The organism is Pseudomonas sp. NPDC077451, from assembly GCF_044543345.1.
Taxonomy (GTDB): Bacteria; Pseudomonadota; Gammaproteobacteria; order Pseudomonadales; family Pseudomonadaceae; genus Stutzerimonas.
The window spans coordinates 387,985-444,705 of sequence record NZ_JBITVX010000002.1 but is presented as its reverse complement, the minus strand read 5'-3'; the positions used below and the strand labels follow the sequence as shown (position 1 = coordinate 444,705).

At 60.9% G+C, this 56,721-nt stretch carries 51 protein-coding genes and 1 pseudogene (2 of these 52 cut by a window edge); 28 read left to right on the top strand and 24 right to left on the bottom strand.

Annotated features, from left to right (window positions below; translation table 11 throughout):
* On the top strand, window positions 1–876 hold the 3' portion of the coding sequence (locus tag ACIGHL_RS05825; protein ID WP_128120542.1) for an acyltransferase family protein. The gene continues 195 nt to the left of window position 1, outside the view; the window shows 876 of its 1,071 coding nt (coding positions 196–1,071); the start codon falls outside the window, past its left edge; the stop codon is at window positions 874–876.
* Window positions 877–896: 20 nt separating this feature from the next.
* On the opposite strand, the gene ACIGHL_RS05820 is transcribed toward ACIGHL_RS05825, so the two are convergent.
* Both ACIGHL_RS05820 and ACIGHL_RS05815 read right to left on the bottom strand, forming a co-directional pair.
* A complete protein-coding gene (locus ACIGHL_RS05820; protein ID WP_128120541.1) occupies window positions 897–1,307 on the bottom strand; it encodes a response regulator in 411 nt (136 codons plus the stop codon).
* Entirely contained in the window at window positions 1,300–2,778 is a 1,479-nt protein-coding gene (locus ACIGHL_RS05815; RefSeq protein WP_128120540.1) for an ATPase domain-containing protein, read from the bottom strand. The genes ACIGHL_RS05820 and ACIGHL_RS05815 overlap by 8 nt, the downstream gene beginning before the upstream one ends.
* Window positions 2,779–3,070: 292 nt before the next feature.
* On the opposite strand from ACIGHL_RS05815, the gene ACIGHL_RS05810 reads away from it, so the two are divergent.
* The 16 genes and pseudogenes from ACIGHL_RS05810 to ACIGHL_RS05735 all read left to right on the top strand — a co-directional run bounded on the left by ACIGHL_RS05810 (window position 3,071) and on the right by ACIGHL_RS05735 (window position 19,664).
* Window positions 3,071–4,675, top strand: a complete 1,605-nt coding sequence (locus ACIGHL_RS05810) for a sensor domain-containing diguanylate cyclase (RefSeq protein ID WP_128120539.1) — start codon at window positions 3,071–3,073, stop codon at window positions 4,673–4,675.
* Between the two features lie 122 nt (window positions 4,676–4,797).
* Window positions 4,798–6,120 carry a 30S ribosomal protein S12 methylthiotransferase RimO gene (rimO, locus tag ACIGHL_RS05805; RefSeq protein ID WP_128120538.1) on the top strand — a complete coding sequence of 441 codons (1,323 nt, stop codon included), beginning with the start codon at window positions 4,798–4,800 and terminating at the stop codon, window positions 6,118–6,120.
* A 391-nt stretch (window positions 6,121–6,511) separates the two neighbouring features.
* Window positions 6,512–7,318, top strand: coding sequence for an outer membrane protein OmpK (locus ACIGHL_RS05800; protein ID WP_045428342.1), 807 nt, complete (start codon window positions 6,512–6,514; stop codon window positions 7,316–7,318).
* A 225-nt stretch (window positions 7,319–7,543) separates the two neighbouring features.
* Window positions 7,544–8,209: a TetR/AcrR family transcriptional regulator gene (locus ACIGHL_RS05795; RefSeq protein ID WP_128120537.1), complete on the top strand. Its 666-nt coding sequence runs from the start codon at window positions 7,544–7,546 to the stop codon at window positions 8,207–8,209.
* A gap of 42 nt (window positions 8,210–8,251) precedes the next feature.
* Complete coding sequence (locus tag ACIGHL_RS05790) at window positions 8,252–9,196, top strand: LysR family transcriptional regulator (protein WP_128120536.1); 945 nt, start codon at window positions 8,252–8,254, stop codon at window positions 9,194–9,196.
* A 383-nt stretch (window positions 9,197–9,579) separates the two neighbouring features.
* Window positions 9,580–10,560 (top strand): isopenicillin N synthase family dioxygenase, encoded by a 981-nt coding sequence (locus ACIGHL_RS05785; RefSeq protein ID WP_128120535.1) that lies wholly within the window; start codon window positions 9,580–9,582, stop codon window positions 10,558–10,560.
* Window positions 10,553–11,308: pseudogene (locus tag ACIGHL_RS05780) on the top strand (alpha/beta fold hydrolase); the annotation flags it as partial. The gene ACIGHL_RS05785 and the pseudogene ACIGHL_RS05780, both read left to right, overlap by 8 nt.
* Before the next feature lie 43 nt (window positions 11,309–11,351).
* On the top strand, window positions 11,352–12,332 hold the full coding sequence (locus ACIGHL_RS05775; protein ID WP_128120533.1) for an ABC transporter substrate-binding protein: 981 nt from the start codon (window positions 11,352–11,354) through the stop codon (window positions 12,330–12,332).
* A gap of 4 nt (window positions 12,333–12,336) precedes the next feature.
* Complete coding sequence (locus ACIGHL_RS05770; RefSeq protein WP_128120532.1) at window positions 12,337–13,137, top strand: ABC transporter ATP-binding protein; 801 nt, start codon at window positions 12,337–12,339, stop codon at window positions 13,135–13,137.
* Complete coding sequence (locus tag ACIGHL_RS05765; RefSeq protein ID WP_241509152.1) at window positions 13,127–13,900, top strand: ABC transporter permease; 774 nt, start codon at window positions 13,127–13,129, stop codon at window positions 13,898–13,900. The genes ACIGHL_RS05770 and ACIGHL_RS05765 overlap by 11 nt, the downstream gene beginning before the upstream one ends.
* A gap of 77 nt (window positions 13,901–13,977) precedes the next feature.
* Complete coding sequence (locus ACIGHL_RS05760; RefSeq protein WP_128120530.1) at window positions 13,978–14,448, top strand: nucleoside deaminase; 471 nt, start codon at window positions 13,978–13,980, stop codon at window positions 14,446–14,448.
* Window positions 14,449–14,573: 125 nt separating this feature from the next.
* Window positions 14,574–15,311 carry an SDR family oxidoreductase gene (locus ACIGHL_RS05755; protein ID WP_128120529.1) on the top strand — a complete coding sequence of 246 codons (738 nt, stop codon included), beginning with the start codon at window positions 14,574–14,576 and terminating at the stop codon, window positions 15,309–15,311.
* 10 nt (window positions 15,312–15,321) lie between these two features.
* Window positions 15,322–15,777 carry a carboxymuconolactone decarboxylase family protein gene (locus ACIGHL_RS05750; protein WP_128120528.1) on the top strand — a complete coding sequence of 152 codons (456 nt, stop codon included), beginning with the start codon at window positions 15,322–15,324 and terminating at the stop codon, window positions 15,775–15,777.
* A 243-nt stretch (window positions 15,778–16,020) separates the two neighbouring features.
* Window positions 16,021–17,565, top strand: coding sequence for an ABC transporter ATP-binding protein (locus ACIGHL_RS05745; protein WP_128120527.1), 1,545 nt, complete (start codon window positions 16,021–16,023; stop codon window positions 17,563–17,565).
* 10 nt (window positions 17,566–17,575) lie between these two features.
* Entirely contained in the window at window positions 17,576–18,682 is a 1,107-nt protein-coding gene (locus ACIGHL_RS05740; RefSeq protein ID WP_064482074.1) for an ABC transporter permease, read from the top strand.
* A 55-nt stretch (window positions 18,683–18,737) separates the two neighbouring features.
* Entirely contained in the window at window positions 18,738–19,664 is a 927-nt protein-coding gene (locus ACIGHL_RS05735) for an ABC transporter permease (RefSeq protein WP_128120526.1), read from the top strand.
* Between the two features lie 84 nt (window positions 19,665–19,748).
* Here ACIGHL_RS05735 and ACIGHL_RS05730 read toward each other — a convergent pair whose 3' ends face one another.
* The gene (locus ACIGHL_RS05730; RefSeq protein WP_128120525.1) at window positions 19,749–22,463 is read right to left on the bottom strand and encodes a cation-transporting P-type ATPase; all 2,715 of its coding nucleotides are present in this window, start codon (window positions 22,461–22,463) and stop codon (window positions 19,749–19,751) included.
* A 201-nt stretch (window positions 22,464–22,664) separates the two neighbouring features.
* Between ACIGHL_RS05730 and ACIGHL_RS05725 the strand changes: the two genes are divergently transcribed.
* The 3 genes from ACIGHL_RS05725 (at window position 22,665) to ACIGHL_RS05715 (ending at window position 25,831) form a co-directional block, all read left to right on the top strand.
* Window positions 22,665–23,345, top strand: a complete 681-nt coding sequence (locus tag ACIGHL_RS05725) for an SDR family oxidoreductase (RefSeq protein WP_128120524.1) — start codon at window positions 22,665–22,667, stop codon at window positions 23,343–23,345.
* A 266-nt stretch (window positions 23,346–23,611) separates the two neighbouring features.
* Complete coding sequence (locus ACIGHL_RS05720; protein WP_446697509.1) at window positions 23,612–24,703, top strand: BMP family ABC transporter substrate-binding protein; 1,092 nt, start codon at window positions 23,612–23,614, stop codon at window positions 24,701–24,703.
* Between the two features lie 153 nt (window positions 24,704–24,856).
* Window positions 24,857–25,831, top strand: coding sequence for a 2-oxoglutarate and iron-dependent oxygenase domain-containing protein (locus tag ACIGHL_RS05715; RefSeq protein WP_128120522.1), 975 nt, complete (start codon window positions 24,857–24,859; stop codon window positions 25,829–25,831).
* Between the two features lie 120 nt (window positions 25,832–25,951).
* Here the strand turns inward: ACIGHL_RS05715 and betA are convergent, their stop codons facing one another.
* The 3 genes from betA to betT all read right to left on the bottom strand — a co-directional run bounded on the left by betA (window position 25,952) and on the right by betT (window position 31,319).
* A complete protein-coding gene (betA, locus tag ACIGHL_RS05710) occupies window positions 25,952–27,628 on the bottom strand; it encodes a choline dehydrogenase (RefSeq protein ID WP_128120521.1) in 1,677 nt (558 codons plus the stop codon).
* A 55-nt stretch (window positions 27,629–27,683) separates the two neighbouring features.
* Window positions 27,684–29,156 carry a betaine-aldehyde dehydrogenase gene (gene betB, locus ACIGHL_RS05705; protein WP_128120520.1) on the bottom strand — a complete coding sequence of 491 codons (1,473 nt, stop codon included), beginning with the start codon at window positions 29,154–29,156 and terminating at the stop codon, window positions 27,684–27,686.
* A gap of 96 nt (window positions 29,157–29,252) precedes the next feature.
* Complete coding sequence (gene betT, locus ACIGHL_RS05700; protein ID WP_128120519.1) at window positions 29,253–31,319, bottom strand: choline BCCT transporter BetT; 2,067 nt, start codon at window positions 31,317–31,319, stop codon at window positions 29,253–29,255.
* 414 nt (window positions 31,320–31,733) lie between these two features.
* Between betT and tsaA the strand changes: the two genes are divergently transcribed.
* Complete coding sequence (gene tsaA / locus ACIGHL_RS05695) at window positions 31,734–32,432, top strand: tRNA (N6-threonylcarbamoyladenosine(37)-N6)-methyltransferase TrmO (protein ID WP_128120658.1); 699 nt, start codon at window positions 31,734–31,736, stop codon at window positions 32,430–32,432.
* Between the two features lie 95 nt (window positions 32,433–32,527).
* On the top strand, window positions 32,528–33,127 hold the full coding sequence (locus ACIGHL_RS05690) for a DJ-1/PfpI family protein (RefSeq protein ID WP_128120518.1): 600 nt from the start codon (window positions 32,528–32,530) through the stop codon (window positions 33,125–33,127).
* A gap of 41 nt (window positions 33,128–33,168) precedes the next feature.
* On the opposite strand, the gene ACIGHL_RS05685 is transcribed toward ACIGHL_RS05690, so the two are convergent.
* The 8 genes from ACIGHL_RS05685 to ACIGHL_RS05650 all read right to left on the bottom strand — a co-directional run bounded on the left by ACIGHL_RS05685 (window position 33,169) and on the right by ACIGHL_RS05650 (window position 40,168).
* Window positions 33,169–35,706: a penicillin acylase family protein gene (locus ACIGHL_RS05685; protein WP_216706860.1), complete on the bottom strand. Its 2,538-nt coding sequence runs from the start codon at window positions 35,704–35,706 to the stop codon at window positions 33,169–33,171.
* A gap of 60 nt (window positions 35,707–35,766) precedes the next feature.
* Window positions 35,767–36,231 (bottom strand): DUF2489 domain-containing protein, encoded by a 465-nt coding sequence (locus ACIGHL_RS05680; RefSeq protein WP_128120517.1) that lies wholly within the window; start codon window positions 36,229–36,231, stop codon window positions 35,767–35,769.
* A 7-nt stretch (window positions 36,232–36,238) separates the two neighbouring features.
* On the bottom strand, window positions 36,239–36,436 hold the full coding sequence (locus ACIGHL_RS05675) for an SEC-C metal-binding domain-containing protein (protein ID WP_045428401.1): 198 nt from the start codon (window positions 36,434–36,436) through the stop codon (window positions 36,239–36,241).
* 8 nt (window positions 36,437–36,444) lie between these two features.
* Window positions 36,445–36,942, bottom strand: coding sequence for an LEA/WHy family protein (locus tag ACIGHL_RS05670; RefSeq protein WP_073301615.1), 498 nt, complete (start codon window positions 36,940–36,942; stop codon window positions 36,445–36,447).
* 187 nt (window positions 36,943–37,129) lie between these two features.
* Entirely contained in the window at window positions 37,130–37,867 is a 738-nt protein-coding gene (locus ACIGHL_RS05665) for an S-methyl-5'-thioinosine phosphorylase (protein WP_128120516.1), read from the bottom strand.
* Between the two features lie 14 nt (window positions 37,868–37,881).
* Window positions 37,882–38,880, bottom strand: a complete 999-nt coding sequence (gene nagZ, locus ACIGHL_RS05660; RefSeq protein ID WP_128120515.1) for a beta-N-acetylhexosaminidase — start codon at window positions 38,878–38,880, stop codon at window positions 37,882–37,884.
* A gap of 16 nt (window positions 38,881–38,896) precedes the next feature.
* Entirely contained in the window at window positions 38,897–39,421 is a 525-nt protein-coding gene (locus tag ACIGHL_RS05655) for a L,D-transpeptidase (RefSeq protein ID WP_128120514.1), read from the bottom strand.
* A 39-nt stretch (window positions 39,422–39,460) separates the two neighbouring features.
* Window positions 39,461–40,168: a TetR/AcrR family transcriptional regulator gene (locus ACIGHL_RS05650; protein WP_128120513.1), complete on the bottom strand. Its 708-nt coding sequence runs from the start codon at window positions 40,166–40,168 to the stop codon at window positions 39,461–39,463.
* A gap of 197 nt (window positions 40,169–40,365) precedes the next feature.
* On the opposite strand from ACIGHL_RS05650, the gene lexA reads away from it, so the two are divergent.
* Together lexA and sulA are read left to right on the top strand one after the other, a co-directional pair.
* On the top strand, window positions 40,366–40,974 hold the full coding sequence (gene lexA, locus ACIGHL_RS05645; RefSeq protein ID WP_045428414.1) for a transcriptional repressor LexA: 609 nt from the start codon (window positions 40,366–40,368) through the stop codon (window positions 40,972–40,974).
* 10 nt (window positions 40,975–40,984) lie between these two features.
* On the top strand, window positions 40,985–41,464 hold the full coding sequence (sulA, locus tag ACIGHL_RS05640; protein WP_128120512.1) for an SOS-induced cell division inhibitor SulA: 480 nt from the start codon (window positions 40,985–40,987) through the stop codon (window positions 41,462–41,464).
* A 76-nt stretch (window positions 41,465–41,540) separates the two neighbouring features.
* Here sulA and ACIGHL_RS05635 read toward each other — a convergent pair whose 3' ends face one another.
* A complete protein-coding gene (locus tag ACIGHL_RS05635) occupies window positions 41,541–41,777 on the bottom strand; it encodes a hypothetical protein (protein ID WP_045428419.1) in 237 nt (78 codons plus the stop codon).
* Window positions 41,778–41,954: 177 nt separating this feature from the next.
* Between ACIGHL_RS05635 and ACIGHL_RS05630 the strand changes: the two genes are divergently transcribed.
* Window positions 41,955–42,794: a DMT family transporter gene (locus ACIGHL_RS05630; RefSeq protein WP_128120511.1), complete on the top strand. Its 840-nt coding sequence runs from the start codon at window positions 41,955–41,957 to the stop codon at window positions 42,792–42,794.
* A 37-nt stretch (window positions 42,795–42,831) separates the two neighbouring features.
* Here the strand turns inward: ACIGHL_RS05630 and ACIGHL_RS05625 are convergent, their stop codons facing one another.
* The 5 genes from ACIGHL_RS05625 to fadB all read right to left on the bottom strand — a co-directional run bounded on the left by ACIGHL_RS05625 (window position 42,832) and on the right by fadB (window position 49,991).
* On the bottom strand, window positions 42,832–43,350 hold the full coding sequence (locus tag ACIGHL_RS05625; protein ID WP_128120510.1) for a DUF6586 family protein: 519 nt from the start codon (window positions 43,348–43,350) through the stop codon (window positions 42,832–42,834).
* Between the two features lie 76 nt (window positions 43,351–43,426).
* Window positions 43,427–46,039: a type I DNA topoisomerase gene (topA, locus tag ACIGHL_RS05620; RefSeq protein ID WP_128120509.1), complete on the bottom strand. Its 2,613-nt coding sequence runs from the start codon at window positions 46,037–46,039 to the stop codon at window positions 43,427–43,429.
* Between the two features lie 303 nt (window positions 46,040–46,342).
* Complete coding sequence (locus ACIGHL_RS05615) at window positions 46,343–46,570, bottom strand: DUF1653 domain-containing protein (RefSeq protein ID WP_128120657.1); 228 nt, start codon at window positions 46,568–46,570, stop codon at window positions 46,343–46,345.
* Between the two features lie 80 nt (window positions 46,571–46,650).
* On the bottom strand, window positions 46,651–47,826 hold the full coding sequence (fadA, locus tag ACIGHL_RS05610) for an acetyl-CoA C-acyltransferase FadA (protein WP_073301589.1): 1,176 nt from the start codon (window positions 47,824–47,826) through the stop codon (window positions 46,651–46,653).
* A 17-nt stretch (window positions 47,827–47,843) separates the two neighbouring features.
* Window positions 47,844–49,991 (bottom strand): fatty acid oxidation complex subunit alpha FadB, encoded by a 2,148-nt coding sequence (gene fadB / locus ACIGHL_RS05605; protein ID WP_446697510.1) that lies wholly within the window; start codon window positions 49,989–49,991, stop codon window positions 47,844–47,846.
* Between the two features lie 17 nt (window positions 49,992–50,008).
* Between fadB and ACIGHL_RS05600 the strand changes: the two genes are divergently transcribed.
* From ACIGHL_RS05600 to ACIGHL_RS05590, 3 genes are all read left to right on the top strand, one after another.
* On the top strand, window positions 50,009–50,329 hold the full coding sequence (locus ACIGHL_RS05600) for a hypothetical protein (protein WP_181690003.1): 321 nt from the start codon (window positions 50,009–50,011) through the stop codon (window positions 50,327–50,329).
* Window positions 50,330–50,443: 114 nt separating this feature from the next.
* Window positions 50,444–52,477, top strand: a complete 2,034-nt coding sequence (locus tag ACIGHL_RS05595; RefSeq protein WP_128120506.1) for a S9 family peptidase — start codon at window positions 50,444–50,446, stop codon at window positions 52,475–52,477.
* A gap of 134 nt (window positions 52,478–52,611) precedes the next feature.
* Window positions 52,612–52,974: a YgaP-like transmembrane domain gene (locus ACIGHL_RS05590; RefSeq protein WP_128120505.1), complete on the top strand. Its 363-nt coding sequence runs from the start codon at window positions 52,612–52,614 to the stop codon at window positions 52,972–52,974.
* Window positions 52,975–53,501: 527 nt separating this feature from the next.
* Here ACIGHL_RS05590 and ACIGHL_RS05585 read toward each other — a convergent pair.
* The 4 genes from ACIGHL_RS05585 to ACIGHL_RS05570 form a co-directional block, all read right to left on the bottom strand.
* On the bottom strand, window positions 53,502–54,494 hold the full coding sequence (locus ACIGHL_RS05585; protein ID WP_128119560.1) for a succinylglutamate desuccinylase: 993 nt from the start codon (window positions 54,492–54,494) through the stop codon (window positions 53,502–53,504).
* Between the two features lie 10 nt (window positions 54,495–54,504).
* Window positions 54,505–54,792, bottom strand: coding sequence for a topoisomerase II (locus tag ACIGHL_RS05580; RefSeq protein WP_073301579.1), 288 nt, complete (start codon window positions 54,790–54,792; stop codon window positions 54,505–54,507).
* A 68-nt stretch (window positions 54,793–54,860) separates the two neighbouring features.
* Window positions 54,861–56,081: an aspartate aminotransferase family protein gene (locus ACIGHL_RS05575; RefSeq protein WP_128119303.1), complete on the bottom strand. Its 1,221-nt coding sequence runs from the start codon at window positions 56,079–56,081 to the stop codon at window positions 54,861–54,863.
* A 118-nt stretch (window positions 56,082–56,199) separates the two neighbouring features.
* Window positions 56,200–56,721, bottom strand: the 3' portion of a protein-coding gene (locus ACIGHL_RS05570) for a crotonase/enoyl-CoA hydratase family protein (RefSeq protein WP_128119304.1). 174 nt of this gene lie beyond the right edge of the window; only the last 522 of its 696 coding nucleotides appear in the window; its start codon lies off the right edge, out of view — the gene reads right to left on this strand; the stop codon is at window positions 56,200–56,202.

Below are 56,721 nucleotides of genomic sequence, written 5' to 3'. Positions count from 1 at the left end.
ATTGCCGCATCTTGGATTCACAGCCGCAGCAGCCTGGACTTCGCCGGCAAACGAGCGCTACGAATATTTCCGGCGCTGGCGGTATCGACGCTGTTCACGGCTTTCATTGTCGGCCCGCTGGCCACCGGACTGTCGCTGAGCGAGTACCTGCTCAATAGCCAGACCGTCCGCTATCTTACGAATGTGGCGCTGTTCACCCAGTTCCACCTGCCTGGCGTGTTCACCGAAAACCCGTTCCCCGAGACGGTCAATGGATCAGTCTGGACGCTGCCTTATGAAGTGCTGATGTACACGATGTTGTTGCTGCTGGGGCTGCTCAAACTGTTCGGACGAATCGCCGTACTGGCACTGCCAATCGCGCTTATGTTCATCCATTTCCACTTGGCGCCTAACCTTGGACTGGAGAGCGACATGCTGCGCAAGGTGACTCGCCTGGGCATGTTTTTCTTTCTCGGATCAGCGCTCTATCTGTATCGCAAGATCTTGCCCTGGAACTGGAAGATCGCGGTCGTGCTGCTTACGCTTTCGCTGATCGGCGCGAGGACTGAGTGGTGGTTCCTCGTTCATGTGCTGACATTGCCCTACCTGACCATTTACCTGGCCCACCTGAGAATTCCGCGACTGTCACGCTTCGGCCGATACGGTGACTTTTCGTACGGCATCTACATTTTCAGTTTCCCAGTGCAGCAGCTGTTGATGCATTGGCTGGACCCGCACCTCTCGTTACCGGCGTTCATGGCGATCAGCCTGGCAGCGAGCATCGCCATCGCTGCGTTGTCCTGGCATCTGATCGAGTCGCCAGCGTTGCGCCTCAAGCGCTTCCTGCCAAGCAATCGCCCAGGTATCAGCGGTGCGGGCCTAACCCCGGCGCCCTGAGCGCCGCAGCCGGCCGGCCATTAGGGAGTCGGCTCTGAACGCTTGCCGCCAGTCTCGATGAGATGGCGAATGGTAGTCACCAGCTTCTCAAGCCCGGTGCCCTTGGGCAGAAAATGATCGACCAGATCGTCGACCGGCAACTGCTGAGGTAATGCAGCACTCATCATCAGAATCGGCACGTCGTCGAACGCCGGGTTCTTGCGTATCGTGCAAATCATTTCGTAGCCATTGAGCTCGGGCATCATGTAATCGGTGATGATCAGCGCCGGCTTTTCCTGCTCAAGCTTGACCAAGCCCTGCGCGCCGTTTGCCGCTTCGACGACTCGGTAGCCCTCGTCCTCGAGAATCATCACCATCAGCTTGCTGAGGCCGAGCTCATCCTCGACCAGCAACACGAGCGGGTCGAGCTTTTGCGGCTGCTCGTCACGCATCCCGCCCTCCCGTTACGGTCTGACGGTGGGGCTGCCCCGTCACGACCCCCTCGGTACGCTCCATCCTCCCTCCGAGCTTGAACCCTCCCTCGCCCAGATAGAACTCATATACATAGGGATCGAAGCCGCTTTCACGCATCTTTAAGATGGCCAGCGTACGGTAGAGCCTCGACTCGAGTTCCGCGTACCGCAGCAGGATGATGTTCTCCGCTATCGCCGACACCGCCGCGAACTGTAGCCCGTGCTCGCCACCGACGATCTCGGCCAGCTCGGCGGTAAATACGGTAGTCACGCCCTCGCAACGCAGGATAGCGGTAAGAGTGCTGACAAAACGGCCCAGCCGCTGTTCGTTCACCGCCGCCTGCTTGAACGCGTCGATGCCGTCGATGAACAGCCGTTTGACGCCCCGGCGGCGGACTTCCTCGATAATTTCTTCGGCGAGCTGATCCTGTAAGAGCTCCGTCGGGGAGTGATGGACCACCTCCACCACGCCGCTGTCGATCATCGTGCCTAGCTCGAGCCCGAGGGCTTTCGCACGACGTCGGAGTCTGTGCGCGTCCTCGTAGAAGCCGAAAATGAGCCCGGGCTCGGCTTCACTGCTATCGCAGATGAAGCTCAATCCCAAGGTGGTCTTGCCCACCCCTGTCGGGCCTACCAGCAGGGTCGTCGAGGAAAAAGGAATGCCGCCCTGAATGATGTCGTCGAGCCCAGCGACGCCCGTGCTCAGACGTTCGTCGCGCATGTTGGCAGACTCCAACTCACCCGTGACTGCCTCGAGCCGTGGAAACACGCGAAAACCGTCGCTGGTGATCGAACTCATGTGCCGACCGGAGATGAAGTCACTGCCGCGGAACTTGCGCACCTGCAAATAGCGGTAGGTACGGAATTGGTCCTCGTCGCTCCCCAGGTGCAACCAACCATCGACCATGGTGAACTCAGGGCTACCGGAGTCGCGCTTACTATTGGTTAGCAACAGAATGGTGCACCCGACCACGTCAGCGTAGATCGACAAGTCGTTGATGAACTCACGGAACGCTCGCTCCGAGGCGGCGTTTTCTTCCAGCGCGAACAGGCCGTCAATCACGATCAGCGAAGCCTGCTGGCGCTTGCCGTTGCGCGTGAGGTAGCGAAGGATGCCCTCCAACCCGTCGGTACGCAGAATATCGAAAGCACTTTCATAGACCACCGAAGTGCCGGCGAATTGGTTGTCCATGAATCGCATATTCTGCAAATGACGAAGCAGACGGTGATGGGTTTCAGCCAACAAGGTCACGTACAGAGAGCGCTCGCCACGAGCCGCCCAGCTGTAACAGATCTGATTGGCAAGAATGGTCTTTCCTTCGCCCGGTCCACCCTGAACGATATAGACCGCCCGGGGTAGCAGCCCTCCTTTGAGAACAGCGTCCAACCCTGGTACGCCGGTCGGAACATGAGTCGGCGCGGTTGGCGAGTAGGTAGAGTTGTCGGTCACAGCAGCTTTCCGTTTCGATCAGTGAGCGCATGGTAGCAAAGGGGATCCGGACCTAATGACTCGCCGGTGCACATTGGTCACCTGCCGCGCCCGGTTGTTCATGTTTTGTCCACGGCAACGAGGGGACGCAGTCAATAATCTGCTTTGCCTGCTTGATGACCGTGTTAGGGTCTCGCGAGTTACCCCCTGAGCCAGGGGCAGTCAGCCCTATTGTCGACTGATTGCCGTCATTGCTGCAGGCAAACACAATCTCTACATCGCGCCGTTACCGAGACTGATTACAACTGGAATTATGCAGACCGCTCGCCTACCTCGCTTGGACTTGCGCCGACTGATCATCCTGTTGGCAATGCTGAGTGGCTTGATCACGCTCGGTATCGGCTTCTACGCCAGCTATAAGGTCCAGCGTGACTCGCTGATCGGCAGCACGCTGGCTGCCAACCGCGCATATGCGGCAAAACTGGCAGACGGGACAGAATTGTTCTTTCACTCTGCCCAGCAGCAATTGGCCGTCAGCGCTGAGAATATTGCTGCCCAGTTTTCTGACAACGATGTACTGAACGAGGAAGCCAGACGGCTGCGGCGACAGACAGACAGCTTCAATGCCATCGTCATTACCAGCGCACAGGGCGAAGTGCTGGCGACCGCTCCGAATACCGGCCTATTGGTTGGGCAAAAGCTGAACTCACCGGGTGCTCTCCGAGCCTTGGCTAAGCGCGAGCCGCTGATCAGCAGCCCGTACACTTCGGCACTAGGTACGTTGGTAATCCTTATTTCGCATCCTATCGTCGCCAGTGACGGTACCTACCTCGGCTATATAGGCGGGGTGATTTCTCTGCGCGAGCGCAACATCCTCCATAGCATGTTGGGCGAGCACTTCTATCAGGACGGCTCCTACCTTTATGCCGTCGACCAGTCACGAAGGCTCCTCTATCACCCGCAGCCGAAACGCCTAGGTACAGTAGTGGCCGAGAACGAAGTCATCGACAGGGTGCTGCAAGGGGAGTCCGGCAGCCTTCGAGTGATCAACAGTCAAGGCGTGGATATGCTGGCTGGCTATGCGGCCTCCCCGGCAGCAGGCTGGGGCATCGTGGCCCAGCGACCAACCGCCGACACACTGCAGCCGCTCGATGATCTGATGCTCAAAGTCATCCGTCAGACGGCACCGCTCGCTCTGCTGACGCTGCTTTGCATCTGGGGACTGGCGACGTTGATAACGCGACCGCTTTCTCAGCTGGCCCAGCGCGCAAGCGAAATGGATGCCCCCAACAGCGCTGAGCGCATTCAGCGTATCCGCTCCTGGTATTTCGAAGCGGCGCAACTCAAGCGCGCCATGCAATTGGGCATCAACCTGCTGCATCAGCGCATCGGCAAGCTCAACCTGGACGCTCAAACCGATCCGCTGACCGGGCTGCACAACCGTCGCGGCCTCACACTGGCCCTCGAGATGCTCGCCAGCGAGGGCCGGTCTTTTGCGGTCATAGCGCTGGATATCGACCATTTCAAGCGCATCAACGACACTCACGGCCATGACGTGGGCGATACCGTCATCCGCCAGATGGCTGGACTGATGACGACCTGCTCACGGGACGCTGACATTCTCTGTCGCAGCGGCGGCGAAGAGTTCTTGATGCTGCTGCCCAACACCACCCTCGATTCGGCGTTGCTGGTAGCCGAGCGTCTGCGCACCAGCGTCGAGCTGGAGCAAATCCCCGTGGTCGGCAACATCACCGTTTCGCTGGGAATCGCAGTCTGGCCCATGCACGCCAGCAACATCGAACGCGTCCTGAAGCTGGCCGATGCCGCGCTGTACCGCGCCAAGCAAAACGGCCGAAATCGCTCGGAAATCGCTGAGCCCGATCAGTATTCACCGGAAGATTCCAAACCGGACGCCTGATCCTCGGCTCGCTCCTGATGGCATTCAGGCCTCGGCCGGGCGACGGCAGACATGGCTAAAAAATACTCAGCTTTGTATACTCGCGCGCCTTTTTCAGCTGCGGTTTTCGAGGTTCAAAGTCGATGAGCAAAACGCCAACAGTCGGGTTCGTCAGCCTGGGTTGCCCCAAGGCAACGGTCGACTCTGAACGCATCCTCACCCAGCTGCGCATGGAGGGTTACCAGATTGTGGCGTCCTACGAGGACGCCGACGTGGTGGTGGTCAACACCTGCGGCTTCATTGACAGCGCCAAGGCCGAGTCCCTGGATGCCATCGGTGAAGCCATCGCCGAGAACGGCAAGGTGATCGTCACTGGCTGCATGGGCGTTGCTGAAGACAATATCCGTAGCGTGCACCCCAGCGTTCTGGCCGTAACCGGCCCACAGCAGTACGAGCAGGTGGTCAACGCCGTACACCAAGTGGTGCCGCCAAACATTGATCACGATCCCTTCGTCGATCTGGTGCCGCCGCAGGGCATCAAGCTGACCCCGCGTCACTATGCCTATCTGAAGATTTCTGAAGGCTGCAACCACACCTGCAGCTTCTGCATCATCCCCTCCATGCGCGGCAAGCTGGTCAGCCGTCCGGTGGGCGACGTGCTCAGCGAGGCCGAGCGCCTGGTCAAAGCCGGCGTGAAGGAGATCCTGGTGATCTCCCAGGACACCAGCGCCTATGGTGTCGACGTCAAGTACAAGACCGACTTCTGGAATGGCCAGCCGGTCAAGACGCGCATGCTCGAGCTGTGTCAGGCCCTGTCGAGCATGGGCGTATGGGTGCGACTGCACTACGTGTATCCCTACCCGAACGTCGATGACGTGATCCCGCTGATGGCTGCGGGCAAGATCCTGCCGTACCTGGACATCCCCTTCCAGCACGCCAGCCCGAAGGTGCTCAAGGCCATGAAGCGCCCGGCCTTCGAAGACAAGACCCTGGCCCGGATCAAGAAGTGGCGGGAAATCTGCCCGGAGCTGACCATCCGCTCCACCTTCATCGTCGGCTTTCCCGGCGAGACCGAAGAGGACTTCCAGTACCTGCTCGACTGGCTGACCGAAGCCCAGCTCGACCGTGTTGGCTGCTTCCAGTACTCGCCGGTCGAGGGTGCACCTGCTGAAGCCATGGACCTTGAAGCCGTACCGGACGACATCAAGCAGGACCGCTGGGACCGCTTCATGGCCCACCAACAGGCCATCAGCGCGGCGCGCCTGGAACGCAAGATTGGCCAGGAACTGGATGTGCTCATCGACGAAGTGGACGAAGACGGCGCCATCGGTCGCTCGTGGGCCGATGCTCCCGAGATTGACGGCATGGTCTACGTCGACAGCGCGCGCCCGCTCCAGCCTGGCGAAAAGGTCCGCGTCCGGGTGACCAACGCCGACGAATACGACCTATGGGCCGAAGTGATCTGATCATTACCGCCCGAAACGTGAAGCCCCGTACCCGCGGGGCTTTTTTGTGTTCAGCAACTCGCCACCGTCCCGGCACTTCTAGATGGCCCTAACGACACGTTCAACATGGCAGCTCGTTACGGAATGCCAGCTCGCCCGAGCCGGGCGGATGGCGAAAGGCTTGCATCGAGATGGAGCATTGTCCGTTCGGTCAGGTTCTTTCTGGGGCAGGACCATACGCGGAGAGCAGACGATGCCGGAATCGCCGCCGACCGATAATCGCAACTGATTGAAAAATAACAACTAAGCAGACATACGGTGATCCCATAGCATTTGGCTCAAGACTTGCTATGTCAGATTCATCTGACCGTTCGGCCAAGAAAAAGCACACATAACGCAACAGGAGCGCTACATGAAATCCATACTGACCACTGCCGCACTCGCAAGCAGCATGATGCTCGCTGGCCAGGCAATCGCCGCACCGATGCTCTGGCAAAATAACAGCCTGACCTATCTGTACGGGAACGATTTCAAGGTCGACCCCGATACTCAGCACACCCTGACCTTCGAACATGCCAGTGGCTGGACCTATGGCGACGTGTTCCTGTTCGTCGACTACAAGTGGAATGAAAGCCAGGACGACAGCGAGGCCGCACGCACCTACTACGGCGAGTTCAGCCCGCGTCTGTCGCTCGGCAAGACCACCGGAATGGATTTCTCGTACGGCCCGATCAAGGATGTGCTGGTGGCCTTCACCTACGAGCGCGGCGAGAACGAAGTGCAGAACTACCTGCTCGGCCCCGCCGTTGATCTGGCAGTCCCGGGCTTCGACCGTCTGGCCATCAACACCTATTACCGCAAGCCTGATGGCATTCGCAACAAGGCCTCCGGCCAGTGGCAGATCACCCCGACTTGGGCCATCACCATTCCTGTCGGCAGCTCGGACATTCTCATCGATGGCTATATCGACTGGGTGGTCAATGACGCAGGCAATGAAGGCTCGGACGACTTCCAATCGAAGAACCTGCACATCAACCCGCAGGTTAAATACGACCTCGGCAAGGCCGTGTACCAGAAGGCCGGTCAGCTCTATGTCGGTATCGAATATGACTACTGGTCGAACAAGTACGGCATCAAAGATGGCGGCTTCGTCAGCGAAAACTTTGTCGGCCCGACAGACCAGAGCGCCTGGAACGCCATCGTGAAGGTGCATTTCTAATATGCACAGCCGCTCGTTCCACGGGCGGCATGCCGTCTTGAACGGTCTTGTTCACCAGCGGCGGCGCCCAAACGGTGCCGCCGTTGTGCTGTTTCAACCCCCGCTTCAGTTCGGCGTGGATGCACGACCCGTCCGAAGGTCTGTAGCCACCTTCTCCTTAGCCCGCGTAGGCTAGCATTCGATAGCGCATCGGGCCTGATGCCGCCGACACAGGGAAAGGACCTTATGACTACTTTCGACGCTTTGCTGCCGCAGACGCCCACCGACGGTAAACCCACCGGACGGATTCGTCAGAAGAACGAGGAGTTGATCCTCTCGGCCGCCGCTGAAGAGTTCGCTCGCCACGGCTACAAGGGCACCAGCATGAACGCGATTGCGCTTCGCGCCGGACTGCCAAAGGCCAACCTGCATTATTACTTCACCAACAAGCTCGGCCTCTACGTCGAAGTGATGCGCCATATCCTCGAGCTCTGGGATAACGCGTTCGACCATCTGACCGTGGAAGACGACCCAGCTGTTGCGCTGGCGGACTACATCCGCACCAAGATGGACTTCTCTCGCAAGCAGCCACAGGCCTCGAAAATCTTTGCCATGGAAGTCATCAGCGGTTGCGAGTGCCTGTCCGCACACTTCAACGAGGATTATCGCGAGTGGTTTCGCGGTCGCGCCGCCGTGCTGCAGGGCTGGGGCGATGCCGGCAAGATGGACCCGATCGACCCCATGCATTTGATCTTCCTGATCTGGAGCAGCACGCAGCACTACGCCGATTTCTCCGACCAGATACGCCGTATCACTGGCCAGCGCCGCATCACCAAGGACGATTTCGAACGTGGCACCGAGACGCTGATCAGGGTAATTCTCAAAGGCTGTGGCCTGACGCCGCCGCGCTGATCCCAGCGCCATTCCGCCGCCCACCCCGAGCCGCCAATCTGTATGTCCCGTCGTCTGCGCATTCATTCCCCCGCGATCCATTACTTCGACATGGTGCGACGCTGTCAGTCGATCCGGGAAGCCGCGCGTCGGCTCAACGTGGCCTCCTCTGCCGTGAACCGACAGATCCTCAAGCTCGAGGCCGAAATAGGTTCACCGCTGTTCGAGCGCCTGCCGGCCGGGCTGCGTCTGACCGCTGCAGGTGAGGTATTCGCTCGCCACGTACTCGTGGTCTTGCAGGACGCTGCGCGGGCCAGCTCCGAGCTGGACGCATTGCAGGGGCTGCGCACCGGCCATGTGGAGATTGCAACGGTCTCGGGCGTCACGGTCGACTTGCTGCCTTCGGTGCTCGAAAACATGACTGCGCGCTATCCGCACATTACCGTGGGGGTGACCAGCTTGGGCTCGCAAGCCATTCCCGAGGCGGTTACCAGCGGACAGGCTGATATCGGGATCGCCTTTGCGCTGCGGCGAACCGCTGATTTGCAGCAGCTGGGCGTCGGCCACTTTCGCCTCGGCGCCATCGTGTCTGCCGATCATCCGTTGGCGGGACGCCGCGAAGTGAGCTTTTCAACCTGCGCCGAACACCGCCTGATCCTGGCAAAAAGCGACCTCTCGATTCATCACCTGCTCGCCCCGGTATTGGCGCGCACCCGCTCGCCGCAGAAAGCCGCACTGGAAACCAGCTCGGTGGAGCTTGCAGCGCAAATGGCCAAACGTGGCGCTGGCATCGCGTTCCAGACGCGCATCGGCATCGAAGCAGAGCTGTCCACCGGCACGCTTGTGCACTTGCCACTAAACGACAATGGTCAGGTGCTCAGTGATCTCGGTGTGTACGTGCGCAGCTCGCGCTACCTCCCGGTGGCGGTGGACGCGTTCGTTCGCGCGCTCTGCGAGGAAATTACCCGCCGCGAACAATACGAGCGCGCCGAGACCGAGTGCTCCTGACCCCTCTCCACCTTTTCCGCGAACCGTCCTATCCCCCTCCTCGCCTTATCTCTCCGCACGCTCAGACTTCGGCCGCCCGCGCGCGCTGTACTCGACGCGCCAGCCCTGGCATGTGAAATTTTTCAACCTCATTGGAAGGCACCCTGAGTGCGCCATTCCGGGGCGCAGCGCCTCGCCAAACATCACGCCGAGCAACCCAACCCAACGCCGGCGCAGGGTGTCGTAAGCCCCGTATTAGAGCGCTTCTTGCCCTCAAAAGAGGCAGGCACAACCGATGCCGAAACGGCATCGGGATGCTCGATATTCTCTTCTTTTGCGTACAGCTAACGCACCGGATACTGCGCCACAACGGGCCCCCGCCCCTCCGTTGCAGGTGCCATGTCATGGCCTACCCACTTAGTTCAGACCCAGCCCAAGCGTGCTACCTGCCGCTGATCGACCTGACCGGATTGCTCAGCAGCGATTCACAGCAACGCAATGCCGTCGCCGGGCAGATCGGACAGGCCTGCCGTGAGTGGGGATTCTTCTACATATACAACCATGGCATCGATGCGAGGTTACAAGCGGCCGTGTTCGAGCAGACGCGGCAGTTATTCGACCTGCCTGACGAGGCCAAACGAGCGCTCGACAAGGCCACGTCACCAGCCAACCGCGGCTATGAAGCCCTACGCGGCCAGTGCCTGGAGCCCGGCGCGCCGGCTGACCTGAAGGAAGGCTTCTACCTCGGCCGCGACCTGCCGGCAGACGATCCGCGTGTGCAAGCCGGGCGCTTCAATCACGGGCCGAACCAGTGGCCAGCGTCGCTGCCCGGTTTCCGCCCCGCCATGGAGCGTTATCACGCCGCCATGACCGATCTCACCGAGCGGCTGATGGCAGGCCTGGCGCTATCGCTCGAGCTGCCGGAGACCTACTTCGCCGGCTTCTGTCATCAAGCCATGGCTACCCTGCGCCTGCTGCACTATCCACCGCAGCCCGCAATGGCAGCGCCTGGCGAGAAGGGGTGCGGTGCGCACACCGACTTCGGCGGCTTGACGTTATTACTGCAGGACGAGAACCCCGGCCTGCAGGTCTGGAATCACCACGCTCAGGACTGGGTGGACGCACCGCCCTTGCCCGGCACCTACGTGGTCAATCTCGGCGACATGATTGCCCGCTGGACCAACGACCGTTACCGCTCGACCCTTCATCGCGTGGTGAATCTGTCCGGGCATGAGCGCTACAGCGTGCCCTTCTTCTTCGGCGGCAATCCTGACCACCTGGTGAGCTGCATTCCGACCTGCCTCGAACCTGGCGAAGCGCCGCGCTATCCCAGCGTCACCGTTGAAGCGCATTACCGCGAAATGTACCGGAGGACCTATGCCTGATCGCCACGTAGTGCTGATTCACGGCGCCTGGGCCGGCAGCTGGGTCTGGGACGACATACTCAAAGGCCTGCGAGCCGCTGGTTACACGCCACATGCCGTTGACCTGCCCGGTAATGGCAACGACGACACATCACCAGCAGCAGTGAGCCTCGACCTATATGCGGCGCACGTTGCCAGTCTCATCGATACGCTCGACGGCCCCGTGCAACTGGTCGCCCATTCAGGCGGCGGATTGACGGCTGCCGCTGTCGCCGAGCAGCGTGCCGAGCGTATCGCCGGCGTCGCCTATGTCGCCGGCATGATGCTGCCCAGCGGCCTGCCGTTCGCCGAAGCCTGTGCGGAACTGGTAAGCACGGCGCCGGAAGTCTCCGGTGTCGGCCCTTTCCTGCAGCGCAGCGCCGACGGCTTGGGCACACGCGTCCCGGCCGAGATCGCCTGCGCCCTGTTCTTTCATGACGTACCCCTGCCGCGGGCACTGGCCGCTGCTCAGCGCCTGGGCGCACAACCCGATGGCGGACGCTCTGTGGCCGCTCGCTGGACGCCCGAACGCTTCGGCCGTCTGCCGCGCCTGTATATCGAATGCAGCGCCGATCGCTCGGTGGTGCCTGCGGTGCAGAGCTGGATGCAGGAGCTGGTGCCGGGCGCCGAGCGCGTCACGCTCGATTGCGGCCATGCACCCCAACTTTCCAAGCCCGACGCATTGCTCGCTTGCCTGCTGCCCTTCTTTTCGCGCCATGCCGAAACCGTTTCTGATCCTGACCTTTTGCGATGCACCCAAGGAGCGACGCCCCATGTTCAAGAAAACCCTGATCGCCAGTTCGCTGCTGGCCCTGTTCTCCCAAGCCGCGCTGGCGGCCGATACCGTGCGCTGGTTGAATGACTGGCTACCCGCTGGCGACAAGGCGGTGATCTATCTCGGCGTCGACAAGGGCCTGTTCGCCGAGCAAGACATCGAAGTGGAAATCGCCAGCGCTCGCGGCGGCAGCGATGTGGTCACCAAGCTGGCAACCGCCAGCGCTGACTTTGGCAGCGCCGGGCTGGCCTCGGTGCTGCAGGCGAGAGCGCAAGGGCCTGTACCGGTGGTCGCCGTGGCGCCGATCTACAACAAACAACCGGACGCCTTCTTCACCGCAGAGGGCTCGGGCATCGATCAGTTCAAGGACATCGCCGGCAAAACCGTCGCGACTCCGACCTTCTCTGCCTCCAATGTGGTGTTTCCGCTGGTCCTGGAAGCCAACGGCATCGCTCGCGATGGGGTGAAGCTGCTCAAGCTGGACCCTGGCGCGCTGGCGCCCATGCTGGCCACCGGCAAGGTCGACGCGACCATCAACTGGGTCACCGTTGCGCCCGGTTTTGCCCGTTCGATGCAGGAAGCCGGCAAGCAACTCAAGGTCATTGCCTGGTCGGATTCAGGCTTCGATGGCTACGGCCTGTCGCTGATCGCCTCGGAGCGCTTCCTGAAGGATCAGCCAGAGGTTGCGAAGAAATTCATCAAGGCCTACCGCCAAGCGCAGGAGATGGCCATCGCCGACCCGGCTGCAGCGGCCGCCGCGCTGAAGAAAATGGTCCCGGAGATCGACGAGCAGCAGGCCGTGGAACAGTTCGAGGCATCGGTCCCGCTGATGCAGAACGAGATCAGTGAAGCCGAGGGCACTGCGAAGTTCGATGCCAAGCGCCTGGAGACCACCTGGCAATGGGTCGCCCGCGCACAGAACCTGCCGAGCGACAGCCTCGACCCGGCTCAGGTCATTGCCAACGGCTTCGTCGAGTAAGGCCATGAACCAGACCGAAACCCGCTCGGCCGTGCGGCCGAGCATCGTCTTCGAGCAGGTCCGACAGGTATTCACCTCCTCGGACGGCAGCGAAGTAGTCGCCCTCGATGACACCAGCTTCGCCATCGATCGCCACGAGTTCATCGCGGTGATCGGCCCTTCGGGCTGCGGCAAGTCGACGTTGCTGCGCATCCTCGCCGGCCTCATTCGCCCCACTAGCGGCCAGGTGAGCATCTACGGCAAGAAACTCGATGGCCCGCGTGACGAGATCGGCATCGTCTTCCAGAAGCCGACGCTGCTGCCCTGGCTGACGATTCGCGACAACCTCACCTTTCCAATGAAGCACAAATACGGCCGGGTCACGCAGCAAGAACGTGAGCGCGGCGAGGAACTGCTTGATCTGGTCGGCCTGAAGGAATTCGGCGGGAAGCGTCCGGACGAACTTTCCGGCGGTATGCAGCAACGCGCCGGAATCGCCCGCGCGCTGCTACACGACCCGGAAATCCTGCTGATGGACGAACCCTTCTCGGCGCTCGACGCACTGACCCGCGACGAGCTGAGCCTGGAGCTGCTGAACATCTGGACGCAGCGACCGAAGACGGTGTTGTTCATCACCCATTCGATTCCCGAAGCCTTGCTACTGGCTGACCGCATCTTGGTGATGTCCGCGCGCCCGGGCCGGATAACCGAAATCATCGACGTCGACCTGCCTCGGCCACGGTCGCTGGATACCCTTACCGAGCCCCGCTTCAATGAGCTCGCCAACCATATCCGTCGCAAGGTGTTCAGTCGCCATGGCCTTTGATCGCGCATTAGGCGAGCGCTTCGCCCCCGGGCTGGCATTGCTCGGCCTGTTACTCCTGTGGGAAGCGGCCTGCTGGGCGTTCCGCCTGCCAGCGTTCGTCCTGCCCTCCCCGAGCGCCATCCTCAGCGCCACCTGGAAACTCGACCCGACGATCTGGGCCGAGCACATTTTCGCGACCTTGCGCGTGACCTTGCTTGGCTATGGGCTCTCGATTCTGATCGGCATTCCGCTGGCCATCGCGCTGGCGTCCTCAAGGCTATTGTCGCGCACGCTCTATCCGCTTCTGGTGATCGTGCAGTCGACGCCAATCGTTGCCGTCGCGCCGATCATCGTGGTGGTGATGGGCGCCGGGGACATGCCGCGGGTGTTCATCACCTTTTTGATCGCGTTCTTCCCAATCGTCGTGTCCACCGTGACCGGCCTGCTGGCGACGCCGCCGGAGCTGATCGAGCTGTCCCGCTCCCTGGGCGCCTCGCGGACTCGGGAGTTTCGCAACATCCGCCTGCCCTTCGCCATTCCGCACCTATTCTCGGCGCTACGGATCTCCATCACCCTGGCCGTGATCGGAGCTGTGGTGGCTGAGTTCGTCGCGGCGGACAAAGGCCTCGGTTACTTCATCAACTTCTCGACCTCGATGTTCCAGGTCCCGCAAGCGTTCGCCGCCTTGATGATGCTGGTGATCATCAGCCTGGGCCTGTTCCAACTGGTCGGCCTGGTGCAGCGCCTGTGCTTCGCCTGGAGCCTGCCGAAGAACGAACACTGAACACATCCAAACAGGCAGGTGCGGCGCAATACCCTGCTGCGCCCGCCTTCACGAACCCATCTATCTGGGACATGGATATGCCTCTAGACGACGCCGCTTTACTACGCAAAAGCTTCGACGTGGCCCGCCGCGCCCTGGCCGAAGGAACACACCCTTTCGGCGCCATCCTGGTCGGCCCCGATGGTGAAACCCTACTGGAACAGGGCAATGCCTACATGCCGGATCACGACATGACCGGCCATGCCGAGCGGGTTCTGATGACCCGCGCCTCGACCCGCTACACACCGGAATTCCTCTCCCGCTGCACCATGTACACCTCTGCCGAACCCTGCGCCATGTGCGCCGGCGCCGCGTACTGGGTGGGACTTGGGCGGGTGGTATATGGCCTTTCCGAGCGCAGCCTGAAAGCCATCACCGGCAACCATCCGGAAAACCCGACGCTGGACCTGCCCTGCCGTGTGGTGTTCGAAGCCGGACAGCGCAAGGTCGAGGTGATTGGCCCCTTGCTCGAAGACGAAGCGGCCGCCTTGCACGAGGGCATATGGTGATTCGCACCCTGCCAGAATCAGGCAAGCCCGCGGCAGGATCGACATAACGCCAGGTAGCAACCCCCGCCTAGCATTCATGCCACGGCGCATGAGCGCCGAATGATGGCTAAGCGGAGAACCTGAACATGTCGAACGTCAACGGAAAAGTTGTACTCATCACCGGCGCCAGCAGCGGTATCGGCGAAGCGACGGCACGGCTGCTGGCCGCCAAAGGGGCCACGGTCGTACTGGGCGCACGGCGCCTGGATCGGCTGGAAAAGCTTGTCGCCAGCATCACCGATACAGGCGGCGTTGCGGCCTGCCGTGCATTGGACGTCACCAGCCGTGAGGATACCCAGGCCTTCGTCGATTTCGCCGAGCAGCGCTTTGGCCGCGTCGACGTGATCATCAACAATGCCGGGGTGATGCCGCTGTCGCGACTCGACGCCCTGAAGATCGAAGAGTGGGACCGGATGATCGACGTGAACATCCGTGGCGTACTGCACGGCATCGCAGCCGGGCTGCCACTGATGCAGCGCCAGCGCTCGGGTCAGTTCATCAACATCGCCTCCATTGGCGCTTATGCAGTCAGCCCTACCGCCGCCGTTTACTGCGCCACCAAATATGCGGTTCGCGCCATTTCCGAAGGGCTGCGCCAGGAGGTCGGCGGCGATATCCGAGTCACCCTGGTATCGCCCGGTGTCACCGAGTCGGAACTGGCCGAGAGCATTTCCGATGAGGGCGCGCGGGCTGCCATGAATGACTTCCGCCGTATCGCCATCCCAGCTGAAGCCATCGCCCGCGCCATCACCTATGCCGTCGAGCAGCCGGCCGATGTCGATGTCAGCGAGCTGGTGGTTCGCCCGACTGCCAGCCCTTACTGAGGACGCCGCGATGAATCTACTCACTGGTAACGCATTGAGCGCGGTCTGCCTGGGGTTGCTCGGTTCGCTGACATTTGCCTCCCTGGAAGCGGTCGGCAACGAGCGCCACGCCCGCGGCGTCGAGGTCATGGATCATCTGTCTGGCGGTGCTGGTCAGCCCGTCCTCGAAGCGCTGCGGGAGGACTATCCGTTTCTCGCCGACGGTATCACCCGTTATGCGCTGGGCGATGTCTGGGGGCGTAGCGGCCTGGATGATCGAACCCGCCAGCTGGCCGTAGTCGCCGCTTTCGCCGCGCAGGGCAACCTGCCCTACATGAAGGTGCACGCCGGTTACGCGCTGCGTCTTGGCGTTACCCGCGACGAGCTGAAGGAGGTGGTGTATCTGACCACTGTCACCGCGGGCTTTCCTCGAGCCATCGATGCGGCGCAGGCGTTACGCGAGGTGCCCGACCCAGTCGCGCCGTAGCACGCAAACGCCGCGCCTGCCGGCGCGGCATGCTTCACGATCCGTGCATCCGATTGCGACGCCCCGCAACGGTGCACATGCCAGCCCCATCCGACAAGCAAGCACCAAAGCGAAGCACCCACAGCGCTCGGTTGACCAGCGACCAGCAGCGCATCTGCGCTACCCCGTTCTTCTCGGCATTTCCTGACTGGCTGGCCAGCTTTTTGCTACTGGCATGCCATGAGAATTTCAGCGGACGCCGACATGCCCGAACCACAGACCGCACGCCTGCAACTGACCGGTATCACCAAAGCGTACCCAGGTTGCCTGGCCAACGACCGCATCGATCTTTCGATCCAGGCCGGCGAGATCCACGCCCTGCTCGGCGAGAACGGCGCAGGCAAAAGCACGCTGATGAAGATCATCTACGGCGTGACGCAACCCGACGCCGGCAGGATCTGCTGGGAAGGCCAGCCGGTGATCATGCGCGACCCGGCGCAGGCGCGCGACCGGGGGATCGGCATGGTGTTCCAGCACTTTTCGCTGTTCGAAACCCTGAGCGTGGCCGAGAACATTGCCTTGGCGCTGGGCACCGGCGCGGGGACACCAAGACAGCTGGAGCCGAAGATCCGCGAGGTGTCGCAGCGCTACGGCATGCCGCTGGAGCCGCAGCGGCTGGTGCACAGCCTGTCGATCGGCGAACGCCAACGGGTGGAGATCGTTCGTTGCCTGATGCAGGACATCAAACTGTTGATTCTCGATGAGCCGACGTCAGTCCTCACGCCGCAAGAGGCCGACGATCTGTTCGTCGTACTGCGCCGGCTTGCTGCCGAAGGCTGCAGCATCCTGTTCATCAGCCATAAGCTCAACGAGGTGCGCGCGCTCTGTGAGAGCGCGACGGTGCTGCGTGGCGGCCGTGTCTCCGGCGATTGCGTACCGGCGCAGTGCACCGATCTGGACTTGGCGCGGCTGATGGTAGGCGATGCCGAGGGGCTTGAAGCCGAATACCCGAAAGCCCGCGGTGGCACGCCGTTCCTGCGTGTCGATTCGCTGTCCTGGCACAACGCCGATCCGTTCGGGGTCTCGCTGCAGGACTTGATGTTGGAAGTCTGTGCCGGGGAGATCGTGGGCATCGCTGGTGTCGCTGGCAATGGTCAGGATGAGCTGCTGGCCCTGCTGAGCGGCGAGCAGCGGCTGAGCCGACAGCAGGGTCAGCACATCCGCTTTCTCGACGCTCCGGTGGCGCATCTGCGGCCCGATGCGCGACGCCGTCATGGCATGACCTTCGTTCCGGCCGAGCGGCTCGGCCATGGTGCGGTGCCTGAACTGAGCCTGGCCGACAACGCATTGCTCACCGGTTTCCAGCAGGACGGAATGGTGCGAGGTGGCCTGATCCGGCACAGCCGCGTCGAGGCGTTCGCGCGACGCATCATCGAGACATTCGCAGTGAAGACCCCAAGCAGCCACACCCCGGCTCGCAGCCTGTCCGGCGGCAATCTGCAGAAATTCATTCTCGGCCGCGAAATCCTCCAGCAACCGAAGCTGCTGATCGCCGCGCATCCGACCTGGGGCGTCGATGTCGGAGCCGCGGCCGCGATCCACCGCGCACTGATCGAGCTGCGCGACGCCGGTGCCGCCATCCTGGTGATATCCGAAGACCTCGAAGAGCTGTTCCAGATCAGTGATCGCATCGCCGCCCTGAGCCATGGCCGGTTGTCGGCCTTGCGTGCCACACGCGAGACCAGCCCCACGGACGTGGGTCGCTGGATGGCCGGTCAGTTCGATCAACCCACGCCCACCGCCGCCTGAGAGCCTTCGTATGTTGTTATCCCTAGAACCACGCGGCTATGAATCGCGACCAATGCTCTGGCTGTCGCCACTGCTTGCTGCGTTGCTGACGCTGATCAGCGGCGCGCTGTTGTTCGTCGCGCTGGGTCACCCGCCGCTGGAGACGTTGCGGGTGCTGCTGATTGATCCGGTCAGCGACCTTTACGGCGTCTCCGAACTCTTGGTCAAGGCGTTACCGATCCTGCTCTGCGCCTTGGGCCTGGCTGTCGTGTACAACGCGCGCATCTGGAATATCGGTGCCGAGGGTCAGTTGCTTATCGGCGCGTTGGCCGGCAGTGCGCTGGCAGTGAACATCATCGATTGGGACTCGCGCTGGGCGCTGCCCCTTACGCTCGCGGCGGGCACCCTCGGTGGCGCCGCCTGGGCTGGTCTCTGCGCCTGGCTGCGTACTCAGTTCAATGCAAACGAAATCCTCACCAGCATCATGCTCAACTACATCGCGCTGAACCTGTTGCTGTTCGCGGTGCATGGGCCGTTGAAAGATCCTGAAGGCTTCAACTTCCCCGAGTCGGCGATGTTCGGCGACGCCACCCGTCTGCCCCAGCTGTTCGAAGATCTACGCGTGCATGGCGGTTTCTACTTCGCCCTGCTGGCATTGGTGGTGATATGGGTACTGCTGCACAGGAGCTTTCTCGGGTTTCAGATCAAGGTACTCGGCCTCGACAAGCGTGCCGCTGGCTTCGTCGGCTTTCGTGAAAAGCGCCTGGTGTGGATTGCTCTGTTGATCAGCGGTGCTTTGGCTGGACTGGCCGGAGTTGCCGAAGTCACCGGCCCGATCGGCCAATTGGTTCCCCAGGTATCGCCTGGCTACGGGTATGCCGCCATCACAGTCGCCTTCCTCGGTCGGCTCAATCCCATCGGGATTCTGTTTGCGAGCCTACTGATGGCATTGCTCTATCTGGGTGGCGAAAACGCCCAGATGGCGGCCAACCTTCCGCAGTCGATCACTCAGCTGTTCCAGGGCATGGTGCTGTTCTTCCTGCTGGCCTGCGACGTGCTGATTCTCTATCGGCCGCGCCTGAAGGGCTGGAGCCGCAAGCCGCACACTTCGGCGCTCGAGCCGGAGCCCGCCGCATGACCTTAATGCCCCACTTCTCCTTTGCTTTGCCGCTTACAGCTCGAGGGCTGATTTGATGGATATCGACCTACTCACCAACATCTTCTACGCCATGATCCGGACCGGCACGCCGCTGCTGCTGGTCGCACTCGGCGAACTGGTCTGCGAAAAGTCCGGCGTCCTCAATCTCGGCCAGGAAGGCATGATGCTGTTCGGCGCTGTGGCCGGGTTCATCGCCGCCTTTGCCACTGGCAACCTCTGGCTGGGCGTGGTGTTCGCCTGCCTGGGCGGCATGCTGCTGTCGCAGCTGTTCGCGTTGGTGGCGCTGGGCTTCAATGCCAACCAGGTGGCTACCGGCCTGGCGCTGACCATCTTTGGAGTCGGCGTGTCCTCATTCATCGGTGCCGGCTGGGTCGGCAAGCCGCTGGCCGGTTTCGAACCGATCGCCATTCCTTTCCTGAGCGACATTCCGTTAATCGGTCGCATGCTGTTCGCCCAGGACCTGCTGGTCTACCTCTCCTTCGCGCTTTTCGCCTTGGTTGCCTGGGTGCTGCTGAAAAGCCGGGTCGGCCTGATCATTCAAGCAGTCGGTGAGAACCCCAACGCGGCTAGCGCCATGGGCCTGCCGGTCCTGCGGGTTCGGGCGTTGGCGGTACTGTTCGGAGGCGCCATGGCCGGGCTGGCGGGTGGTTATCTGTCGCTCGCCTATACCCCGATGTGGGCCGAGAACATGACTGCCGGTCGCGGCTGGATCGCCCTGGCGCTAGTGGTCTTCGCCAGCTGGCGTGTAGGGCGCGTGCTACTTGGCGCCTATCTGTTCGGCCTTGCCAGCATCCTGCATCTGGTGGCTCAAGGGATCGGCTTGTCGATCCCCGGCAACCTGCTGGCGATGCTGCCGTATGTGGCAACCATCGTCGTGCTGGTGCTGCTCTCACGCGACGCGATTCGCACCCGCCTGTATGCACCGGTGTCGCTGGGGCAACCTTGGAAAGCCGGCCATTGATCGGCCAGGAAAGCGGGCCTTCCAGGCCTCGCTTTCCAACTGCGGCCATTCGTTTCCATGCGCTCCGTGCGCAGTACGACGTCCCTACAGGCCGAGGCCCAAACGCCGTAGCAGTGCCTTTTCGATCTCCAGAATGACCAGTACCGCCACCCCTGCAAGCACCACGAACATGCCAGTGGTCAGCGACAACGCCTCGGAGGCGAAGAGTGACTGCATGAACGGCGCATAGGTAAACATCAGTTGCAGGAGGAAAACGCCGAATACTGCCATCAGCACCCGCGGCGTGCCCTTCACGCCTTCCGCAGTGAACGAGGGCGCCTTCAGGTAGCGCACGCTGAACAGGTAGAACACTTCCATGCAGACCAGCGTGTTGACCGCCACGGTACGCGCTGCCTCAACCGTTGCGCCTTGAGCGCGCATCCACTCGAACATGCCGAAAATGCCCACCAGGAACAGCGCGGAGACGAAGAAGATCCGCCAGATAACGAATCGCGACAGCATCGGCTCGTCCGGCCGGCGCGGCGGACGCTGCATGACATCTGCCTCGGTGGGTTCGAACGCCAAAACCATCGCCAGCGCCACCGAGCTGACCATGTTCACCCACAGCACCTGCACCGGCGTGATCGGCAAGGCGATGCCGAGCAGTACGGCCAGCAGCAACGACAACGACTCCCCGCCATTAATCGGCAGCAGGAAGGTCACCGTTTTGCGCAGGTTGTCGTAAACGGTGCGGCCTTCTTCCACGGCATGCGCGATCGAGGCGAAGTTATCGTCCGCCAGCACGATCGCACCGGCCTGCTTGGCCGCCTCGGTCCCCTTCATGCCCATGGCGACACCCACATCGGCCTGCTTCAACGCCGGCGCGTCGTTGACGCCATCGCCGGTCATGGCGACCACTTCGCCATTGGCCTGTAGCGCCCGCACCAGGCGCAGCTTGTGCTCCGGGCTGGCACGGGCGAACACGCGGGCTTCGGCAACAGCCTGACGCATCGCCGTTTCGTCCATCCGTTCCAGCTCAGGTCCGGTGATGGCCTTGATGTCATCCCCCATCCCGAGCTGTCTGGCAATGGCACTCGCGGTGACGCCGTGGTCACCGGTAATCATCACCACCCGAATTCCGGCAGCGCGACACTCCGCAACTGCGCGTATCGCCTCCTCGCGCGGCGGGTCGATGATGGCGACCAGCCCGAGCAGGGTGAGTCCGTTGGCGACGTCTGCGTGCTCAAGCAAGTCCTTGTCGGCGGGCAATTGGCGCCGTGCGAGCGCCAGAACGCGGCGACCGGCTTGCGCCTGCGCCTCGACCCGCTCATGCCACTGAGCCTGTTCAAGCGACAGCTCCTCGCCATCGGCCATAATCTGATGTGAGCACATGCCCAGAATTCGCTCCGGCGCACCCTTGACCAGCACCTCGCTGCCGCTATCGGTAGCGTGCAGCGTCGCCATGAAGCGGTGCTCGGACTCGAAGGGGATCACATCCAGCCGAGGGTGATCGACATGGAGATTGGTCGGTGACAACCCCGCTTTCATTGCAAGGGTCAGCAGTGCGCCCTCGGTGGGATCGCCGGCCAGCGTCCACACCTGATCCTTCTCGTGCAGGCTGGCGTCGTTGCACAACGCCGCCGCGTGCATCAGTGCATTGACCGCTGGCGATCGGGCCAGCAGTGCAGCCGGCTCGATGGGCACAGCATCGACCAGCAGCGCGCCATGCGGTGCATAGCCGGCACCTTCGACCTCCAGCGATTGGCCGGCGCAGATCACCTCCTGCACCGTCATTTCGTTGCGTGTGAGGGTGCCGGTCTTGTCAGAGCAGATCACCGTCACCGAACCCAGCGTTTCGACCGCAGGCAGTCGTCGAATCACCGCATTGCGCGTCGCCATCCGCTGTACGCCAATGGCCAGGGTGATGGTCATGATCGCCGGCAGTCCTTCTGGGATTGCCGCTACCGCAAGCCCCACCGCCGCAATGAACATCTCGCCGGCGCCCATGCCGCGTACCAACGTGCCGAACAGGAACAGCACGGCGCTGGTCGCGAGGATCACCATCGTCAGGATGCGGCCGAATTGCTCCATCTTGCGCAACAGCGGCGTCGTGCCCTGCTCGACCGACTCCAGCATGCGGCCAATGCGGCCGATCTCGGTAGCCGCCCCGGTGGCAACGACCACGGCGCGCGCTTGACCTTGGGTCACCAGCGTACCGGCGTAGCCCATGCAGAGCCGATCGCCGATGGGCGCGTCATCGGCCACGGTGTCGACTTGCTTGTCCACCGGGACGGATTCACCGGTGAGCGCCGACTCGTCGATACGCAGATTGCGCGCCTGCAGCAGCCGCACGTCTGCCGGCAGGCTGTCGCCGGACGCCAGCAGCACCACGTCACCGGGGACCAGTTCAGCCGCATCGATATCCTGTTGGTGTCCGTCGCGAAGCACCACCGCATGGGGCGCCAGGAGGTGGCGGATCGCCTGAAGCGCCTTTTCCGCCTTGCCTTCCTGCACGAACCCGATGGCGACGTTGAGCACCACCACCACCAGGATCACGAAGGTATCGACCCAGTGCCCCATCAAACCGGTCACCACCGCGGCAGCAATCAGCACGTACAGCAGCACGTTGTTGAGATGACGCATCAGCCGTTGCAGCACGCTTGCAGGTTTGGCTTCGTCGAGACGGTTCGCTCCGTATCGAGAGAGCCGTTCCTCTACGCTTTTGCGGCTGAGCCCGGCAGCCGAAGATTCAAGCTCACGCAACGTCTCATCAGCCTGGCAGGCATGCCAGCGGCGCGACTGGATTTGCTGTTCGGGCATTGGATCCCCCTGGTGTTGATTTGCGGTGCCAAATCCGGCAACGCAGTGGTCTCATGAGAGCCCAATAAAGATCAACATAGCTATCGCGGGGAAACGCGTTGCAACACAGAGGCAGCGGTCGAATGTCGCAGCCGCCCCGCACGCGCTGATGTCGTTGCGCCGCGCTATGCTTGAACCCCCCTTCCTCCACAAGGATCTCTCATGCAAAAAACCGTACTCGTGATTGGCGCTTCCCGCGGTCTGGGCCTAGGCCTCGCCAAGCAATTTTCCAGCGAAGGCTGGCAGGTCATTGCCACGGTTCGCAACTCGCAACAGGCCGACGCGCTCGACCAGATTCCACGAGTGAGCTTGGAAACACTCGACATGACCGATGCAGCAAGCGTTGACGCACTGGCCAAGCGTCTCGAAGGCACGCAGCTGGATGTGCTGTTCGTCAACGCTGGCGTTGCCGGGCCGCAAGACAAGCCGGCCACCCAGGCCACCGAGGCAGAGGTGGGTCAGCTGTTCTTTACCAATGCTGTCGCGCCGCTGCGCCTGGCCGAACGATTGCGACCGGCGGTCAATCCCGAGCGAGGCGTCATTGTGTTCATGAGCTCCATCCTCGGCAGCGTCGAGACCGGTCCCGGCATGGGCATGTCGCTTTACGGCGCGAGCAAGGCCGCGCTCAACCATATGACCCGCACTTTCGTATCCGAGCTGGGCGAGACCGGGTTGACCGTCTTGTCCATGCACCCCGGTTGGGTGAAGACCGACATGGGGGGTGACCAGGCGCCCCTGGACATCGAAACCAGTACGCGCGGAATGGTCGAGCAGGTCACCCGCGCCGTCGGCCACGGCGGACATCTCTATCTCGACTACCAGGGCGAACCGCTGCCTTGGTAATGCAACAAGGTGCCCGGCTGCTCTACTTCCATCAGAGCCGAGGCTGACGCATGAGGGCTGGTAGCCCCTGCCGATCAAGCAGTGCACTGCCCTGGGGCAGCCCGAACGAATGACGCACCACTAGCGCTCCAGTGCACAGCTTTTTTGGGCACTTCCTGAAATCCGAGAGCCGACAACACGGCGATCTGTCCATCTGGTCAGCTTTTTGCAATCGGACCAGCAGCCGCTACGGCCCTCGCGTCATGACACACAGGAGCGTCATTCACATGCAGAAGAAACCACGGAGCGCCTTGCTGCTCAGCCTTGCCGTTGCCATCGGCTTCACCAGCGCCCTTTCCACTGGCGCAGCCTTCGCCGCTGATCCGCTGAAGGTCGGCTTTGTCTACGTAGGCCCGATCGGCGACCACGGCTGGACTTACCAGCATGAGATGGGCCGCCAGTATCTGGAAAAAGAGCTCGGCGAGCAGGTCGAGACCACCTTCGTCGAGAACGTTGCCGAAGGCGCCGATGCCGAGCGAGTGATCCGCAACATGGCCAAAGGTGGCTATGACCTGATCTTTACCACCTCCTTTGGCTACATGAACCCGACGCTCAAGGTTGCCAAGCAATTTCCCAAGGTCACTTTCGAACACGCTACCGGTTACAAGCAGGACAAGAACCTCGGCACTTACCTCTCCCGCTCCTATGAAGGTCGCTACGTGGGCGGCTTCCTCGCCGCGAAGATGACCAAGAGCAAGAAGATCGGCTACATCGCCTCCTTCCCGATTCCTGAAGTGATCCGCGACATCAACGCCATCCAGTTAGCGCTCGATAAGTATAACCCCGGCACCGAAATCAAGGTGGTGTGGGTGAACTCCTGGTTCGATCCAGGCAAGGAGGCGGATGCTGCCAACGCACTGATCGACCAGGGCGTCGATGTGGTCTTCCAGCACACCGACAGCCCGGCGCCGATCCAGGCTGCCGAGCGCCGAGGCGTCTATTCGGTCGGCTATGCATCGGACATGTCCCACTTCGGCCCGAAGGCCGTGCTGACGTCCATCGTCAACGACTGGGGCCCGCACTACAGCAAATCGGCAAAGGCAGTCGTCGACGGCGGCTGGAAGCCGCAGGACTTCTGGGGTGGTCTGGCAGAGGAAACCATCAGCTTGCCGATCAGCGATCTGGTACCCGCTGAGGTGAAAACCGAGGCAGAAGACATCATCGCCAGCATCCGCAGCGGGGCGTTTCACCCGTTCACCGGCCCGATCAAGGATCAGACCGGCACCGTGCGTATTGCCGAGGGTGCCACCGCCAGCAACGGCGAGTTGGCCTCGATGAACTACTACGTCAACGGCATCACTGCCGATCTGCCGAAGTAACACCAGCGGCCGCTGCGCTAGCCGCGCCAGCACAGGCGCGGCACCTGGAATTTGCCGTGCCGTCCCTCCTTCCGGAGAACCGCTGGCAAGGGGTTAAACCCTATATGGCTGACGGTACGAGAAGACCGCAGCGAGCATTCCTCGGAGCTATCCATGCACACACCACTCCCCATTATTGACATCGCGCCGCTCTACGCCTCGGATGTTAAGGGCTGGCACGAAGTGGCCCGTCAGATCGACACGGCTTGCCGTGACTGGGGTTTTTTCTATATCCGCAATCATCCGATCAGCGCGGAGCGTATCGCCCAGCTGAAGGGTGCTGCCGAACAGTTCTTCGGACTGCCCGTCGAGCAGAAACTACAAATCGATATCACCAAGAGCACCCATCACCGCGGTTACGGAGCGATTGCGACCGAACAACTCGACCCCGCCAAGCCAAGCGACCTCAAGGAAACCTTCGATATGGGTTTCCATATGCCACCCGATCATCCCGAGGTGCTGGCCGGCAAGCCGTTGCGGGGGCCGAATCGCCATCCCGAGCTCGAAGGATGGCCGGCACTGTTCGAACAGCACTATCAAGACATGCATGCGCTGGCCTGTACCCTTCTTCGCGCGGTGGCCAACGCACTAGGCGTCGAGTCGGGCTTTTTCGATAAGCGCTTCATCGAGCCGATCAGCGTGTTTCGCATGATCCACTACCCGCCACGCCAGACCGCAACGGCGCCCGAGCAACAAGGTGCCGGCGCCCATACCGATTACGGCTGTATCACGCTGCTCTACCAGGATCAGGCTGGCGGCTTGCAGGTGCAAAACGTGCGCGGAGAGTGGATCGATGCGCCGCCAATTGAGGGCACCTTCGTGGTCAACATCGGCGACATGATGGCGCGCTGGAGTAACGACCGGTACAAGTCAACGCCGCATCGAGTGATCAGCCCGCTGGGCGTCGATCGCTACTCGATGCCCTTCTTTGCCGAGCCCAACCCGGACACGATCATTAGTTGCCTGCCCGGTTGCCAGAGCCGGGACAATCCGCCCAAGTATCCGGACACAACCTGTAGTGCCTATATGCTTTCGCGTTTCGCCGAGACCTACGCCTATCGCCGGGAAGCTTCAGCTGCAGTGAACTGACCGCCCTGCACCAAGGAGACTGAGCCGCAAGCATCCTTGGCAGGAACGCCGTTCAAGCGTCCAGCAAAGAACTGGCGGGCACATCACGTGCCCGCCAGCCCGTACCAACCGCGGCGATACTTAGCCCCGCACAGGCGCCTTGCGCACCGGTGCATCCTTGGCGACGTAGTAAGCCGCTGTGCTGCGCGGCAATGGCTGCCGGCCACGAATCCCGTCAGCGATCTTCTCGGCGATCATGATGGTGGTGGCATTGAGGTTGCCGGTAATGATCTGCGGCATGATCGACGCATCCACTACACGCAAGCCTTCCACGCCGTGCACGCGGCCCTGCCCATCGACGACGGCCATGTCGTCCGTGCCCATCTTGCAGGAACAGGACGGGTGATAAGCCGTCTCCGCATGCTCACGGACGAAAGTATCCAGATCCGCATCGCTCTGAGCATCAATGCCAGGGCTCAGCTCCTTGCCACGGAAGGGATCGAGCGCCGGCTGATTGATGATCTCGCGAGTCAGTCGAATGCCATCACGAAACTCCTGCCAGTCCTGCTCGTGGGCCATGTAATTGAAGAGGATGCTGGGATCGACGTTCGGGTCAGTCGAACGAATCTGGACCCGGCCGCGACTGGGCGAGCGCATCGATCCCACATGCGCCTGGAAGCTGTGGCCATCGTGGGCGTTGCTGCCGTTGTAACTGACCGCAACCGGCAGGAAGTGGAACTGGATATTCGGCCACTCGAACTCATCGCGACTGCGAATAAAACCGCCCGCCTCGAACTGATTGCTGGCGCCAATACCCGTGCCACCGAACAGCCACTGAGCGCCGATTGCCGGCTGATTCCACCATTTCAAAGCGGGATACAGCGAAACCGGTTGCTTGCATTCGTACTGCAGGTACATCTCGAGATGGTCTTGCAGGTTTTGGCCGACGCCAGGCAAGTCGTGAACCACCTCGATACCAAGCCCCTTGAGTAATGCTGCCGGACCGACGCCGGAGCGCTGCAGCACCTGAGGCGAGGCAATGGCGCCGCCGCAGAGCAGCACCTCGCGGCGCGCTCGTGCAGTGGTCGCCTGCTCACGGCCGCGCAGGTATTTCACGCCGACAGCGCGCTTGCTTTCGAACAGCACGCGGTCCGTCACGGCGTGAGTGACGATGGTCAGGTTCGGGCGATCCTTGGCCTGGTCAAGGTAGCCACGTGCCGTGCTGGCACGACGGCCATTGGGCGTGACGGTGCGGTCCATCGGGCCGAAGCCTTCCTGCTGGTAGCCGTTGAGGTCCTCGGTCTTGGGGTAGCCGGCTTGTACGCCCGCCTCGACCATGGCATGGAACAGGATATTGTTGCCGGGCTTGGGCGTGGTCACGCTGACCGGCCCATCGCCACCGTGATAATCGTTGGCGCCGATGTCGCGGGCTTCGGCCTTGCGGAAATATGGCAGGCAATCCAAGTAGGACCAGTCCTCGAGACCGGGCATGGTCGCCCAGTTGTCGTAGTCCATCGCATTGCCTCGGATGTAGCACATGCCGTTGATCAGCGACGAGCCGCCCAGACCCTTGCCGCGGCCACAGTCCATGCGGCGGTTGTTCATGTGGGGTTCTGGGTCGGTCTTGTAAGCCCAGTTATAGCGCGTGCCTTGCAGCGGGTAGGCCAGTGCTGCAGGCATCTGAGTGCGGAAATCGAGGCGATAGTCAGGACCGCCGGCTTCCAGCAGCAGGACACTGACATCTGCGTCCTCGGTCAGACGTGCAGCCAGCGTATTACCCGCAGAGCCGGCACCGATGATGATGTAGTCGTATTCCATGAATCCTCCTGTCGCGTTGGCGAGCGCTGTCCTACGCTCGTCTCAGCCTGCCCGCTTAGAAAACCGACGCGAACTCGCCCAGTTCTACCTGTACGGACTTCAGCCGCGTGTAATGCGTCAGCGACGAGATACCATTTTCGCGGCCAATCCCGGACTGCTTGTAGCCGCCGACGGGCATCTGCGCGGCGGATTCACCCCAGGTGTTGATCCAGCAGATTCCGGCTTCCATCTGATGAATGATGCGGTGGGCGCGCGCCAGATCACGGGTGACAACACCAGCAGCCAGACCGTAGTCGCTGTCGTTGGCGCGGCGCACTGCCTCGTCTTCATCGTCGTACGCCAGCAGACTGAGCACCGGGCCGAAGATCTCTTCACGGGCGATGATCATGTCGTCAGTACAGTCGCTGAAGATGGTCGGCTCGATGTAGGCGCCACGGCCGAACTCGCCAGTGGTGGCGCGCTCACCGCCGCAGAGCAGACGTGCGCCCTGCGCCTTGCCCTTGGCGATATAACCGAGCACGTTCTGCATGTGGGCAAAGCTGACCATGGGGCCGAAGGTGGTCTGCTCGTCTTGCGGATCGCCCATGCGGATGCGTTTGACCCGCTCGAGCAGCTTCGCTTCGAACTCGCTCAACAAGGCGCGCGGCACGAATACGCGGGTGCCGTTAGTGCAGACCTGACCGGAGCTGAAGAAGTTGGCCATGACAGCGATGTCGGCGGCGCGGTCCAGGTCGGCATCGTCACAGACGATCAACGGCGACTTGCCGCCCAGCTCCATGGTCACGTCCTTGAGCGATGAGCTGGCCGCACTGGCCATGACCTTTTTGCCCGTTGTCACACCGCCAGTAAAAGACACCTTGGCGATGCGCGGATGCTCGGTGAGCAACGCACCGATCTCCGCCCCGGTGCCGGTCAGCACGTTGAACACACCCGCCGGCAAGCCGGCTTCGGTAAAGATCTCTGCCAGCTTGAGCGCACTCAGTGAGGTCACTTCGCTCGGTTTGAAGATCATGGCGTTGCCGGCAGCCAGAGCGGGTGCGGCTTTCCACAATGCGATCTGGATCGGATAGTTCCAGGCGCCGATCCCGGCCACCACACCCAACGGCTCACGGCGGGTATAGACGAAGCTCGTGTCGCGCAGTGGAATCTGCTCGCCTTCGATGGCCGGCGCCAGGCCTGCGTAGTACTCGAGCACGTCAGCACCGGTGACAATATCGACGCTACGGGTCTCCATCAGCGGTTTGCCGGTATCGAGGGTTTCCAGCAATGCCAGCTCGTCGTTGCGCTCACGCAGGATGTCGACCGCTTTGCGCAGCACACGCGAGCGCTCCATGCCGGTCAGTGCTGCCCAGATCTTCTGACCTTTCTCAGCGCTGACCACCGCACGCTCAAGATCGGTACGCGAGGCCTGCGCCACTTCAGCGAGAACCTCGCCGTTGGCCGGGTTGACGCTCTCGAAGACGTCTCCACCGCTGGCCTCGACGTAAGCGCCATCGATATAGAGTTGTTGCCGTGGATAACGGGCCATGATTTACCTCTTCGAATGTCCAGGTGGCAACGACCGGATAGGCCACTGCCACGTTTCAGGTACCACGACGGACCTGTAGGTCCGTCGTGGTCGCAGTCAGGTGGCGCTTGCGGTACCGGGTTCGGACGAGCCGTCCGCCAGGCTGCCTTTCTCGCGCTGCAAGTGCAGGAACTGCATGTGGTGCTCGTAGTGATCGAGGATGTCTTCGATCAGCTGGCGCTTCGAGTAGCCCATCAGGTCGTAACCAAGGCTCCCCTGTCGCAGGTGCACTTCAAGCCGGTAATAGTGCGCACTGCTGCTCGATGTGCGCACCGCGAAAGACGGCATCGAGCTGCGAACAGGCCAGATCTGGTAGGTGAAGTCCATTTCGCTGCCAAGATTCACGTTGAGGATCAGGTGCTCGTTGCCCGCCTCGCCTTCGATGATTTCCACCGGCACGCCTTTCTCGCCGAGCGCTTTCTGGATCTCCTCCATCGCTGGCCGGCATGTCTCTTTCAGGTAGCGGCGGATCTGCGACAGGCTCGGGAAACTCATCGCCCGCGAGAGCCGCTGACTCCAGTTCATGTGGGCATGTTCAAGCGTCGCACGGCCGGACAGCTGTCCTGAGAGGCTCTTTTGATAACTGTCCGCCATCACGCCTTCGACGTGCAGCGCCTTGAACAGACCCACCATCATGAACAGAAGCACAATGGAGAACGGCAGCCCCATGATGACAACGGTGCCCTGCAGCGCACTCAGCCCGCCGGCAATCAGCAGTGCCAGGGTCAACACGCCGATGATCGCGGCCCAGAGTATGCGCATCCAGACCGGCGCATCGCTATTGGCGTCCTTGAGAATCGAGGTGAAATTGGACAGCACCAGCGAGCCCGAATCACCGGACGTCACGAAGAACACAATGGCAAGGATGGTCGCCACGGCAGTCGTCAGGCCGGCCCAGGGCAAGCTCTGCAGGAACAGGTAGATCGAAGAGCCCGGATTACTCACCGCCTGCGCGCCGAACTCGACGGCACCGTTCATCACCATGTCGATGGCGCTGTTACCCATGATCGACATCCACGCCATCATGAAAGCCAGCGGCAACAGCAACGTCCCAATCACGAACTCACGGATAGTGCGCCCCCGCGAGATACGCGCCAGGAACAGCCCGACGAAGGGCCCCCATGCAATCCACCAGGCCCAGAAAAATACCGTCCAGGCATTCAGCCAATCGGTGGGCTGGTCATAAGCGTAGGTATCGAACGACAGGCTGATGAAATTGGAGAAGTAGTCGCCAATGTTCATCACCAACGCGTTGAGCAGAAAGGTGGTCTTGCCGGCGAACAACACGAACAGCAGCAGCAACACTGCGAGGAGCATGTTGAACTCGGAGAGCCGACGAATGCCCCGCTCCACCCCGGTCGCCGCCGATATCGCGGAGAACACGACGATCAACACGACCAACACCGACTGGGTCAGCGTGCTTTCAGGCACGCCGAAAATGTAGTTGAGGCCGAAGTTGAGCTGAATGATGCCAATGCCGAGGCTTGTGGCGATTCCGAACACGGTGCCTAGCACCGCGGCCGTGTCCACGGTATGCCCGATGGGGCCGTAGATGGCCTTGCCGAAAATCGGGTACAGCGACGAGCGGATCGAAAGGGGAAGCCCTTGGCGAAAGCTGAAATAGGCCAGCGACATGCCCACCAGGGTGTAGACACCCCAGCCAGACAGCCCCCAGTGCAGGAACGTCAGCTCCATGGCATGCCGCGCCGCCTGCGCGGTGCCGCCTACGCCTACCGGCGGTTCCAGATACTGGGTGATCGGTTCAGCGATACAGAAAAACAGCAAGTCGATGCCGATACCGGCGGAGAACAGCATCGCCGCCCAGGTAACGACATTGAATTCCGGTTTCGAATGATCAGGGCCTAGCCTGATTTTGCCGTAGCGCGTGGTTGCAATGACAATCACGAACAGTAGGTACACCAGTACGGCTAGAAAGTAGAACCAGCCAAAGGTGTTTGAAATCCAGCCCAGGACGGTATTGATGACCGTCAGGGATGGCTCCGTGAAGAACATCGTCCAGATCGCAAACAGTACGATGGCAACCGCCGAACTGTAGAAAACGACCGGATTGATGCGATCTCGGGTTGGGTCAGTGTGACTGGGTGAGAGCTCAGCCTCGTTCATCAGTTCTATCTCCTGAACTTGTTCTGGCTTTTAGGACATCGCGACGCGACGAAATGCGGCTGCCACGTTTTGCGACTGCCAAAGCGGCTGCAATGCTGCTGCCTGTATGCGGGGCTGCGTCAGGGGCGACGCGCCAAAAACTGCCGTAAAGCTCTGGCGAGCGCGGCACTGGAAAAGAGTGAAGCGTACAGCCGTAAAACAAACGTAGCCTATGTTCGAAAAAAGGGCGGCTATCCTACACGAATCATCGAAACCCTGCATGGGTCCGCGAATAGCGTGCTGGCGCAAAGGGGCTCATGCGTACGCACCGCTCGGGCTCTGAAGCTATTGCAGATTGCTCGCCAGCCTTGCGCGTAGGCGCGATCCACCACCGCAACGGGTAAGATGACGCCCCTCCGCGCCGGGCTAATCACCATGTCCTACTCCGTTTCCCCCATCGGCTTCGTCCGCTCCTGCTTCAAGGAAAAGTTCGCCATTCCACGCCAGCCGCAACTGGCACCCGCCGCTCGAGGCGTACTGGAACTGGTCGCACCGTTCGATCAGGTTCATGCGCTGGAGGGACTGGAACAGGTGAGCCATGTCTGGCTGCTGTTTCTTTTTCATCAAGCCTTGGAGGCCGAACCCCGTCTGCGAGTACGGCCGCCACGTCTAGGTGGCAACCGAATGGTTGGCGTATTCGCGACACGGGCGACGCACCGGCCCAACGGCATCGGACAGTCGGTTGTGAAACTGGACCAGATCGAGCCTGGCCGTCTCTATCTGTCGGGAATCGATCTGCTCGATGGGACACCGGTGCTGGACATCAAGCCTTATGTCCCCTATGCCGACGTGGTCACAGATGCCCATAACGGCTTGGCCGAGGATGCACCCAACCTCATTGCAGTGCGCTGGACCGAGGCCAGCCTGCAACAGGCGCACTGCGAAGCGGCACGGCTGGGCGAGCCGCTGCAAGCCTTGATCGAACAGTGCCTGGCACAAGACCCGCGACCGGCCTATCAGACGCCAGCACCGGAACGCCGCTACGGCACCCGGCTCTGGGATGTCGAAGTCCGATGGCACTACCCAGAGCCATCAACCATCACGGTATTGGAAGTGACACGAGCAGCCAGCTAGGCTGACCTAGACCTTCGCAAGACCATTCAGCAATATCCTGCATACCGGCTCGAGTAATCGCCTCTTAAGCTCAGCGCATACGACAGGTGCCCGTCATGCCCACATTCGTCGGTATCTACGTTTACCCCGACGTCGAGGTGCTCGATTTTACGGGGCCTTACGAGGTGTTCACCACCGCGACGCGGCTGGCGCTGCGCGACGGTCAGCCACCGCCCTTCTCAACGTCGACCATCGCTGCGCGCAAGGGGCTCGTGCGCGCCAGGGCGGGTCTGGTCGTCCAACCCAACTACAACTTTGCCAACCACCCCACCATCGACTTGCTGATCGTTCCGGGCGGAGTGGTCGCCAACGAACTGGAGAACCCCGAGGTGGTGCGGTGGATCGAGAAAACAGCCGCGCAGGCCGGACTCACCGCCTCGGTGTGCACCGGTGCATTCCTGCTGGCGAAAGCCAACGTGCTGTACGCGCATAAGGTGACCACGCACTGGGAAGATATCAGTGAACTGAAAGCGATGTTCCCGCTGCTCAAAGTGATCGAAGGCTGCCGCTGGGTTGATACCGGCCGCTACGTAACCTCGGCAGGTATTTCGGCTGGTATCGACATGAGCCTGCACTTGGTCGAGCGTATCGCTGGCCGCGAACTGGCCGAAGCCACCGCCCGACAAATGGATTTCGACTGGCGCAAGAACAGCTGACCCGAAACAGCACCAGTACTGCTTCGTCCACCGATCAGCGGCTATTTAGACGCCGGCGTGAGCAGCAATCGCTGGGTGCCGTAGACCTTGTCGAGATTCTCCGACTTAAATGGGAAGCTCATGTAGCCGCCTTTCAACCAGGCCTCGATGCCATCTGCGTAGTGGGGGCTGGCCGGGTTGCCGGACTGACCGGTGCTGTTTAGCCCGATCATCGGCTCATCACGACCGAAGTCGACAACGATCCGCATCGCCGGGATCAGCCAGGTATCGAAATTGTCACCCCAGCGGTAGGCCGACACGTTCAGCGTGCTGTGATCGCCACCAGCCGCTACCGGCCCCCGATCCAGATAGCCGCTGATCGCATTGATGCCGGCGCGCTGGCTGGGCGACATGTAAGGCGCCAGTTGCGTAGTGCCGCTCTTCCAGGTGTAGGTATGCAGCTGCCCCCACTGCCAGGCACTTCGGTCAGCACCCAGGGCAGTTTCCATACGACTGACCGAAGCGGCAAGTGAGCGCGCCAGAATGGCCGGCTTGTCTTCCTGTTGGGGCGTACCGATATCGTCCCAGAACGGGCTGTCGTCCCGGCCGAGCAGATGATCGGCCTGTGCCGAATAGGAGGCGTTTGCGGCCTCGACCAGGGCCTTCCAAGCGCCGCTACCCTCCGGCCCCAGCTCGTCGAGAAAGGTCTGGCGTGCAACCTCAATCAGGAAGCTTTCATACAGCGCTGCGTCCGCAGAGCCAGCAGCGAGCTTGCCATCGAAGCGCAGCAGGGTTGAAAGCGCTTCACGTGCCCGGCGCCGCTCAGGCTCGGCAAGCGTATCGATGGCGGCTTTCAACGGCTCCGCCATTCCCGGCGCCTGCAGCATGGTCTGCAGCTTGGTCGCAAAGGTTGTCGTCTGGTCATACTGCATTGCGATCACACTGCGGGTGTCCTGCTTACCCCGACCAAGCAGCTCGGCAATACGCTCGGCACGCTCCGGGTAGTACCAGGAATTGGACAGCTGCATGCCATAGCCCTTAGGCACGGTGCGATGATTGGCGGTCCCCAGCCAGCCTTGTGTCGGATCCTGATCATAGGGGTGAAGCATGGGATCGGCGTAACCGTCCCAGTCATAACGCCCTTCCCAACCGGGCGACGGAAGCAGGCCCAACCCCTCACGCCGGTTCGGATAACGTCCGGTGACCTGCCAGCCGGTACTTTGCTGGTCGGCAAACACGATGTTCAGTGCCACGGCACGGATGTCGCGGGTCGCCTCGAACGCCTGGTCGACGGATTGCGCACGGGTCAGGTCGAAAAATGCATCCAGCGTTTGATCAGCCTCGAACTGGTTGGTCTTCAGAGCCAGCCCGTAACCACTGCTCAACTGCAGCGGCTGCAAGGGGTGTTTGCGCTCCCCTAGAACGCTATTGAGCAACGGCCCGTTGCGTGTCTCATAGATCGTTTCTCGGACAGGGCGCGCACCCTTGATAAAGAAGGTCTCATTTCGCTCGCGAGCCGGCACCCACTTGCCATCGGCCAGATACAGCAAACGGCTACCCTCGCGCCGCACCTGCTCGAGAAAGAGGTCCTGGGTATCGCCCATGACCATGGTCATGCCCCAGCCCAGCTTGCCGTTGAACCCGGCGACCACAGCAGGCACGCCAGCAATCGTCACGCCCGCAGCCTGAAACTTCGGCGAGCGAATCTGCACGAAGTTCCAGTACGACGGCATGGACAGCGGCAAGTGCGTGTCATTGGCCAGGATCGGCTTGCCACTACGCGTATTGCTGCCGGAAATGGCCCAATTGTTCGAAGCGGCGACCCCCAGCATGTTGAGCGAGGCAACTTGGGCGGCTGCGCTCTCAAGCGCTGCAAGCCCAGCAATATCGCCGCTCAGCTTCAAGCTTTTGAGCTTGTCGGCCTCCTCAAACGGCAACGCCTCGTCTGGGTAGGTGGGCAGCAGCCAGGCGACCTTGTCCGCACCGACTTTCTGCGCCATGACCAGTGATGCGATTTCTTCCTGAAGATTGACCGCTAGGCCGAAGTTCAACAGACAGAACACCAGTGCCGAATCTTCAGCCTTCCAGTACTCAGGCGTATAGCCTGTGACTGCAAGATCCATCGGCAACTTGTCGCGATGACGGAACAGGTAGGCGTTAACGCCTCTGGCATACACCTCGAAGAAGCGCTTCATCCGCGGCGAGCTTTCCCGATACAGCACCGCAGCGCTTTGCCGAAGGTTTACCGCACGCATGAAGCGGTCGACCTCAAGCACGCCGGGCCCGGCCATTTCAGCCAAGCGCCCTTCGGCCATGAGCCGCATGCTGACCATCTGGCTCAGGCGGTCAGTGGCATGTACGTAACCCAATCCGAACAGTGCATCATGAAAGTTCGCCGTTTCAATCAGCGGCATACCCAGCGTGTTGCGACGGATGCTTACGCTTTTGTCCAGCCCCGTAATCGCCTGGACGCCCTGGGCAGGCGGCAGGCTGTCGCTGTAGCGACTATCCAGATAGGCCTGGCAGCCGCTAAGGGCTCCACCCACAAATACGGCACCCAACGTCAGGCGAACCAGAAAAAACGGCAGGCGCAGTGGCATCAACGGCTCCTTGCGGGCAGGGCAGTACGGATATGAAAAGGATGTGGTCTGCCGTCGCACTCAGGCGGCTTGGTGATTCTTTGGCAGTGCTTCATCAAGCAGCCAGCGGGCGGAGCGGCGCGCCTCGGCCTTGTGCTGCAGTTCGAGCGCACTGAAGCGAGCCTCATGATGGCGACGCTCAGAACGATCCAGCGCTTTCCAGGCGTCATGAGTAGGGACTTGCGAGGTCTCGTCGAAGAGCACCTGAAAAACCTGACAGCGCGGGTCCTGACCCAGTGCGGAATCGAAGTTATCCAGCAGCACCTTGATCCGGATAGCACCTTCGATCAGAGGGACCTGTTCTTCGAGCAGGCTGCTCGCGAGCACGCGTAGGTCTGCGGCAAGCGCTGCGTGCTGCTGCGCCTGCATCTCCGCTAGCTGTTGCTCTCTGCGCCATACCCTGCGCCATAGATGCAGGGCGTATCCCGCCAGGGCCGCGATCAGCAGCAGGGCAGCTATGAGCAACACTATGGCGAAGGGTGTCATGCGCGGATCAGGCTCCGTGGCACTTCTTAAACTTTTTCTGGCTGCCGCATGGGCAGGGATCGTTCCGACCGACATCCTTCAGCGGATTACGCACCGGATCGTGGCTGTGGTTGCAATGCGGGCCGTGTACATGTCCGTGGTCCTGGTGCGCGTGGTCGTGATCATGATTGCAATCGGGACCGTGCACGTGTGTTTCGTGGTTCATCGGTACTGCTACTCCGGGATAAAGTTGCCGGGGATTATCTCGCCATTGGTTGAGATGTGCACGCGCCGTCCGAGCATTAGACCGGTTTTCAACTCACCATCCAGACGATAGGCAATCGGGCGATCCGGCTTTTCCAACAGACGCACAATGTACTTCATGTGCCGCCAGAGATTGGTATGTATCGGCACCTCGTAATACTCGAAGCCGTTTCCGGGAACGGTTGTCCAGCCGCTGGACTCTCCGCTCGCCAGCTCGATGTCGTTGAGGTGGACGGTATACACCAAACCGCGAACCGGCAGGCTCTGCTCGTTGGGATTGTCGATGCGAAAGCGCAGCATGAACTGCTGTTCGAGCAGCCTGGCTTTGATGATTTCGACGTTTTTAAGTTGAACGCGGGGATCCCGGAAATCACTGCTGAACCAGGTGGAACAGCCTGCAAGGCCGGCCAGCAGACTCAACAACATCACCGTTCTGGATATTCTTCTTATGGGTGCGTGGCAAAGCATTCCGGTACTCCAAAGGACGGCCAAGTGTAGCAAGCAGCGGATCGCCCGCAATGGGTTGTTTGGCGAAACTAGCAGCAACGTGCTACGTCTTTGCGACCGTTCTGACGGCTCCTGGCGAAGCCATCAACGCCGTTATCGCCAGCATGCCACTGGCTACTAGCCACGGCACTCGCTGGCGGGACTGCTCTCAACCAGCCAGCGCGCGAGCCAGCACCGCACGTACCTTCACAATTCCTTCAGCCAGCGCAGCCTCGATTTCCGCCATGGTGATGACCCCACTGCTTTTGCCCGCAGCCGGATTGACCACCAGCGCCAGACAGGCGTAGGGCAGCTCCAGTTCACGCGCCAGCACCGCCTCGGGCATACCGGTCATCCCGACGATGTCGCAACCATCGCGCTCCATCCTGGCGATTTCAGCGACCGTCTCCAGCCGCGGCCCCTGAGTGCAGCCATACACACCATGACTGCTGAACAGGTAACGTTCAGCTGCCAGACCGGCGATCAGGCGCTGGCGCAAGGGCTCGTCATAGGGATAGCTGAAGTCGACATGGGTAACATGCTCGATGTCGCCCTCGAAGAACGTGTGATCGCGGCCGTAGGTGTAATCGATCAACTGATGCGGCACACAGAGGTGACCGGCCCCCATGGTCGAATGGATGCCTCCGACTGCATTCACTGCGATAACGGCCTGCGCGCCGGCACGCTTCAGCGCCCACAGATTGGCGCGATAGTTGACCTGATGTGGCGGAACCCGGTGCGGGTGACCATGCCGAGCGAGAAACAGCACTTCGCGACCGGCATACTCTCCACGCACAATATCGGCCGACGGCGGACCGTATGGCGTTTGCATGGGTATCGCTTCGAGCAGGGTCAGCCCAGGCAGCTCGGTAAGCCCCGTGCCGCCGATAATGGCATGGACAGTCATCTGTGTTTCCTTGGTCAAGCGATCAGTTCGGCAGCTTTGAGTGCAGCGACGGATGCGCGCCAGCGTGGATCCTGTTTGTATTCCAGTGAGCCGCATGCCCGGTTGCGCATTCTGCCCAAAGCCGGTGATGGCTGCGCCCCGAGCCGCTGCAGCGCCGACAGTGCAAGCTCAGCAGCCCCGCGATCATTACACACCAACCCCATATCGCAACCCGCCGTCAGCGCCGCCTCGATGCGGCTCGCCGCATCACCGGCGACATGCGCACCAGCCATCGATAGGTCATCACTGAAAATCAAGCCGCGGAATCCCAACTCATCGCGAAGCACATCCTGCAACCAACGCCGGGAAAAACCAGCGGGCCTGTCGTCTATTTGCGGGTAGATAACATGGGCGGGCATCACAGCATCAAGCTCGGCGGCCAGCTTGCGGAAAGGGACAAGATCCCGACCGCGCAACTCATCCAACCCGCGTTCATCGACCGGTATTGCGACATGAGAATCCGCTTCGGCCCAGCCATGACCTGGGAAGTGCTTGCCAGTGGCCGCCATTCCGGCGCTGTGCATGCCCCTGATGAAAGCGCCGGCCAGCTCGCTTGCCCGTAGTGGATCACCCTCGAATGCACGCGAACCAACCACAGCGCTGCGCTGGTAATCGAGATCCAGAACTGGCGCGAAACTGAAATCGAGACCGACTGCGAGCACTTCAGTCGCCATCACCCACCCGCAAATTTCTGCCAGCTCCTGCGCATTGGGGCGCGAGGCGAATTCGCGCATCGCCGGTAGCCGGACGAAGTCACGCCTCAGCCGCTGGACGCGCCCCCCTTCCTGGTCGACCGCCAGCAGCAGATCAGGCCGCACCGCTCGAATCGCTCGGCAAAGCTCTTGGACTTGAGTCAGGTTTTCGATATTCCGGGCAAATAAAATAAGCCCGCCTACTTCCGGTTGGCGTAGCAATTGTCGGTCCTCGGCGGTCAGCCAAGTACCGGCAATATCCAACATCAAAGAGCCATGCATGTTAGTTAGCGAATCCTTATATCAGCGTTGCGCTTGACCAATCCGGGCATGCAGCTTCGCCGATATACACGGCACAGCCAGCGGGCACACGGGGGAAGAGTTCGAGCAGGTCGGCATTGCGTAACCTGATGCAGCCGTGGGAGAGCGGTATTCCCATAGGCTCCGAATCCGGCGTGCCATGCAGATAGATGTAGCGGCGAAAAGTATCGACTGGCCCCATCCGGTTGTACCCCGGCTCGCAACCACTGAGCCAGAGGATCCGCGTCAGGATCCAGTCACGGCCAGGAAAACGCTCATGCAGATCGTCATCCCATACCTCCCCGGTCCAACGCCGTCCGCGCAAAACGGCTCCCGAAGGCAGGCCCTCACCAATGCGTGCGCGCACCTGATGGCGGCCTCGCGGCGTACAACCGGTGCCATTGCGTTCACCTGCACCATTACGCGCGGTAGAAACAGGGAAACGAAGGCGCAGGCAGGAATTGGCAAACCCGTAGAGCGCCTGGTCAGCGATCGAGATATGGAGCAAATCGAGGTCGTTCATGGGCGGCTAGCTTAGCCGATCGCCCTGTGAGGATGCACCCTAGCCCTTGGCTGGCATTGCCAAGGCGTTACGTCGGGCAATCGGATGGGCCTGCGCCAGCCCTGGATCTGCGACACCCGAGTCGGCCCGCATACCCGCTGCAAGAAACGGGACCATCATGCGCATGACCTGCTCAATCGAGGTTCTTGCGCCGAAATCGTTCTCGGCGATAGCCCTTAGCGCTTTGATACCCGACATGCTGAAAGCCGCAGCGCCCAGCATGAAATGCACACGCCAGAACAACTCAATCGGCGGGATCGACGGCGCGGCCTCGTGTACCCGATGCATGTAACGGCGAAACACCTTCCCGTACATGTCCTCGAGATAGCGACGTAGATGCCCCTGGCTTTGACTGAAGGAAAGCCCCAGCAGACGCATGAAGATGGACAGGTCATCGCCGCTGCGCGGCGTCACTGCCAGCGCTTGCTCGACCAGGATCTCCAGCAACTCTTCGAGGCTTTCCTTCCTGTCAGACTGCGCTTCGCGCCTATCCAGCTCCCGCTCAAGGCTGATGCAGAATGGCCCTAGAAAACGCGAGAAAACTGCCTGAATAAGTGCCTTTTTCGAACCGAAGTGATAGTTCACTGCGGCCAGGTTGACGCCGGCTCTGCTGGTGATCAGACGCAGCGACGTCTCGGCGAACCCCTTCTCAGCGAATAGCTGCTCCGCCGCATCCAGGATACGCTCGACTGTTTCGGACTGCGCCATGCCCTCTCCCCCGACAAACATCTGTTTGAAACTTACGTTTCAACCTACACCAAGTCAACCGACATAGCGCCGAAATGCTTCGGCGGCCCTTTACTGCGCGCTCACAGCCTACCTGCCGCCCAATCAAACAACGATTGCCAAGCATTCGGTACTGTATATAATCCCAGTCACTGTATAAAAGAACAGAGACCCTTTTGATGATCAAACTGACCCCTCGCCAGTCGGAAATCCTCGCCTTCATCAAGCGTTGCCTTGAAGACAACGGCTACCCGCCGACACGCGCCGAGATCGCTCAGGAGCTGGGTTTCAAATCGCCCAACGCCGCAGAGGAGCACCTCAAGGCTTTGGCTCGCAAAGGCGCCATCGAAATGACGCCCGGCGCCTCTCGCGGGATACGTATTCCAGGCTTCGAACCGGCTACCGAGGACAACGGCCTTCCGGTAATCGGCCGGGTTGCTGCCGGTGCGCCAATTCTGGCGCAGCAACATGTCGAAGAATCTTGCCAGATCAATCCTTCATTTTTCCAGCCGAAGGCTGATTACCTACTGCGCGTCCACGGTATGAGCATGAAGGATATCGGCATATTTGATGGGGACCTGCTAGCGGTCCATACCACGCGTGAAGCACGGAATGGACAGATAGTCGTGGCCCGAATCGATGACGAAGTAACTGTTAAACGTTTTAAACGTGAAGGCAGCAAGGTCTGGCTGCTTGCCGAAAACGCCGAGTTTGCGCCTATTGAAGTTGATCTTGAACAGCAAGAGTTGGTTATCGAAGGTTTGAGCGTCGGCGTAATACGCCGCTAAGGAGAGGTTCATGCAGTACCATCCCCAACCCACCGCAGGCAAACCACCGCAGCTTTCCTTGTTCGAAGGGCTGATCGCGCATCGCCTGACACCGTTCGCAGAGGTAACGCACGCTCCACAGCCCGCCGACGACTGCCTGAGTGAAATGACCCTGACTGGTAGCGGGGATCACTGCCGCCAGTTGCTGGCTCCCATGCTGCGCGAGCTCAGTGAGGCAGCGGATACTCGCTGGCTCACGTTGATCGCACCGCCTGTATCGCTTTCACAGAGTTGGCTGCGAGAAACCGGACTGAATCGTGACCGCATTCTGTTGCTCCAGGCCCGCGATAGCCAGACTGCGCTTGAGCTGGCATGCAAGGCGTTGGTATCAGGCTGCAGCCACACGGTCATTACCTGGTTCCCACGCATCGACAAGGCGGGCCGCCTGAAGCTGCGCGTGGCGGCAGCCCAGGGCAATGCACAGAGTTTGAACATACGTCTGGGTAGCTAATACGCCCCAACCGGTTGGCATAAGGATGTGCCGAAACCCGCCAGGCGCCGCAAAGGCGACCAGGCGTCTTTACCCCTCAATGCAGCACGCGCGGCCCTTCTTCCTCCCGCTCGAAATCACCCTCCGATACGCGCCCCGCCATCTGCACGCCAATGTTGAACATGGCCTTAGCGACCTCAACATGCTGACCTTGCAGGAACGCCTTGGCATCATCAGAAAAATCCAGCGTGACCAACACGCCTTCGTCCTCGGCACGACGCAGCACAATGCTGCCGTCAGGTAGCTCGACGATTTCCAGAAAAGACGTTGGCATTGGCATGCTCCCCTTGAAACCGCGCATTGTAACAGCCGACCGCCCAGGCGGCAGCCTTTGGGTTTAGCTGCCAAAACAGGATGCTGAACTGCTGCTCAGTCTCGCGCAGGCAGGAAGCAGATGTGCAGTAACGCGCCGGCACAGTAGGATGGCTGCCTATTGATACCGGACCGCAGGATGACCATAAGAACCTTGCTACTGACCGCGCTGGCCATGCTCGCCTTCGCCGGCAATTCGCTGCTTTGTCGCGCAGCTCTGCGGGACAGCCAGATCGATCCGGCCAGCTTCACTGCGCTGCGCCTATGTGCCGGTGCACTGGTGTTGTGGCTTTTGTTGTGCCTGCGTGGGAAGTCTTTTTCTAACTCAGGCAGCTGGCGGGGCGCCCTCGCACTCTTCGCCTATGCAGCCTCGTTCTCTTATGCCTACCTCGACCTTGACGCAGGCGCCGGCGCGCTGCTGCTGTTCGGGGCCGTGCAGATAAGCATGATCACCTGGGGGATGCTGCAAGGTGAACGCTTGCATCGGGGGCAGACAGCCGGGATGCTCCTGGCAGGAGCAGGGCTGCTTGTGCTTCTGCTGCCAGGAACAAACACACCGCCGCTATCGGCATCACTTCTGATGGTGCTGGCAGGAGCGGCGTGGGGAGCCTATTCGATACTGGGTAAAGGGACGCCGGACTCACTTGCCGCTACTGCGGGCAATTTCATTCGCACCCTGCCAATCGCCGTCCTGTTATGCCTGCTTGCGTTGAACACGCTGGAGTGGGACAGCGCCGGATTGATCTATGCGCTGCTGTCTGGCGGTTTGGCCTCTGGCATCGGTTACGCCATCTGGTACGCAGCGCTCCCCGGCCTAGGGGCCATCCAGGCGGCCAGCGTGCAACTGAGCGTGCCACTTCTTACCGCCTTGGCGGGGAGCTTGCTGCTTGGGGAGCCCTTGACCGGGAAGTTGCTGGCCGCCGGCCTTGCGATTCTTGGAGGCATTGCATTGGTCATGCGTCTTAGACCAAGTACTTGATCCAGTACAGACACAGCAACGTTGCACGTCTAGTCGCTTACCACTCGGTAAGCGACTCGCGAAAGCGTAGGGCCAGCTGTTTCAAGCTGCTTCGCCAAGCCTCCAGCTCTTCACGCGCCAGCGCCGGCACCTGCGCATCCACACTGACCGCCTCGATCAACGGCATGGTTGGATCGGTTTTGGTCTTAGCAGGCGCACGAGGCGGCTCGAAGAGTGCTGAGTACGCTTTCAGCAGTTGTGCCAGCCAGGTTTCAGGATGCTCGGCCAACTCTATCAGCTCAGCGAGCTCCGGGCTCGATGACGAGCCCTGCACTGATGGCATCAGCAATAGCTCTGGACGCGGTGCGCTAGCACCAGGCAGGCGGTAGTAGCCAGCGATCTCGTGACATAGCCCCAGCAACGCGCCGTATAGATGAAAAAGACTAGCCTCGCGCTCGGCCTGGATCAGGCCTGGCGCATTCATCGCGCCTTTCTCCTCGGCCCGCTTCCAATTCTCAAGTGCGAGTCCGGCGAAGTAAATTTTCTGGTTGGTACGGGTGTACAGCTCATGAGCCATGGCGACGGTCTCCCAAGACTTGAAACGCTACAGGTCGAAGCCCGCGACAAAGCTGGCTCCGACCCGAGGCTGCCAGTTACTTACCGGTGCTTTTGTCCTCTACCTTCCATTTGCTGCCATCGAAGAAGGCTTTCCAGCCAGTCGGCTTGCCGTTGACCTCGGTTTGTACGTACTGCTCCTTGGTCTTGCGGCTGAAGCGGATCACAGCTGGGCGGCCTTCCGGATCCTTCTGAGGCGCCTTGAGCAAAAAGTGATACTTCGGGTCGATCTCATCCTTGTGAGGAATCAACTCCAGTACTAACGGTGCCCGGGTCTCGCGATTCTTCGGAAACTGGCTGGCGGCCAGGAACAAACCGGAAGCGCCATCGCGCAGTACATAGGTGTCGTCGACCTTTTCACATTTAAGCTCAGGCATCTTCACCGCATCCATCTTCGGCGGGGCCGCCTCGCCGCTTCTGAGCAACTTACGCGTGTTCTTACACTCGCCGTTGGTGCAACCGAAGAACTTGCCGAAACGGCCCGTTTTGAGCTGCATTTCACTGCCGCACTTGTCGCACTCCAGACTCGGCCCCTCGTAGCCCTTGATGCGGTACTGGCCCTCTTCGATCTCGTAACCTGTGCAATCGGGGTTGTTGCCACAGATATGCAGCTTATGGGTTTCGTCGAGCAGGTAGGCATCCATCGCCGTGCTGCAGATCGGGCATCGATGTTTGCCCAACAGCACGCGAGATTCGGACTCCCCTTCGTCATCAGCGGCAATCTCATCGCCCGGAATCAGGTTGACGGTGGACTTGCAGCGCTCTTTAGGCGGCAGGCTGTAGCCGGAGCACCCGAGAAAGACCCCAGTGGAGGCTGTGCGAATCATCATCGGACGTCCGCAGACCTTGCACGGAATATCGGTCAGCGTGGGCTGGTTGGCACGCATCCCGTTCTCGCTCGCCTCAGCGACCTCCAGCTTCTTTTTGAAGTCACCGTAGAACTCGTCGAGTACGTGCTTCCACTCGCGCTCACCCTGTGCGACATCGTCGAGATTCTCTTCCATGCCGGCAGTGAAGCCATAGTCCATCAGGTTGTTGAAGCTTTCCGAGAGGCGCTCGGTAACGATGTCGCCCATCTTCTCGGAATAGAAGCGGCGGTTATGCAGAGAGACATAGCCGCGATCCTGGATCGTCGAGATGATCGCCGCATAGGTCGACGGCCGACCAATTCCGCGCTTTTCCATCTCCTTGACCAGGCTCGCTTCGGAGAAGCGCGCAGGTGGCTTGGTGAAGTGCTGGCTCGGGTCGAGCTTGATCAGCTTCATCCCGTCGCCCTTATTCATGTCCGGCAGGACGTCGTCTTCACCGCTCTTGCTCTGCTGCGGCATGACCTTGGTGTAGCCGTCGAACTTGAGGATCCGACCCTTGGCGCGCAGCTCGAAGTTGCCCGCGGCAACGGTAACACTGGTCGACAGATACTGCGCAGGCGGCATCTGGCACGCGACGAACTGACGCCAGATAAGGTCATAGAGTCGCTCGGCGTCGCGCTCCATTCCTGACAGCTGAGCCGGACGAAGATTGACGTCGGAAGGACGAATCGCTTCGTGAGCTTCCTGGGCGCCTTCCTTGCTGGAGTAGAAGTTCGGCTTTTCCGGCAGGTACTTGTTGCCGAATTCATCTTCAATGAAGCTGCGCACCATGCTCAGGGCATCCGCCGAGAGGTTGGTCGAGTCGGTACGCATGTAGGTGATGTAGCCCGCCTCGTATAGCCGTTGGGCCATCATCATGGTCTTCTTCACGCCAAAGCCGAGACGGTTGCTCGCGGCCTGCTGCAGTGTGGAGGTAATGAAAGGCGCCGAGGGTTTGCTGCTGGTCGGCTTGTCTTCGCGCTTGGCGACACTGTAGCTCGCACCTTTGAGCTGCTCGAGTGCGGCCATCGCATGCGCTTCGTTCAGCGGCTTGAACGCCTCGCCGTTTTCGCGAGCGACCTCGAAACGGACCTTCGCCTGCTCGGCAGTGGCCAGGTCAGCATGGACCTCCCAGTACTCTTCCGGAACAAAGGCACGGATCTCGCGTTCCCGCTCGACTACCAACTTCACCGCAACCGATTGCACGCGTCCTGCAGAGAGCCCGCGCGCGATCTTTGCCCAGAGCAGCGGGGAAACCATGTAGCCCACCACCCGGTCGAGAAAGCGCCGCGCCTGTTGCGCATTGACCCGGTTGATATCTAGATCTCCCGGTTTGGAGAACGCCTCCTGGATCGCCTTTTTGGTGATCTCGTTGAACACCACGCGCTTGTAGCGGCTGTCATCGCCGCCGATTGATTCGCGCAGGTGCCAGGCGATGGCTTCCCCTTCTCTATCCAAGTCGGTCGCGAGGTAGATAGTGTCGGCTTCCTTGGCCAGGCGACGAAGCTCATCGATGACCTTTTCTTTGCCAGGCAGGATTTCGTACTTCGCCTTCCAGCCGTGCTCGGGATCGATGCCCATCCGGGTAAAAAGCTGACGCTTGGCTTTCTCCTTCGGCGAAAGCGCCGGGGCTTCGGCCGCTGCGGCCTTACCGCGCTTGACCGGCTCCTTGTTGGCAGAGCCGCTGGTGGGAAGGTCGCGGATGTGGCCGATACTCGACTTCACCACGTATTGGTTGCCCAAATACTTGTTGATTGTCTTGGCCTTGGCCGGTGATTCCACGATGACCAGCGATTTACCCATGGAGAGGAGAGTTCCTGAATCGAGAGGTGAACTGAGAGTGTTGAACCGGCCGCAGCCCGACGTCGAAACGCCACCCGGCCTGCCGGTTAAGAAGCGAAGCAGCCTAGCCAGCCTGCGAAGAGCAATCAATCGCTCCAGAAATCATCCGTACCCAAATCCAATGGCAGCCTAACTGCCTGGCAGGGGTTTTATCGTCCGAAACCGAGGGGAGTCATCTTCACTCGGTTCGAAAGCACCGCTATATATAGTGGCGATAGAGCCGAGGTCAAGCGCAGGGCTTAAGCCAGCTCGTCCGGACGACGCCTAAAAACGGCTGGGCTCGGCTTCGATCAGGGCGAAACGGGGAAGCGTTTCACCGTCGACTTCAACCGTTTCGGTGAACATCGAAAGCGGGCGCACCCATAAGCCGTAATCCCCGTATAGCGCCTGGTAGAAGACTAGCGACTCTTCCGTTTCGGAGTGCCGAGGCACTGCATATACGCGGTACTCGGGGCCTTTGTAATGGCGGTAACGGCCTGGCGTGACCTGCATCGCGGCTGCCTCTGAAAAAAAATCGCTCATCAAAATGAAAACCGGGGCACGAGGCCCCGGTTTCCGTGTCGCCAACTAGCTTAGACGCGTTCGAACACTGTGGTGATGCCTTGACCAAGGCCGATACACATTGTGGAAACGCCCAGCGTACCGCCGTTCTGCTTCATCACGTTCAACAGGGTGCCCGAAATACGAGCGCCCGAGCAACCGAACGGGTGACCCAGCGCGATGGCGCCGCCATGCAGGTTGACCTTCTGCTCCATCTTGTCGAGCAGCTTGAGATCCTTCAGCACCGGCAGCGCCTGAGCGGCGAAGGCTTCGTTGAGCTCGACGAAATCAATGTCGTCCATGGTCAGACCAGCACGCTTTAGCGCCTTCTGAGTGGCCGGTACCGGTCCGTAACCCATGATCGCCGGATCCACACCGGCCAGGGCCATGGAGCGAATCACAGCCATCGGCTGGATGCCCAGATCCTGTGCGCGCTGAGCGGACATGACGATCATGCACGACGCACCGTCAGTGATCTGCGAAGACGTACCCGCAGTCACAGTACCGCCCTTCGGGTTGAAGGCCGGCTTGAGTGCCGCCAGGCTTTCGAGGGTGGTCTCGGGACGAATGGTTTCATCGTAGTCGAAGACCTTGAGGAAACCGTTTTCGTCGTAGCCTTCCATCGGGATGATTTCATCCTTGAACATGCCGTCGACGGTAGCCTTGTGGGCCAGGCGATGCGAGCGCTCGCCGAAAGCATCCTGCTGCTCGCGAGTAATGCCATGCATCTTGCCCAGCATTTCAGCGGTCAGGCCCATCATGCCCGACGCTTTGGCAGCGTACAGCGACAGCTGCGGATTCGGATCGACACCATGCATCATGCCGACGTGGCCCATGTGCTCGACACCACCCACGACGAAGACATCACCGTTACCGGTCATGATCGCCTGAGCGGCGGTGTGCAATGCGCTCATGGAGGAGCCGCACAGGCGGCTGACGGTTTGCGCGGCACTGGTGTGCGGGATGCGGGTCAGCAGCGAGGCCATGCGGGCCACGTTCCAGCCCTGCTCAAGGGTCTGGTTGACGCAGCCCCAGATCACATCTTCCACTTCGGCCGGGTCGACCTTGGAGTTGCGTGCCAGTAAGCCATCGATCAGGTGCGCGGACATGGTCTCGGCGCGGGTATTGCGGTGCATGCCGCCCTTGGAACGACCCATCGGGGTACGGCCGAAGTCGACAATGACGACGTCTCTCGGATTAAGGCTCATATCTCTTTATTCCTCAATTAACCGTAGAAGCTCTGGCCGTTGGCAGCCATTTCACGCAGCTTCGCAGTCGGCTGGTACAGCGGGCCCAGGTCGGCGTACTTGTCGGCCAAAGCCACGAACTCGGCGACACCGATCGAATCGATGTAGCGCAGTGCACCACCACGGAAGGGAGGGAAACCGATGCCGTAGATCAAACCCATGTCAGCTTCGGCAGCGGTTTCGACGATGTTGTCTTCCAGGCAGCGGACCGTTTCCAGGCACAGCGGGATCATCATGTAGTTGATGATGTCCTCGTCGGACAGCTCGCGAGTCTCGCCGACCACCGGCTTGAGCAGCTCGTAGGACTGCGGGTCGACCACCTTCTTCGGCTTGCCCTTCTTGTCCATCTCGTAGACGTAGAAGCCTTTGCCGTTCTTCTGGCCGAGGCGGTTGGCGTCATACATGACGTCGACGGCCGTGCGGGTGTCGTCCTTCATGCGATCCGGGAAACCTTCAGCCATCACGTCACGGCCGTGGTGGCCAGTGTCCATGCCGACGACGTCCATCAGATACGCCGGGCCCATGGGCCAGCCGAACTTTTCCATCACCTTGTCAGCACGGACGAAGTCCACACCGTGGGCGATGGCGCGGGCGAAGCCGCCGAAGTACGGGAACAGCACGCGGTTGACCAGGAAGCCCGGGCAATCGTTAACCACGACCGGGCTCTTGCCCATTTTCTTGGCGTAGGCAACGGTGGTGGCGATCGCGGTTTCGCTGGTCTTCTCGCCACGAATCACTTCCACCAGCGGCATCATGTGCACCGGGTTGAAGAAGTGCATGCCGCAGAAGTTTTCCGGACGCTTGAGCGCCTGGGCCAGCAGGCTGATGGAGATGGTCGAGGTGTTAGAGGCGATGATCGCATCATCACGCACCAGGCCTTCGACTTCAGCCAGCACGGACTGCTTGATCTTCGGATTTTCGACAACGGCTTCGACGACGATGTCGACGTGACCGAAGTCGCCGTAGGACATGGTAGGACGAATAGCATTGAGGGCTTCTGCCATCTTCGCCGGAGTCAGGCGACCTTTTTCGACGCGCTTGCCGAGCAGCTTGGAGGCCTCGTTCAGCCCCATCTGGATGCCTTCTTCGCGGATATCCTTCATCAGGATCGGCGTGCCTTTGACAGCCGACTGATAGGCGATACCGCCACCCATGATGCCGGCGCCGAGAACGGCAGCCAGTTTCACGTCACGGGCTTGTTTGTCATACGCCTTGGCCTTCTTCTTCAGTTCCTGATCGCTCAGGAACAGACCGACCAGGCTCTGCGCAACAGAGGTCTTGGCAAGCTTGACGAAGCCAGAGGCCTCGACTTCGATCGCCTTGTCGCGGCCGAAGTTGGCGGCTTTCTGAATGGTCTTGATCGCTTCGACCGGCGCCGGATAATTCGGGCCCGCCTGACCGGCCACGAAACCCTTGGAGGTTTCGAAAGCCATCATCTGCTCAATAGCGTTGAGCTTGAGCTTGTCCAGCTTTGGTTGACGCTTGGCCTTGTAGTCCAGCTCACCAGAAATGGCACGCTTGACCAGATCCAGCGCGGCGGCCTGCAGCTGCTCGGGGGCAACCACGGCATCTACGGCGCGAACCTTGAGCGCATCTTCAGCACGGTTTTCCTTACCGGACGCAATCCACTCAACAGCGTTGTCCACGCCGATCAGACGCGGCAGACGAACGGTACCGCCGAAGCCCGGGTAGATGCCCAGCTTCACTTCCGGCAGGCCGACCTTGGCGACGGTGGACATGACGCGGTAATCAGCGGCCATGCACATCTCGAAACCACCACCCAATGCGATGCCGTTGATGGCAGCGACGGTCGGGACACCGAGGTCTTCGAAATCGCTGAAGATCTTGTTCGCTTCGAGGTTACCGGCGACCAGCTCCTCATCGGACATCTTGAAGTTATCGACGAACTCGGTGATGTCCGCCCCGACAATGAAAACATCCTTGCCGCTGGTAACGATGACGCCCTTGACCGAAGCGTCGGCCTTGATGGCGTCGACTGCCTGGCGAAGGTCGTTGAGGGTGAGGCGATTGAACTTGTTGACGGACTCACCCTTGAGGTCGAAATTCAATTCGACGATGCCGCTCTCAAGAGCCTTAACCGTGATGGCTTTACCTTCGTAAATCATCAACTGATCTCCACGGTATGGAAGCTGAACGTTACGTGTCGCACGTCATCGGTCCGAAGACCGCCACCGTTACCGGTGAAACGACACCCACCGACACGATAAACCGGGCTGACGGCATTTGCGTGGCAAACGCTCGATTCATACGCCCGTTTGATTTGGGTGAGCACACCTTCTTTGAAAAGCACCGGAATGTCAATCGACAGGCCAAGCTGCGAAGACGCTTCACCCGGTCCAAGACCAATAAGCCTAGCCAAGACCAGGCCCTCGCGCGGCCACCAGGCACAGCTTTTATTGCATGGAAGGTCATTCATGCAGCTGATCGCCAGCCACATCGTTGATAAACCACGGCCTTCACGCACCGTCACAACTGTCTGGGCACCTTGTACACTCGGTGCTCTTACCCAAATTTCGTACAGCTGCGCCAGTTCGCAGCCGCGCTTCAGGAGTTATGCATGTCCGCCCCCATTGCCCGCGTCGATAAAGGCCTGGACCCGTACAAATGGCTGGAAAACCGCGACGCACCCGAGGTGCTGGAACACCTGAGGGCAGAGAACGCCTATCTGGAAGAACAGCTGGCTGACCAAGCTCAACTGCGTGAATCGCTGTTTCAAGAGATTAAAGGCCGTATCCGTGAGACCGACCTTTCGTTGCCGTCTCCCTGGGGCCCTTGGCTGTATTACCAGCGCACCACTGCCGGCGATGAGTATCCGCGTCATTACCGATGCACACGGCCGGCAGATGGCTCATTCACCGTCGATGAAAATCAGGAGCAATTGCTGCTTGATCCCAACGAACTGGCCGCAGGTGGCTTCCTCTCACTAGGTGCGTTCAGTGTCAGCCAAGATCACTGCAAACTGGCCTACAGCCTCGATACTCAGGGCGACGAGATCTATCAACTGTTCGTCAAGGATCTGAGCACAGGCGAAGTGACCGCCCTGCCCTTTGATGACTGTGACGGCAGCATGACCTGGGCCAACGATAGCTGCACTTTGTTCTTCGGCGAGCTGGACGACACCCATCGCCCCCATAAGATCTACCGCCACCGGCTGGGCGACAAGGAGCGCACGGAGGTCTACCACGATCCGGACGGGCGCTATTTCGTGCACTGCTACCGGACCAGCTCCGAACGCCAACTGGTGATCCTTTCGAACAGCAAGACAACCAGCGAAGCCTGGGTGCTGTCAGCGGATGAGCCCGAGGGAAACTGGATTTGTCTTGCTCCGCGCCAAGACGACCACGAGTACTACCCCGACCACGGCCTTCTCGATGACGAGTGGAGCTGGTTGATTCGCAGCAACCAGGCAGGCATCAATTTCGCGCTGTATCAGGCTCCGGAGTGCACGCCGCAGCGCGAACACTGGAACGAGCTGATCGGCCACAGCGACTCGGTAATGCTGGAAGACAGCAGCCTGAACGCCGGCGCGGTCACCCTGAGCCTGCGCGAGGCCGGGCTTCCTATCATCGAAGTTCGCCCATCAACCGGGGCGCCCTACCGGCTGCAACTGCCGGATGCAGCCTACAGCCTCCATGTACACAACACGCTTGAATTCGATAGCCCGGTTATCCGGCTGCGCTACGAAGCACTGAACCGCCCGGCTCAGATTCGCCAGCTGAACCTCTCCGACGGTAAGCAGGAGGTCCTCAAGGAGACTCCGGTCGAAGGCCCCTTTGACGCCGATGCCTATGAGAGCCGACGTATCTGGGCAACAGCCGACGATGGCACTCAGGTGCCGATCAGCCTGGTCGGTCGTCGAGAGCAATTCGGCAAACCCGCGCCCCTGTATCTTTATGGATACGGCGCCTACGGCCACAGCCTGGACCCCTGGTTTTCCCATGCCCGTCTGTCACTGCTAGATCGCGGCTTTATCTTCGCCATTGCCCATGTCCGAGGCGGGGGCGACCTTGGTGAGGCCTGGTACCGGGCCGGCAAGCTGGAGCACAAGCCGAACACCTTCAGCGATTTCATTGCCTGCACCGAGAAACTGATAACCGACGGCTACACCGAACCGGCTCGACTCGCCGTCAGCGGTGGCAGCGCCGGTGGGTTGTTAATCGGCGCGGTGCTTAACTTGCGACCTGAGCTGTTCGGCGCCGCAATTGCCGAAGTGCCCTTCGTCGACGTGCTGAACACCATGCTCAATGCGGATCTGCCACTGACGGTGACCGAGTACGACGAATGGGGCGACCCGAATCAGCCCGAGGTGCATGCGCGCATCAAGGCCTATGCGCCCTATGAGAACGTACGCAGCCAGCCTTACCCGGCGATCCTTGCGGTAGCTGGTTACAACGACAGCCGCGTGCAGTACTGGGAAGCTGCCAAATGGGTCGCCAAGCTGCGCGCCCAAAAGACTGACGCCAACCTACTGCTACTGAAAACCGAATTCGGTGCCGGACACGGCGGCATGAGCGGTCGTTATCAGGCGTTGAAGGACGTGGCGCTGGAATATGCCTTTGTGCTCAAGGTGTTCCAGATGGCGACTCGCTAAGGACGGCTGCTGTCAGGGGCGCGCAGCGGACGTATCCTGTGCTGGCTTCGGCGGTGCATGTTTGCCGACTTGCGGTCGGAACGGGGCATGCTCGTCGGGGTCACTTATCACACCACTGTTGCGGAGTGATACCCATGACCAGGACACCCTCAAATCAGGCTTCACAAAACGTGCATGGCTGGGAACGCGCCGCGTCGATCGCCGGCGGGCTGTACTTCCTAGGCAAGGGCCTCGGGCGCGGCGGCTTGGGCGGTCTCCTGCAGCTGGCGATGGGCGGCATGGCCCTGGCACGGGGCGTGACCGGCCACTGCGAAGCCAAACGCGTGCTTTGCGACGTCAATGAGCAGGCTAAAATGGCCGAAGGCAACTCTCGAAGCATGCCGTTGGAGCGCAGCGAAGCCGAAAACGAACGCCTGAAAGCTAACGCTCAGGCGGCCACCGGAACTGCCACCGTTACTGGAAACGACTCGTTGAGTAATCCGCCGGCCGGCGTCTGAGCTAGACGGCAGCGCAGCGATGGCGGGCGCAAATCCGGTCTTTAGAGGCGCGCCATCGCGGCGAATGCGAACTCCAGCCCGTAAAAAAGCAAAAGCTTCGCCCCGAGGCAGGCCTCCTTCAAAATCAAGCGCGGCACAAGCCCCAGTGCACGTGTAGGAGGCGCGCCCCGCGGCGAAAGCGGATTTCCAGCCAGTAAAAAGGCAAAAGCCTCGCCCCGAGGCGGGCCTCCTACAAAACCAAGCGCAGCACAAGCCCCAGTGCACGTGTAGGAGGCGCGCCCCGCGGCGAAAGCGGATTTCCAGCCAGTAAAAAGGCAAAAGCCTCGCCCCGAGGCGGGCCTCCTACAAAACCAAGCGCAGCACAAGCCCCAGTGCACGTGTAGGAGGCGCGCCTCGCGGCGAAAGCGGATTTCCAGCCAGTAAAAAAGCAAAAGCTTCGCCCCGAGGCAGGCCTCCTTCAAAAGCAAGCGCGGCACCAACCCTGGCGCGGGCCTCGCGCAAGGTCAAGATCAATAGTGATCGCTGCCTCAGTCTCTCGGTACGACGATCAGACCGGCGCGCTCGCCTATCGCAATGTCAGCCAGCGGAAACAGTATCCGCGCGCCCTGCTCCTCTACTACCCAGCGAACGCCGCCGTCATCTTCGGCGAGCAAGGTACCGAGCGCCAGCGGAGTGAAATTCTCGATATCCGCCGGCAGCTGCAGAACGAACTTCTCACTGCGCTTGACGATCTCGCGCGCCAACCGAAACTCCCGCAAGGGTCGTAGCGCCGGGTTTGGCTGGGCAGGCTCTCGTGCCTCGATCCAGTGTCGTGCGGCCTGGAGAAACTCATCGAGGCAATCAGGCCAGGCGCCGCCGGGCGCTTCCGCCATTTCCAAAGTAAAGGCCTCAGCACCGTGGCGAGTCGCGGTGTGAGCACTGAAGGTCCCGGAGGGTTTTTCCTGCAACAGCAGCGCATCGACCGCGGCGTGCCGAAGCCGCATCAGACTTTCAGACGACGTCTGCCGACCATCCATCCAGGGGCAGACGGCGAACTGCGGCAGCACCGATGCACGCATGGCCGAGTGCAGGTCGTAATGCCAGCGCCGACGGCCAGGCTCTTGGAAAAACGCTGCAACCCACTCCTCCAGCTGCGCCGCGCGGCGCGTCTCGTCGCCAGGCTCGCTCGCCGTGTGCTTGCCACAAAAAAGCCGGTTCAGATCCTGGCCTAAACGACGCACGCCCTGCCGCATGGCGGGCGGGTTGCAGAAGAGCAACAACAGCCGCGCGCGGGGGAGGATCTCGTTGCGCGCGATCATCCGTATCAAGCGATCCAATAGCTCAATCGGAATGACTTCACAGCCATGCACGCCCGCCGACAGCACCAGATCAAGCCCCGAATCCTGACCGCGCGCGGGAGTGACCTCTAAGGCACCCTCTCCCAACCATCGCAGCTGAGCACCGCCGTCAGTGAACTGGACGCTCTCAGCCGGCACCTGACCGGAAACCGTCAGCGCCAACAGCCGACCCAGCGTCGGCATTTCGGAGCCGTCAGTGGTCGTGGTTACAGTCTGGACCATGAACGTGATCATCCTCGCCGGACTCAACCGGCTCCATCTCAAGCTCGAGGCTGACCAAGTTGGTCGCCAGCGGACGCAGCAGCAGATTGGCGTACTCAGTGTCGCCGTCCTCCACGTCGACGCCGATCATCAGCTGATTGTTGCCGACTTGCTGGATCCAGACCTCCCGACCCTGCCACATCACGGCAAAACGGGTGCACGACGTCTCAAGCTGGGTGCCGTCTACGTCCTCAAGGATCAATTGCAGGCTGTCGCTCATACTCAGAACTCTCGATAAGGAAAAGAGGCAGGACACATCACCGCCCTGCCGGTTTCAAAGACTATGTCTCAGGCCTGGCTCAGTTTTGCCGCAGCGCGCTCGAAGCGGGCTAGCCCTTCAGCAATGTCGGTTTCTTCGATAATCAAGCTCGGGGCCAGGCGGATCACATCGGGGCCGGCCTGCAGAATCATCAAGGCTTCACGCTCAGCCGCATCGAAGATCTCCCGCGCGCGGCCTTTCCATGCATCATCGAGTACACAGCCAATCAGCATGCCCATTCCGCGGACCTGGCTGAACAGCCCGTGACGCTGACCGATCTCCAGCAGCCCGCGCTTGAATCGCTCGTGCCGTTCCTTCACGCCGTCCAGCACCTCCGGCGTATTGACGATGTCGACCACCGCCTCGGCCACGGCGCACGCCAGCGGGTTGCCGCCGTAGGTGGTGCCATGAGTACCCACGCTGAAATGCGTAGCGATCTCATCCGTGGTCAGCATCAAGCCAATCGGAAAGCCGCCGCCAAGGCTCTTGGCATTGGTCAGGATGTCCGGCGTTACACCGTAATTCATGTAGGCATACAGCTCGCCGGTACGGCCCATGCCGGTTTGGACTTCGTCGAAGATCAGCAGCGCGTTGTGCTGGTCACATAGTTTGCGAGCGCCTTCCAGGTAAGCCTGATCAGCCGGCAGAACACCACTTTCGCCCTGGATCGGCTCTAGCACCACGGCACAGGTCTTGTCCGAAATCATCGCGGCGAGCGCATCGAGATCGTTATAGGGGACGTGGCTGATACCTTGTATTTTCGGCCCGAAGCCGTCGGAGTACTTGGGTTGACCGCCCACCGTCACGGTGAACAAGGTCCGGCCGTGGAAGCTGTTAACTGCGGAGATAATCTCGTATTTCTCCGGCCCGTGGTTGTCATGCGCGAAGCGGCGCGCCAATTTGAAAGCCGCCTCGTTGGCCTCGGCGCCCGAGTTGCAGAAAAAAGCTCGATCAGCAAAGGTCGCAGCAGTGAGCTTTTTTGCCAGACGCAACGCCGGCTCATTGGTGAAGATGTTGGAGACGTGCCAGAGCTTGCCAGCCTGTTCGGTCAGCGCTGCTACCAGCGCCGGATGGGCATGACCGAGCACATTGACGGCAATGCCACCGGTAAAGTCGATCAGCTCTCGCCCGCTCTGATCCCAGACTCGTGAACCCTGGCCACGCACGGGAATGAAAGCGGCGGGTGCGAAAGTGGGGACAATGACCTGGTCGAAATCAGCGCGTTCTACCGGGGTGTGCGGGGCGGACATCAGGACTCTCCTGGGAGGCGACACGAATAGGAAATAAAACGCCCCGCCGTAGCGGGGCGTTGCATGCGCAGTTTAAACGCAGGCCCGCCAGCAATGGGCGGCCCGGCGAAAATTCTCTTCAGGATACGACCGAATGTTGCTGGTCGAGCTCAATGGCCCGCTCCAAGGTTTCGAGCAGGGCCTTGCGTGCCTTCAGCTTGGTGTTCTTGTGCGCGGTCATGTTGATCTTCTTCAACTGAGCCGCCGCCGCCTTGGCGGCATCCATGAGCTCAGCAGCAGGGACAATCTTGTCGAGGAAACCCGCCTCGACTGCAGCCTGCGGATTGAAGATCTCACCGTTGATCACCGATCGCTGGAAAGCAGGCTTGGTCAAACGGTCCCGAGCCAGTTCGATACCCGAATGGTGCATGGTCATGCCGATCTGAACTTCATTGAGACCGATGTTGAACGCGCCTTCGACACCAATGCGGTAATCGGACGAGAGCAGCAGAAAGGCGCCTTTGGCAATCGCATGGCCCGGACAGGCCGCAACGATCGGGAAAGGATGAGCCAGCATTCGCAGCGTGAACTTCGAGCCCGTGGTCACCAACGCAATGGCGTTTTCCGGCCCTGAGGTCATCACCTTGAGATCATAGCCACC

Excerpts from the sequence above, each read along its gene's own strand:
- ACIGHL_RS05820 (WP_128120541.1), bottom strand. The coding sequence starts at position 1,307 with ATGCGTGACGAGCAGCCGCAAAAGCTCGACCCGCTCGTGTTGCTGGTC.
- ACIGHL_RS05810 (WP_128120539.1), top strand. The coding sequence starts at position 3,071 with ATGCAGACCGCTCGCCTACCTCGCTTGGACTTGCGCCGACTGATCATC.
- rimO (WP_128120538.1), top strand. The coding sequence starts at position 4,798 with ATGAGCAAAACGCCAACAGTCGGGTTCGTCAGCCTGGGTTGCCCCAAG.
- ACIGHL_RS05800 (WP_045428342.1), top strand. The coding sequence starts at position 6,512 with ATGAAATCCATACTGACCACTGCCGCACTCGCAAGCAGCATGATGCTC.
- ACIGHL_RS05795 (WP_128120537.1), top strand. The coding sequence starts at position 7,544 with ATGACTACTTTCGACGCTTTGCTGCCGCAGACGCCCACCGACGGTAAA.
- ACIGHL_RS05790 (WP_128120536.1), top strand. The coding sequence starts at position 8,252 with ATGTCCCGTCGTCTGCGCATTCATTCCCCCGCGATCCATTACTTCGAC.
- ACIGHL_RS05785 (WP_128120535.1), top strand. The coding sequence starts at position 9,580 with ATGGCCTACCCACTTAGTTCAGACCCAGCCCAAGCGTGCTACCTGCCG.
- ACIGHL_RS05775 (WP_128120533.1), top strand. The coding sequence starts at position 11,352 with ATGTTCAAGAAAACCCTGATCGCCAGTTCGCTGCTGGCCCTGTTCTCC.
- ACIGHL_RS05770 (WP_128120532.1), top strand. The coding sequence starts at position 12,337 with ATGAACCAGACCGAAACCCGCTCGGCCGTGCGGCCGAGCATCGTCTTC.
- ACIGHL_RS05765 (WP_241509152.1), top strand. The coding sequence starts at position 13,127 with ATGGCCTTTGATCGCGCATTAGGCGAGCGCTTCGCCCCCGGGCTGGCA.
- ACIGHL_RS05760 (WP_128120530.1), top strand. The coding sequence starts at position 13,978 with ATGCCTCTAGACGACGCCGCTTTACTACGCAAAAGCTTCGACGTGGCC.
- ACIGHL_RS05755 (WP_128120529.1), top strand. The coding sequence starts at position 14,574 with ATGTCGAACGTCAACGGAAAAGTTGTACTCATCACCGGCGCCAGCAGC.
- ACIGHL_RS05750 (WP_128120528.1), top strand. The coding sequence starts at position 15,322 with ATGAATCTACTCACTGGTAACGCATTGAGCGCGGTCTGCCTGGGGTTG.
- ACIGHL_RS05745 (WP_128120527.1), top strand. The coding sequence starts at position 16,021 with ATGCCCGAACCACAGACCGCACGCCTGCAACTGACCGGTATCACCAAA.
- ACIGHL_RS05740 (WP_064482074.1), top strand. The coding sequence starts at position 17,576 with ATGTTGTTATCCCTAGAACCACGCGGCTATGAATCGCGACCAATGCTC.
- ACIGHL_RS05735 (WP_128120526.1), top strand. The coding sequence starts at position 18,738 with ATGGATATCGACCTACTCACCAACATCTTCTACGCCATGATCCGGACC.
- ACIGHL_RS05730 (WP_128120525.1), bottom strand. The coding sequence starts at position 22,463 with ATGCCCGAACAGCAAATCCAGTCGCGCCGCTGGCATGCCTGCCAGGCT.
- ACIGHL_RS05725 (WP_128120524.1), top strand. The coding sequence starts at position 22,665 with ATGCAAAAAACCGTACTCGTGATTGGCGCTTCCCGCGGTCTGGGCCTA.
- ACIGHL_RS05720 (WP_446697509.1), top strand. The coding sequence starts at position 23,612 with ATGCAGAAGAAACCACGGAGCGCCTTGCTGCTCAGCCTTGCCGTTGCC.
- ACIGHL_RS05715 (WP_128120522.1), top strand. The coding sequence starts at position 24,857 with ATGCACACACCACTCCCCATTATTGACATCGCGCCGCTCTACGCCTCG.
- betA (WP_128120521.1), bottom strand. The coding sequence starts at position 27,628 with ATGGAATACGACTACATCATCATCGGTGCCGGCTCTGCGGGTAATACG.
- betB (WP_128120520.1), bottom strand. The coding sequence starts at position 29,156 with ATGGCCCGTTATCCACGGCAACAACTCTATATCGATGGCGCTTACGTC.
- betT (WP_128120519.1), bottom strand. The coding sequence starts at position 31,319 with ATGAACGAGGCTGAGCTCTCACCCAGTCACACTGACCCAACCCGAGAT.
- tsaA (WP_128120658.1), top strand. The coding sequence starts at position 31,734 with ATGTCCTACTCCGTTTCCCCCATCGGCTTCGTCCGCTCCTGCTTCAAG.
- ACIGHL_RS05690 (WP_128120518.1), top strand. The coding sequence starts at position 32,528 with ATGCCCACATTCGTCGGTATCTACGTTTACCCCGACGTCGAGGTGCTC.
- ACIGHL_RS05685 (WP_216706860.1), bottom strand. The coding sequence starts at position 35,706 with ATGCCACTGCGCCTGCCGTTTTTTCTGGTTCGCCTGACGTTGGGTGCC.
- ACIGHL_RS05680 (WP_128120517.1), bottom strand. The coding sequence starts at position 36,231 with ATGACACCCTTCGCCATAGTGTTGCTCATAGCTGCCCTGCTGCTGATC.
- ACIGHL_RS05675 (WP_045428401.1), bottom strand. The coding sequence starts at position 36,436 with ATGAACCACGAAACACACGTGCACGGTCCCGATTGCAATCATGATCAC.
- ACIGHL_RS05670 (WP_073301615.1), bottom strand. The coding sequence starts at position 36,942 with ATGCTTTGCCACGCACCCATAAGAAGAATATCCAGAACGGTGATGTTG.
- ACIGHL_RS05665 (WP_128120516.1), bottom strand. The coding sequence starts at position 37,867 with ATGACTGTCCATGCCATTATCGGCGGCACGGGGCTTACCGAGCTGCCT.
- nagZ (WP_128120515.1), bottom strand. The coding sequence starts at position 38,880 with ATGCATGGCTCTTTGATGTTGGATATTGCCGGTACTTGGCTGACCGCC.
- ACIGHL_RS05655 (WP_128120514.1), bottom strand. The coding sequence starts at position 39,421 with ATGAACGACCTCGATTTGCTCCATATCTCGATCGCTGACCAGGCGCTC.
- ACIGHL_RS05650 (WP_128120513.1), bottom strand. The coding sequence starts at position 40,168 with ATGGCGCAGTCCGAAACAGTCGAGCGTATCCTGGATGCGGCGGAGCAG.
- lexA (WP_045428414.1), top strand. The coding sequence starts at position 40,366 with ATGATCAAACTGACCCCTCGCCAGTCGGAAATCCTCGCCTTCATCAAG.
- sulA (WP_128120512.1), top strand. The coding sequence starts at position 40,985 with ATGCAGTACCATCCCCAACCCACCGCAGGCAAACCACCGCAGCTTTCC.
- ACIGHL_RS05635 (WP_045428419.1), bottom strand. The coding sequence starts at position 41,777 with ATGCCAACGTCTTTTCTGGAAATCGTCGAGCTACCTGACGGCAGCATT.
- ACIGHL_RS05630 (WP_128120511.1), top strand. The coding sequence starts at position 41,955 with ATGACCATAAGAACCTTGCTACTGACCGCGCTGGCCATGCTCGCCTTC.
- ACIGHL_RS05625 (WP_128120510.1), bottom strand. The coding sequence starts at position 43,350 with ATGGCTCATGAGCTGTACACCCGTACCAACCAGAAAATTTACTTCGCC.
- topA (WP_128120509.1), bottom strand. The coding sequence starts at position 46,039 with ATGGGTAAATCGCTGGTCATCGTGGAATCACCGGCCAAGGCCAAGACA.
- ACIGHL_RS05615 (WP_128120657.1), bottom strand. The coding sequence starts at position 46,570 with ATGCAGGTCACGCCAGGCCGTTACCGCCATTACAAAGGCCCCGAGTAC.
- fadA (WP_073301589.1), bottom strand. The coding sequence starts at position 47,826 with ATGAGCCTTAATCCGAGAGACGTCGTCATTGTCGACTTCGGCCGTACC.
- fadB (WP_446697510.1), bottom strand. The coding sequence starts at position 49,991 with ATGATTTACGAAGGTAAAGCCATCACGGTTAAGGCTCTTGAGAGCGGC.
- ACIGHL_RS05600 (WP_181690003.1), top strand. The coding sequence starts at position 50,009 with ATGGAAGCTGAACGTTACGTGTCGCACGTCATCGGTCCGAAGACCGCC.
- ACIGHL_RS05595 (WP_128120506.1), top strand. The coding sequence starts at position 50,444 with ATGTCCGCCCCCATTGCCCGCGTCGATAAAGGCCTGGACCCGTACAAA.
- ACIGHL_RS05590 (WP_128120505.1), top strand. The coding sequence starts at position 52,612 with ATGACCAGGACACCCTCAAATCAGGCTTCACAAAACGTGCATGGCTGG.
- ACIGHL_RS05585 (WP_128119560.1), bottom strand. The coding sequence starts at position 54,494 with ATGCCGACGCTGGGTCGGCTGTTGGCGCTGACGGTTTCCGGTCAGGTG.
- ACIGHL_RS05580 (WP_073301579.1), bottom strand. The coding sequence starts at position 54,792 with ATGAGCGACAGCCTGCAATTGATCCTTGAGGACGTAGACGGCACCCAG.
- ACIGHL_RS05575 (WP_128119303.1), bottom strand. The coding sequence starts at position 56,081 with ATGTCCGCCCCGCACACCCCGGTAGAACGCGCTGATTTCGACCAGGTC.